This is a genomic window from Serratia sp. Z4, assembly GCF_009900725.1.
Taxonomy (GTDB): Bacteria; Pseudomonadota; Gammaproteobacteria; order Enterobacterales; family Enterobacteriaceae; genus Serratia; species Serratia nematodiphila.
The window spans coordinates 341,345-389,487 of record NZ_JAAABD010000004.1; the positions used below are offsets into that span (position 1 = coordinate 341,345).

Genomic DNA, 48,143 nt, shown 5'->3' on the forward strand with positions numbered 1-48,143 from the left:
CACCCGTCTGCTGGCGTTGATCGGCGCAACGCTGGCGCGCGGATGAAAAAAGGTGCGCCAAGGCGCACCAATCATCGAGCCAGCATCGGCAGCGCCGGGTGTTACCCCTTGCCTTTAACGCTGCTGATAAACGTTTTACGCGCAGTGGTAGAGCCCAACTTCTCGGCCTCATTCATCAGCTTCAGCGCCTTGTCGATATCGCCCGCCTTCACCGCCTGCTTGATGCCGTTATTGAAGTAGCTTTCGGTATCGTTGAGCATCGGCTCCGCCGGTTTCTCCGGCGTCGGCATCGGTGCCGCCGCCGCGGCCGGGGTGCTCGACCCCACCACCACCGGCGCCACGGTCGGCGCAGGCTGCAGCATGCCGATCATCACGTTGCCGGTGCCCTGTTCAGCGGTGACCTTAAGCTTCAGCGTGCCGGTCGTCGCGTGGCCGGCGATCGGATCCGGGATATCCGGCACCGCGTTGCCCACCCCCTGCGCATAGGCCTTGGCCGGGTTGGTCAGCTGCGTAGTTTTCACCAAATCCTGGCGAGTGGTGTACACCAGCAGGTAAATCTGTTTTTGACCGAGCGCCGGCGTCAGCTTCAGCGTGCCTTCGAGACGATCGGAGGACATCGCCCCCGGCGGCTGGTAAGGGAAATAGCTGCTCGGGTAATACGCCGCCGGGCGCAGATGCTCGTCCAGCACCAGCACGCTCGGCGCGTACAGCGAATTGTTTTTGGCGAGGCTGCTCAGCGTCACTTCCAGCGAACCGCGATCGGCCGGCAACGTATAGGCGGCGATCGCCCCCTGGATCTCGCCCTGATTGAGCTGCGGGCTGACGGCGTCGAGCTTCACCTCTTGCGACACCGGCGGCTGCAACGGCTGCCACGGCAGGCTTTGCAGCGTGGCGGCGCTGATGGCCGGCGCGACGGAAACGTTGGCCGGCGTATCGGCATTGGCCGCCAAAGGCGCGCCAACGGTCAGCGCCAGCGACAGGCAGAGTGACAGCAGATTCTTTTTCATCGTTATATCCTCTTTCAGCGCCGCGATGGATCAGGCAAGAGATCCGGCCGCGGCGAATGCGATTGGGGGAGAGCCTGCGGCCCTCCCCGTCCTGTCGTTACCACCAAATTTCCATCTGGGCGCCGAAGGTGACTTCGTCATCCTTGCCGCGGCTGAAGGTATGCATGCTGGTGTCGTTGTAAGCGGTGCCGGCGTTATACCCGGTATCATCGCCGGTGGCGTAGCCCCACTTCTCATCCCACTTGGCGTAGGTGGCGAACAGGCGGATGGCCGGACGCGACCAGATGCTGTTGCCCGCCTGCCATTGCTGCGCCAGGGTCACTTTATACTGGCCGTTGCGATCGCCGGTGCGCTGGGATTTGACGTTGTCATAGCCGGCTTCCAGCAAGGTGCTCATGATCGGCGTCCATTTGTACATCGGGCGCACGCCCACGGTGTACCAGGTGGTGCCGTTGTTGTTGTCGCGGTCGATGTCCTGGAACATGGCGACGTACATCAGCGCCCATTGATCGTTGAAGTCGATGGCGCCGTGATCCAGCACGCGGATCATCTTGCCGTTGTTATCGATGGTGGCGCCTTCGTTGCGGCCGTTGTTCTGCGAGGTCATCGAGTCGGTGGCGTACTGCAGCACGAACTTGTTGTAACCGTTCAGGATGCTCTGCGTGTGTTCCGCGGTGAACATCCAGCCGTCTTTGCTGGCGCCGTCCGCCAGGCGGTAGTTATCCTGCGCATTGGCGCGGCCGTAGTCCACGCCCAGCTCCAGGGTGCCGCCCGGGTTCAGCTCCAGGCCGGCCAGACGCAGGTCGAAGGTATCGTTGACGGTCGGACGCTGTTTCCATTCGTTATCCAGATAGCCGTAAGAGCCGCCGGATTCGGAGTTGCGGGTCACGGCGGCGGACAGCTTGCCGAAGCCCAGATCGATGTTTTCCAGACCGGCGCCCGGGCCGGAGATATCCCAGTAGTAGAAGTCGATCATGTGAACGTCATGACGCTGATAGAAACGCTTACCGGCCCACAGCGTGGAGCCCGGCAGCCAGTCGATCAGGTTTTTACCCTGCACGTTGACTTCGCGGAAGCCCGGCGTCACGTCTTCCCAGTCGGAACGTTGCGAGACCGAATAGGCCAGGTTGGTGTCGAAATAGAAGCTCTTGTCGCCTTCTTTCCACACTTCCTGCCCCAGTTTCAGTTCGGCGTAGGTTTCACATTCGTTGCCGAGACGGTATTTGCTCGCGGCGCCGGTGGCCTTGAAGCACTGTTGCTCACCGCCGCTGCCGGTCCAGCCGATGCCGGAACGGGCGTAACCGTGAAAATCCACGGCCAGCGCCTGAGTAGAGAGAACACCGGCGGCGACAGCCAGTGCCAGAGGAAGTTTGCGCAGAGTAGTCATCATTATTCTCCTGTTATACCGACTTTGATGCTTTAAACGCCCGGCTCCTGGTGCAGCCGTTTACATGCCGTACCGTCTTCACGGAACAGGTGGCAACGATGAGGCGGCAGGCCGATGGCGAATGTGGCACCTTCTTCTACCAGCACCACGTCGTTCTGGCGGTACACCAGGTTTTGACGGATGGCCGGGATTTGGATGTGGATTTGCGTCTCGTTGCCGAGCTGCTCCACCACCTGTACGTCGCCGGTAAGCCGCACTTCAGAGGCTTCGCCGGGCAGCAAATGTTCGGGGCGAATGCCCAGTGACAGATTGGCGCCGGGCTGAACGCCCGCGCCTTCCACCGGCAGCCAGACCAGTTGACGGTTGGGCAGTTCGACCTGCACCTGTTGCGGCTGCGCAGCGGTCACCTTGACCGGCAGGAAGTTCATCTTCGGCGAGCCGATAAACCCGGCGACGAAGCGGTTGGCCGGGTAGTGGTACAGTTCCAGCGGCTTGCCGACCTGCGCCACGCGACCGGCGTCGAGCACCACGATCTTGTCGGCCAGCGTCATCGCTTCGACCTGATCGTGAGTGACGTAAATCATGGTGCGCTGCAGGCGCTTGTGCAGACGGGAGATCTCGATGCGCATCTGCACCCGCAGCGCGGCATCGAGGTTGGACAGCGGTTCGTCGAGCAGAAACACGTCCGGCTCGGCCACCAGCGTGCGGCCGATCGCCACGCGCTGACGCTGACCGCCGGACAGCGCCTTCGGCCGCCGATCGAGCAGGTGCGCCAGCTGCAGCACCTCGGAGACCTGGTTCACCCGTTGATTGATTTCCGCTTTCCTGGCGCCGGCCAGCTTCAGGCCGAACGACATGTTGTCCGCCACCGACAGGTGCGGATACAGCGCGTAGGACTGGAACACCATGCCGATGCCGCGCTCGGAAGGCGGCACCTCATTCATCCGTTTCTCGCCGATCAGCAGGTCACCGGAGGTGATGTCCTCCAGCCCGGCGATCATGCGCAGCAGCGTCGATTTGCCGCAGCCCGACGGCCCGACGAACACCACAAACTCGCCGTCTTCGATGGTCAGATTGACGTCTTTGGAAATCACGGCCTCACCGAAGGCCTTATAAACGCTGCGCAGTGTCACGCTAGCCATGCGTTACTCCCCTGCTTTCGCAGTTAACATGTCGTGTGAAAATGGCGGAGGCAAAGCCCGCCAAAACCCATTGATGACCCTCTTGCTGCGCGCCGTGCTGCCATGCCAACGGCAAGGTCGCCTCAGACGGCGCGGCCGCCTGAGTATAAGGCTGCAGGTTTATCAGCGCTTCAAGGCATTGATCCTGATGGGTAATAAGTAAGCGCACCACGCCGTCCCGCTGGCTGACCGCGTTCAGCTCGCCGCGCTGGATGAGCGGCGAACGGCGCAGGGCCAACAGCGCCTGGCAGTAACGTAAGGTGGAGTGGCTGTCGTGCTGTTGGCGGCTGATGGCCAATGCGCGGTGTTCGATCGCCACCTGCTGATACCAGCTGATCTCCCCGGCGGTGACCTGTTCGGGGGCTTCATGCCACGGCATCGGCGTTTGCGCGCCGCGCGGATCCTGCAGGCCGGCGGCATGCGGCAGCCCCAGCTCTTCGCCCTGATACAGGCAGATCGGCGCCGGCAACATCGCCAACAGCGTCAAAAAGGCGGCGGCGGAACGCAAATCGCCTTGCCCCCAGCGGCTGACCACTCTTGGCTGCTCGGCGTCCCCGGTGCTCCACAGGCTGTCCGCTAACGTGGCGCGGCGGGCGTGCAGCACCGCCGCCAGCTTCTCCGCGCTGAACGGCATCACGTCCAGCGCCAGCGCGCCGTGGGCGAACCGCTGCGGCGCGACGGCATTGCGAACGCGGTTGGCTTCATCGCCGTACCACAGCGTCAGCCCTTCGCCCGTCACCGTCGCCTCGGCCTCCGGCGCCAGCGTCTGCGGCAGCAGCAGGCCGTCGATCGACAGCGCTTTCAGGTACGGCAGCGCCGCAAGCATGCCGTGCGCGTCGCCCACGCCGTCCCCGTTTCCGTCACGGAAACTGGCCGGATGGATCCGGTACAGGGTGGGCTGAGTGGCGATAGGCATTGACGACATAAATCCGGTATCCCTGCTGCGCGTGGCGTTAAAAATCGATGTGCCGATAGTGCGGGAGTCACCGGAAAGGGTAATCATCCGTAACAGGATTTTTCATGGGGGAGGAGGCGGGAGGATGAGAGAACGACCGCGGCGATGAGAAGTTCCGCGCTTAAGGCAAATCTGTGATCCGGCTGGCAAAAATCGCCCCCCTATTTTGTGCCTGACGCCACAGAATAGAGCACAACGTTAACTGGATCACACTCCTCATCTTAGGGGCGTAGAGGGGGGGAGGATGAGAATATGTCGCGTTGTGACCCACTATTACCGCGAAACGTCTCTCCTTGATTTATGTGCCCACAAAAAGAAGGACTGGATTATGACTCGCAGCATTACCCTCGCCCGCACGCTGGCGCTCTCGGCACTGGCCACCCTGGTGCTCTCTTCTTCCGCCTTCGCCAAGATTGAGGAAGGCAAACTGGTTATCTGGATCAACGGCGACAAGGGCTATAACGGCCTGGCGGAAGTCGGCAAGAAATTCGAAAAAGACACCGGCATCAAGGTCACCGTCGAGCACCCGGACAAACTGGAAGAAAAATACCCGCAGGTGGCCGCCACCGGCGACGGTCCTGACATCATTTTCTGGGCCCACGACCGCTTCGGCGGCTATGCGCAGTCCGGCCTGTTGGCCGAAATCCACCCGTCCAAAGCCTTCCAGGACAAGCTGTTCCCGTTCACCTGGGACGCCGTGCGCTATGACGGCAAGCTGATCGGCTATCCGATCGCCGTCGAAGCGCTGTCGCTGATTTACAACAAGGACTTGGTCAAACAGCCGCCGAAGACCTGGGAAGAGATCCCGGCGCTGGACAAACAGCTGCGCGCCAGCGGCAAAAGCGCCATCATGTGGAACCTGCAGGAACCCTACTTCACCTGGCCTATCATCGCCGCCGACGGCGGTTATGCCTTCAAGTATGAGAACGGCAAATACAACATCAAGGATGTCGGCGTCGCCAACGCCGGTTCGCAGGCCGGCCTGCAGTTCATCGTCGATCTGGTGAAAAACAAACACATCAACGCCGATACCGATTACTCGATCGCCGAGGCCGCGTTCAACAAAGGCCAGGCCGCGATGACCATCAACGGCCCGTGGGCCTGGAACAACATCGAGCAGAGCAAAATCAACTACGGCGTGACGCTGCTGCCGACCTTCAAAGGCAAACCGTCCAAACCGTTCGTCGGCGTGCTGACCGCCGGTATCAACGCCGCCAGCCCGAATAAAGAACTGGCGACCGAGTTCCTCGAGAACTATCTGCTGACCAACGAAGGGCTGGCGGACGTCAACAAAGATAAACCGCTGGGCGCGGTGGCGCTGAAGTCCTACCAGGAAACGCTGGCCAAAGATCCGAAGATCGCCGCCACCATGCAGAACTCGCAAAACGGGGAGATTATGCCGAACATCCCGCAGATGAGCGCCTTCTGGTACGCCGAACGCAGTGCAGTGATCAACGCCGTCAGCGGCCGTCAGACGGTGAAAGCCGCGCTGGACGACGTGCAGACCCGCATCACCAAGTAACGACGTCGTGCGGGGTGCCGTGGCGCCCCGCCATTGCTTCACAGAAAGGAACGCCCTATGCAATTCGCTCACGCCGGGACGCCTGCGCGTAAAAAATCGAAGTGGTGGCAAAGCGACGCGCTGAAATGGCTGTTGGTCGGCCTGTTCAGCCTGGTGACCTGCTACCTGATTGTGTTGATGTATGCACAGGGTGAATACCTGTTCGCCATCCTGACGCTGATCCTGGTCAGCGCCGGACTTTACGTCTTCGCCAACCGCCGCGCCTACGCTTGGCGCTATGTGTATCCCGGCGTCGCCGGCATGGGACTGTTCGTCCTGTTCCCGCTGATCTGCACCATCGCCATCGCCTTTACCAACTACAGCAGCACCAACCAGCTGACCTTTGAGCGCGCGCAATCGGTGCTGATGCAACGCCAGTTCCAGAGCGGCAAAACCTTCACCTTCGGCCTCTACCCGGCGGAAAATCAGCAATGGCGCCTGCAATTAACCTCGCCGGACAGTGAACAGCCGTTGATTTCCGAGCCTTTCCACCTCGACGCCGCTGCGCCGCAAACCCTGACATTGACCACGCAGAGCGCCGCGCCGCAGGGCGAACGCGCCACGCTGCGGGTGATCACCCAGAACCGGCAAGCGCTGAGCCAGCTGGTGGCGCAACTGCCCGACGGCGGTGAATTGCGCATGAGCTCTCTTCGCCAATTCTCCGGCACCCGCCCGCTGTATGCGCTGGACAAAGACGGCAGCACGCTGACCAATAACCAGACCCAGGTGCGCTATCGGCCGAACGGCGACATAGGCTTCTATCAGGCGATCAACGCCGACGGCGGCTGGGCGCAGGAAACCCTGAGCCCCGGCTATACCGTCACCACCGGCTGGAAAAACTTCCTGCGGGTGCTGCAGGACGAGGGCATCAAGAAACCGTTCGTGTCGATCTTCATCTGGACCATCGTGTTCTCGGTAATGACGGTGATCCTCACCGTGGCGGTCGGCATGGTGTTGGCCTGCGTGGTGCAGTGGGAGGCGCTGAAAGGCAAGGCGATCTACCGCGTGCTGCTGATCCTGCCCTATGCGGTGCCGTCGTTCATCTCGATCCTGATCTTCAAAGGGTTGTTCAACCAGAGCTTCGGCGAAATCAACATGATGCTCAGCCATCTGTTCGGCATCAAACCCGCCTGGTTCAGCGATCCGCTCACCGCCAAGAGCATGATCCTGATCGTCAATACCTGGCTCGGCTACCCGTACATGATGATCCTGTGCATGGGGCTGCTGAAAGCGATCCCGGACGATCTGTACGAGGCCTCGGCGATGGATGGCGCCAACCCGTGGCAAAACTTCTTCCGCATCACCTTGCCGCTGCTGATCAAGCCGCTGACGCCGCTGATGATCGCCAGCTTCGCCTTCAACTTTAACAACTTCGTGCTGATCCAGCTGCTGACCAACGGCGGCCCGGACATGATCGGCACCACCACGCCGGCCGGCTATACCGATCTGCTGGTCAGCTACACCTACCGCATCGCCTTCGAAGGCGGCGGCGGGCAAGACTTCGGCCTGGCGGCCGCCATCGCCACGCTGATCTTCCTGCTGGTGGGCGCGCTGGCGATCCTGAATTTGAAAGCCAGCAAGATGAACTTCGATTAGGGAGAATAACGATGGCCATGGTTCAACCCAAATCCCAGCGCTTGCGCCTGTGGATCACCCATATCTTGATGCTGTGCTTTATCGCCCTGATCATGTTTCCGCTGCTGATGGTGGTGGCCATCTCGCTGCGCGCCGGCAACTTCGCCACCGGCAGCTTGATACCGGAAACCCTCTCTTGGGATCACTGGCGGCTGGCGCTCGGCTTCAGCGTCACCCACGCCGACGGCAGCGTGACGCCGCCGCCGTTCCCGGTGCTGCTGTGGCTGTGGAACTCAGTCAAGATCGCGGCGATCACCGCCATCGGCATCGTGACGCTGTCCACCACCTGCGCCTACGCCTTCGCCCGCATGCGTTTTCGCGGCAAGAGCACGCTGTTGAAGAGCATGCTGATCTTCCAGATGTTCCCGGCGGTGCTGTCGCTGGTGGCGCTGTACGCCCTGTTCGACCGCCTGGGCCAGTACATTCCGTTTATCGGCCTGAACACCCACGGCGGCGTGATTTTCGCCTACATGGGCGGCATTGCGCTGCACGTCTGGACTATCAAAGGTTATTTCGAAACCATCGACAATTCGCTGGAAGAAGCGGCGGCGCTGGATGGCGCCACGCCGTGGCAGGCGTTCCGTCTGGTGCTGTTGCCGCTGTCGGTGCCAATTCTGGCGGTGGTGTTCATTCTGTCGTTTATTGCCGCCATCACCGAGGTGCCGGTGGCGTCGCTGCTGCTGCGCGATGTGAACAGCTACACGCTGGCGGTGGGGATGCAGCAATATCTCAACCCGCAGAACTACCTGTGGGGCGACTTCGCCGCTGCTGCGGTGCTGTCGGCGATACCGATTACCGCCGTGTTCCTGCTGGCGCAGCGCTGGCTGGTGGGCGGCCTGACGGCCGGCGGCGTGAAGGGGTAATTTGTGCCACTGCAGTGCGTTTGATGTTTTTCCGCGATAGCGGTAATCCTGTGTCTTTGGCGGCCTTTGGCCGCCATTTTTATCTCCGCTATTCCCGTTTCAGCCGGTCGGTGTTGGCCAGATAGAGCGTCACCACCAGCACCAATATCGCCGCCGCGTAGATCAGGGTGTCGATGGGATTTTTGTGATCCACGATAATCAAACGAATAATCGCGGTAATGCCGATATAAATAAAATAACGCAGCGGGAAATGATAACCCGACTCAAAATACTTGACGATCAAGGCGATAAATTCAAAGTACAGAAAATAAATCACGATGCCTTCAATCAACAGGTAAGAGGACGACTCTTCGCTATTAATAAATAACACCTTCGCCAGATGGATGGTCTCCTTGACCAGAAACACCACCAGAATTGCCGCCAGCAGCAACAAGCCCACGTTCAGCACCCGCTGCAGCCCCTTCGCTATCATGATCGAACGCGACGTTTTTGCCATAAAACCTCTCCTGAATACCGCTTATATGATTCAACCGTGCCAATATAGGCATTGTCCTAAAAATTCCGCCCTTCGCGAAAGCACTTTAAACCCCATTTAATTCATCACGTTATAATAAGATGTTTCTGGCTTATAGATTTGTAGCAAATCGAAATGTCAACTATCATGGGTCACAGAGATCTTTACATAAAACCAATAACCTCGAATTAACAAGGGAATTCTTTATGCGCGCTAAACTTAACGGACTGGTCGCTGCAGGCCTGTTTACCTGTGCATTGTCCGGCCACGCCGCCGGCCTGGTAGCCCCTGACAACGATCTGCGTAACGATCTCGCCTGGTTGTCTGACCGCGGCGTCATCAACGTCAGCCTGTCCACTTGGCCGCTGAGTCAGGAAGAGATCAGTTCCGTTATCGCGCAGGCCAAGCCGGTGACCAACACCGAGAAAAACGTCATCGACCGCGTGCAACGCCGCGTCGATGCCCTGAAAGCCAACATCCGCGTCAGCGGTTACGCGTCGACCGATAAACCTGGCACCCCGCAAGGCTTCGGCCAAAACGAGTACGCCGACGATCGCCTGACCATCGGCGCCGGCGCCAACGGCGAGTTCTGGGACGTGCGTCTGCAGGGCTCGGTGGAAGGCGATCAGCGCGTCAGCGACGGTTCCAAATTCAACATGAACGGCTCCTACGGCGCGGTGAAGATCTGGAACCAGTGGCTCTCCTTCGGCGAGGTTTCCCAGTGGTGGGGCCCTGGCTACGACGGCAGCCTGATCCGCTCCGACGCCGCGCGCCCGGTCGCGGGCTTCATGCTGCAGCGCGCCGACCAATCGCCGTTTGAAACCCCGTGGCTGTCGTGGATCGGCCGCTGGCAATATCAATTGTCCGCCGGCCAGCTGTCGCAGTACAGTTCTGTACCACACACCAAACTGATCGGTGGCCGTTTCACCATGATGCCGACCGACTTCCTGGAACTGGGCGCTTCACGCATCATGATGTGGGGTGGCGAGGGCCGACCGCAGTCGTGGAGCTCGTTCTGGGACGGCTTCACCGGTAAAGATAACGATGATTCAGGTAAAGGCAACGATCCGGGCAACCAGCTCGCCGGTTTCGATTTCAAACTGAAAATGCAGCCGCTGATCGGCCTGCCGGTTAGCCTGTATGGTCAATTGGTGGGTGAAGATGAGGCAGGTTATCTGCCATCGCAAAACACCTATCTGCTCGGTTTGGAAGGCCACCCGGAATGGGGCCCGGCCACCATTAACTGGTATATCGAAGGGTCAGACACCCGTTCGGATATGAGCCGCAAAAACTATGTGTACACACACTATACCTACAAAGGCGGCTACTACCAGCAGGGTTACCCGCTGGGCCACGCCATGGGCGGCGACGGCCAGATGCTGTCCGGCCGCGTAGAGCTGGTGCTGGACGACAGCCAGCGCTGGAGCACCCGCGTGGTTTACGCCAAGGTGAACCCGCTGAGCCAAAGCATCAACCAGGCGTTCCCGAAATCCGATACGCTGAAGGGCGTCCAGGTCGGTTGGGGTTACACCTTCCCGTCTCAGGTTAAGTTCGATACCAGCCTGTGGTACACCGACAACGATCACAGCACCGCCGATGACGTGGGCGCGGGCGTCAGCTTCGAAGTGCCGATCAATCTGTAATTTGTTACAGACGTAAAAAAACCCGCCGCGGCGGGTTTTTTATTGGCTTCAGCTCAGGCGCTTAGCGCCATTCCTTGAAGCGGTTGATCAGCGCATTGGTCGAGCTGTCATGGCTGCTGATTTTCTCGCTGCCCGCCAGCTCCGGCAGGATGCGGTTAGCCAGCTGTTTGCCCAGCTCCACGCCCCACTGATCGAAGGTGAAGATGTTCAGGATCGCGCCCTGGGTGAAGATCTTGTGCTCGTACAGCGCGATCAGGCTACCCAGGCTGAACGGGGTGATTTCACGCAGCAGGATCGAGTTGGTCGGCCGGTTGCCTTCAAACACCTTGAACGGCGCCACGTGCTTGACCTGCTCAGGGGTTTTGCCCTGCTCCGCGAACTCGGCTTCCACCACTTCCAGCGACTTGCCAAACGCCAGCGCTTCGGTCTGAGCGAAGAAGTTGGACAGCAGTTTGGCGTGATGATCGCCCAGCGGGTTATGGCTGATGGCCGGCGCGATGAAATCGCACGGCACCAGCTTGGTGCCCTGGTGGATCAACTGATAGAAAGCATGCTGGCCGTTGGTGCCCGGCTCACCCCAAATGATGGGGCCAGTCTGGTAATCCACCGGGTTGCCGTTGCGATCGACGTACTTGCCGTTGGATTCCATGTTGCCCTGCTGGAAGTAAGCGGCAAAACGGTGCATGTACTGATCGTACGGCAGAATGGCTTCGGTTTCGGCGCCGAAGAAGTTGTTGTACCAAATACCGATCAGCGCCAGCAGCACCGGCAGGTTTTTCTCCGCCGGCGTCTCGGCGAAGTGCTTGTCCATAGCGTGCGCGCCGCTCAGCAGCTGCTCAAAGTTGTCATAACCGATGGACAGCGCGATCGACAGGCCGATCGCCGACCACAGGGAGTAACGGCCACCGACCCAGTCCCAGAATTCGAACATGTTGTCGGTATCGATGCCGAACTCGGCTACCGCTTTGCCGTTGGTGGACAGCGCGGCGAAGTGCTTGGCCACGTGCTGTTGATCGGCGGCGCTGCTCAGGAACCAGTCACGCGCGCTGTGGGCGTTGGTCATGGTTTCCTGAGTGGTGAAGGTTTTGGAGGCCACCAGGAACAGCGTGGTTTCCGGATTCAGCGGCTGCAGCGTTTCGGCGATGTGGGTGCCGTCGACGTTGGAGACGAAGTGCATGTTCAGGTGGTTTTTATAAGGGCGCAGCGCTTCGGTCACCATGTAAGGGCCGAGATCCGAACCGCCGATGCCGATGTTCACCACGTCGGTGATCGGCTTGCCGGTGTAGCCTTTCCACTCGCCGCCGATGACGCGCGCGCAGAACTGTTTGATCTTGGCCAGCACCGCGTTCACTTCCGGCATCACGTCTTTGCCGTCGACCAGGATCGGGCTGTTGCTGCGGTTGCGCAGGGCAATGTGCAGCACCGCGCGATCTTCGGTGCGGTTGATCTTCTCACCGGCGAACATCGATTTGATGGCGCCTTGCAGATCGGTTTCTTTCGCCAACGCCTGCAGCTTCTCCAGGGTTTCCTGCGTGATGCGGTTCTTGGAATAGTCCACCAACATTTGATCGTTGAAGGTCGCGGAGAACCTGGAGAAACGATCGCTGTCCTCGGCGAACAGGTCGGCGATCCGTACGTCTTTCATCTGTGCATAATGTTGCTGCAGGGCTTGCCAAGCAGCGGTTTGACTAGGATTGATATTTTTCATAGCAACACTCTTAGGCTTGAGAATAAAAATGACGCGTTTGTCCGATTGTAGCCTGTTCGACTGTGATTATGATCGCTTTTCTTGCGATAGGCGCTAACTGTCAACGCATTGCCGCCTCGTTTCAGCTTTCACTCTATACTTTTGGCTAACGGCCTGTTATCGGGGTTGCCGAATTGTCATCAGGCTGTGTCATCGTCGTTTATTTCGTCATTTGAAAGGGATCTCGCTTATGGAATTATCCGCCCCGCTCATGTTGGTGCTTATCGGCCTGGCGTCGCTGCTGGCGCAGTGGCTGGCCTGGTTGCTGCGCCTGCCGGCCATCTTGCCGCTGCTGCTGTTCGGCATCGTGCTCGGCCCGACGGTGCATCTGGTACAGCCGGATCTGCTGTTCGGCGATCTGCTGTTTCCGCTGGTGTCGCTGTCGGTAGCGATCATCCTGTTCGAGGGGGCGCTGACGCTGCGTTTCGAGGAGATACGCGGCCTCGGCGGCGTGGTGCGCAACCTGGTCACCGTCGGCATGCTGGTCACCTTTCTGGTCATCAGCCTCGCCAGTTGGTGGCTGCTGGATTTCCCGCCGGAGCTGGCGGCGTTGATCGGCGCGGTGACGGTGGTGACCGGGCCGACGGTAATCGCCCCGCTGATGCGCGTGGTGCGGCCGAACGCCAACATTAACCAGGTGCTGCGCTGGGAAGGGATCGTCATCGATCCGGTCGGCGCCATCTTCACCCTGCTGGTGTTCGAGTTCATCGTGCTGAAGCAGAATGCGGAATCCTATACCCACCTGTTTTGGACGCTGGGCGTGACCGCCGCCGTCGGCCTGATCGCCGGCGCGCTGTTCGGTTACCTGCTCGGCCTGGCGCTGCGCCGCGTCTGGCTGCCGCGCTACCTGCAGAACCTGGCGGTGCTGGCTATTATGCTGACCGCCTTCGGCGTTTCCAACGCCATCGCCGACGAATCCGGTTTGCTGACCGTCACGGTGATGGGCATCTGGCTGGCCAATATGCGCGACGTGGACACCAGCGATATTCTGGCGTTCAAAGAGGAGCTGTCGGCGATCCTGATCTCGGCGCTGTTCATCATTCTGGCGGCGCGGCTCGACATCCAGGCGCTGTGGAACATGGGCTGGCCGCTGCTGCTGCTGCTGCTGGCGGTGCAGTTCATCGCCCGGCCGCTGTGCATCGCGGTGTCGACCTGGCGCTCTTCCCTGCACTGGCGCGATCGGCTGCTGCTGTGCTGGATCGCCCCGCGCGGCATCGTGGCCGCGGCGGTCAGCTCGCTGTTCGCGCTGACGCTGCAGCGCAGCGGCTATCAGGGCGCCGACCGGCTGGTGACCGTGGTGTTCGCCATCATCATCGGCACCGTGGTGTTGCAAAGCCTGACCAGCGGCATAATGGCGCGCTGGCTGCGGGTGCAGCAGCAGAAACCGCGCGGCGTGCTGATCGTCGGCGCCAACAGCGTGGCGCGCATGCTGGCGCAGGCGCTGATCAAGCTGAACGTGCCGGTGATCGTCACCGACAGCAGCTGGGAATACTACCGTCAGGCGCGCATGGACGGCATTCCGGCCTACTATGGCCACGCCTACTCCGAACACGCCGAGAACTACCTCGATCTGAGCAATATCGCCCAGGTGCTGGCGCTGTCGCCCAATCGCCACCAGAACGCGCTGGCGGTCTACCACTTCGGCCATCTCTTCGGCGAAGATCACGTGTTCGCCATCCGTTCGGGGGCGCCGTTGAAAGGGCGCGGCGCCAGCGCGGAAAGTTCGCGTTTCCGCCGGCATGAAATTTTATTTAATCAGGAAGCCACCTACGGCCGCCTGAGCAGCCTGCTCGCCAGGGGGGCCACCATCAAAGCGACCAAATTGAACGAAAATTTCGGTTGGCTGGAGTATTTGGAGAAACATCAGGGCGTTATTCCGCTATTCAGCCAAAAGGAAGACGGTTCTCTGCAACCGATTGGCGCCGGTTCCACGCCCGCGATGCCCTGTACGCTTATCGCGCTGGTGCAAGATGAAAATCCCTCACCGTCTGTACGTTGACAGAATGGCGATAACCGGCTATTCCTAACAGCCTACTTGCGCACCCGGTGCGCAAGCCAGAAGAGGCGCGTCGCCCAGGTAGAGTGTCAGAGGAGCCGTTTCTCCGTTGACGGCACCCGAGGGGGAGCGACGCCGAGGTAGGGTAATGGCCGGCCATTATCGTATCGACTACAGGGGCTGAATCCCCTGGGTTGTCACCAGGGGATCGCCCGCAGGGCGATCGACAAGGTGGGGCGCTTCTGGGTGTATCGTAGCCTGACCTCTACGCCTGCCCCCTGTTTACCGCTCTCCCCTTGTGCCAAGGCTATGGAATTACAGTGCCCCAAACGGGCATCCCTGACACGAGGTTTCTAGATGAACCAAGCAGCACCCCAGAATTCCACCGTGGTAGCCAAGTTCGGCGGCACCAGCGTCGCCGACTTTGAAGCCATGAACCGCAGCGCCGACGTCGTGCTGGCCAACCCGCAGGTCCGCCTGGTGGTGTTGTCCGCTTCGGCGGGCGTCACCAACCTGTTGGTCGCCCTGGCCGAGGGTTGCGAGGCCGACAAACGCAATTACCAGCTTGATGAAATCCGACGCATCCAGTACGCCATCCTCGATCGCCTCGCGGCGCCGGCGGTGATCCGCGACGAAATAGACCGCCTGCTGGAAAACATCGCCATGCTGTCGGAAGCCGCGTCGCTGGCCACCTCGACGGCGTTGACCGACGAACTGGTCAGCCATGGGGAGCTGATGTCCACCCTGTTGTTCGTTGAAATCCTGCGCGCCCGCAACGTGCAGGCCGAATGGTTCGACGTGCGCAAAGTGATGCGCACCGACGATCACTTCGGCCGCGCCGTGCCGGACAGCGCCGCGCTCAGCGAACTGGCCCGGGCGCAGTTGCAGCCGCGCCTGCAGGAAGCGCTGGTGGTCACCCAGGGCTTTATCGGCAGCGAGCCGAAGGGCCGCACCACCACGCTCGGCCGCGGCGGCAGCGACTATACCGCCGCGCTGCTCGGCGAAGCGCTCGGCGTCGGCCGGGTGGATATCTGGACCGACGTGCCGGGCATCTACACCACCGATCCGCGCGTGGTGCCGGCGGCCAAGCGCATCGACAAAATCGGTTTCGAAGAGGCGGCGGAAATGGCCACCTTCGGCGCTAAAGTGCTGCATCCGGCCACCCTGTTGCCGGCGGTGCGCAGCGATATTCCGGTGTTCGTCGGCTCCAGCAAGGATCCGGCGGCCGGCGGCACGCTGGTGTGCAACACCACCGAGAACCCGCCGCTGTTCCGCGCGCTGGCGCTGCGCCGCAAGCAAACGCTGCTGACGCTGCACAGCCTGAACATGCTGCACGCGCGCGGTTTCCTGGCCGAGGTGTTCAACATCCTGGCGCGCCATAATGTCTCCGTCGATCTGATCACCACTTCGGAAGTCAGCATCGCGCTGACCATGGACACCACCGGCGCCACCTCCGTCGGCGGTAGCCTGCTGACCACCTCACTGCTGACCGAACTGTCGTCGCTGTGCCGGGTGGAAGTGGAAGAAAACCTGGCGCTGGTGGCGATCATCGGCAACCAGCTGTCGCGCGCCTGCGGCGTGGGCAAAGAGGTGTTCGGCGTGCTCGATCCGTTCAATATCCGCCTGATCTGCTACGGCGCCAGCAGCTATAACCTGTGCTTCCTGGTGCCGGGCGAAGAAGCCGAGCAGGTGGTGCGTACCCTGCATCACAACCTGTTCGAATAAGTCATTATCCCTGATTGCGGGCGCAGCATGCTGCGCCCCTGCGTCTAAAAAATCCGTTCAAAACCTGCAGGGGTTCAGCATGTTGAGCCCGCAATAAAAACACAACCACATCCACCGTTCTCAATCTGGCTAAGGAAAACCTGCATGCTGGCACTACTCACGCGCTTATTCCCCCTCTGGGCGATACTGCTGTCCGTCGCCGCTTATTACACGCCGACCACCTTTACCGGTATCGGCCCCTACGTCAGCCCGCTGCTGATGCTGATCATGTTCGCCATGGGCGTCACGCTGCGGCTCGACGACTTCAAACGCGTGCTGGCGCGCCCCGGCCCGGTGGCGGCAGGCATCTTCCTGCATTATCTGATCATGCCGCTGGCGGCCTGGATCCTGGCGATGCTGTTCCGCATGCCGCCGGATCTGTCCGCCGGCATGGTGCTGGTGGGCAGCGTGGCCAGCGGCACCGCCTCCAACGTGATGATCTATCTGGCCAAGGGTGACGTGGCGCTGTCGGTGACCATCTCGGCGGTCTCGACGCTGGTGGGGGTGTTCGCCACGCCGCTGCTGACCCGTCTGTACGTCGACGCCAAGATCAGCGTCGATATCATGGGCATGCTGTTGAGCATTCTGCAGATTGTGGTGATCCCGATCGGCCTGGGCCTGATCGTCCACCATACCCTGACCAAGGTGGTGAAACGCATCGAGCCACTGTTGCCGGCGTTGTCGATGGTGTGCATTCTGGCGATCATCAGCGCGGTGGTGGCGGGCAGCCAAAGCCATATCGCTTCGGTCGGCCTGGTCGTTATCATCGCGGTGATCCTGCACAACGGCATCGGTCTGCTGAGCGGCTACTGGGGCGGTAAACTGTTCGGTTTCGACGAGTCCACCTGCCGCACGCTGGCGATCGAAGTCGGTATGCAGAACTCCGGGTTGGCGGCCACGCTGGGCAAAATCTACTTCTCGCCGCTGGCCGCGCTGCCAGGCGCGCTGTTCTCGGTCTGGCACAACCTCTCCGGTTCGCTGCTGGCAGGTTATTGGTCCGGCCGCCCTATCAAGAAGAAATAAACCGCCTGTAGGGACGCAAACAATTGCGTCCCTTTTCTTTCCTGCGAAATTTCGTATTTCCCACTGGTCGGATTGTCATAATTCCCCTCATCCCCTATCATCCGTGAAAAATAAAAATTCAGATTCTTCCTATCAATGCCGATAATGTTGGCAAGAGGAAGAGACGCTCCACTTTTTTTAATTAATTAAGTCACCAGGGTTGCCCGCCATAAAAGAAGCAGCCTAATTATTATTTAGATATATACCCACCGTCTTATTTGCTGCGGCAAATCAAGATACCTCGCAATGTGCATGTCGCTCATTATTTCGGGCCGGCCGTCGGCCGCCCGTGGTTAACCTCATGGATTGGGCTGGCTGCCCCGGCGGCCTCTCAGAATGGATTACAATGATAAAAAAAATCACCGCCTTGACACTGCTGGTCAGCACGGCCCTTTCCGCCGAAACCCTGCCGGACTCCCACATGATGATGGACATGTCGATGGGGGAATCACGGCGCGCGTTGCAAGACAGCACGCGTGAAGTCAACCAGTTGATTGAGCAACGCCGCTACCAGCAGCTGAAGCAACAGCGCCTGCTGGCGGAACCGGAACCGGCCGCGCCCGCACTGCCGCAGTCCGCGCAGTGCCTGCCGATCGCCGGCGTTTATCTGCAAGGCATTACCCTGCTCTCACCGGGTGATTTATCTGCGCTGAGCGCGCTGCCGGAAAACTGCATCAGCAGCAACGATATCAATCGCTTGACCCGTGAATTAACGCGCCTTTATGTGCAAAAGGGCTATATCACCGCGCGCGTGCAAATTGTTCGCCCTAATTCACAAGGAGAATTGGGGTTAAGCGTGACGGAAGGATTTATCGAGAAAATAGAAGGCGGCGATCGCTGGGTCAACAGCCGTTTATTATTTCCGGGGCTGGAAGGCAAGCCGTTGAAATTAACCGAGCTCGATCAGGGATTGGATCAGGCCAATCGTTTGCAATCAAATACCACCAAGCTGGATATATTGCCCGGCCGCCAGGTTGGCGGTTCGGTTATTCGTTTGCGCAATCAGCATGCCAAGCCCTGGCTGATTACCGCCGGCACGGATAATTACGGCCAAAAAAGCACCGGCCGGTGGCTGGCGCGCGCCACTGCCACGTTGGACAGCCCGTTTGGCCTGTCGGACTTTGTCAGCCTGAACGCCAACAGCACGCTGGAAAACCCGGCTCACCGCTATAATCGCGCCTACACCCTGCTCTATTCGCTGCCGTACGGCGCGTTCACCTTCAGCGGGTTCGCCAGCTTCTCGTCCTATGAAAACCACCAGCAGCTGCCGCACAACGTGGTCAAACTGCACGGCCAGACCCAACAGTACGGGCTGCGCAGCGACTACGTGTTTTATCGCGATCACGATCAGATAGACAGCCTGAGCGGCCAGCTGACCTACAAGCGCATCGACAACTACTTCGAAAGCGTGCGCCTTGAGGTCAGCAGCCCAACGCTGACCCTGGCCGAACTGAGCGCCAGCCACCTGCAAATTCTGCCCCATGGCGTGTTCAGCGCCAACCTCAGCGTCGAGCAGGGCCTGCCCTGGCTGGGCGCCGATCGCCACCCGAGTTCGGTGCACCTCGACAGCCAGTTCACCAAGGGCAAGCTGTTCGCCAACCTGAGCCAGCGCCTCCAGCTGGGTGGCGCCACCTATCAGCTCAACAATCTGTTCTACGGCCAGTACAGTCGCGACCCGCTGCCCGGCGTGGAGTGGCTTAGCCTCACCGATCGCAGCGCCGTGCGCGGCTTTAGCCGCAGCACCCAGTCCGGCGACAACGGCTGGTATCTGCAAAATACGCTGTCCCGCAGTTTCAATCTGGGCGCCACCACGCTGACGCCGCGCCTTGGCGCCGACGTTGGCCGCATTCTGCCGCGTCAGGACAACTCGGGCTGGCGCAGCAGCGCCGGGGTGAGCAGCGGCGCCACGTTACGCTACCGGCAGGCGCTGGTCGATCTGGAGGTCAGCCGCGGCTGGATTTTGTCTAACCACGCCACGCCTGAAGATCCCGTTCAGGTGTTGGCCCGCTTTTCTTACACCTTTTAATCAACAGTTTTGCAGGACCCCACGGCAATATACGGAGATACATGGATGAAAAATAATAACTTCAGACTTTCGGCGGCAGGCAAACTGGCCGCCGCGCTGGCGATTATTCTCGCCGCTTCCGCCGGCGCCTACGCCGCAGAGATCGTCGCGGCCAACGGCGCCAACGGCCCCGGCGTCTCCACCGCCGCCACCGGCGCACAGGTGGTCGATATCGTCGCGCCGAACGGCAACGGGCTGTCGCACAACCAATATCAGGACTTCAACGTCAACCAGCCCGGCGCGGTGCTGAACAACTCCCGCGAGGCGGGGCTGTCGCAGCTGGCCGGCCAACTGGGCGCCAACCCCAATCTGGGCGGACGCGAAGCCAGCGTGATCCTCAACGAGGTGATCGGCCGTAACCCGTCGCTACTGCATGGCCAGCAAGAGATCTTCGGCATGGCGGCCGACTACGTGCTGGCCAACCCGAACGGCATCAGCTGTCAGGGCTGCGGATTCATCAATACCAGCCATTCCTCACTGGTGGTCGGCAACCCGCTGGTGGAAAACGGCGTGCTGCAGGGTTACAGCACCTTCGGCAACCGCAACACGCTGAGCCTCAATGGCACCCTGAACGCCGGCGGCGTACTGGATCTGATCGCGCCGAAGATCGACAGCCGCGGCGAAGTGATCGTGCAAGATTTCAAACATTCGAATGGTAAAGTGACCTCGGCGACGATCAACGCCATCAGCGGCCTTAACCGGGTAGCGCGCGACGGCACGGTGCAGGCCAGCCAACAGACGCCGACCGCGCTGGACAGCTACTACCTCGGCAGCATGCAGGCCGGGCGCATCAACATCATCAACACCGCGCAGGGCAGCGGCGTGAAACTGGCCGGCTCGTTGAACGCCGGCGATGAACTCAAGGTGAAAGCCTATGATATCCGCAGCGAAAGCCGCGTCGACGACGCCAGCAGCAACAAAAACGGCGGTGATAACTATCAAAATTACCGTGGCGGCATCTACGTCAACGATCGCAGCAGCAGCCAGAAGCTGACCCGCACCGAGCTGAAAGGCAAGAACATCAGCCTGGTGGCGGATAATCATGCGCACCTCACCGCCACCGATATCCGCGGCGAAGACATTACGCTGCAGGGCGGTAAGCTGACGCTCGACGGCCAGCAGCTGAAGCAGACGCAAGGCCATACCGACGATCGCTGGTTCTACTCCTGGCAATACGACGTCACCCGCGAACGCGAGCAGCTGCAGCAGGCGGGCAGCACCGTCGCCGCCAACGGCAGCGCCAAACTCATCAGCACCCAGGAAGACGTGAAGCTGCTGGGCGCCAATGTCAGCGCCGAGCGTGCGCTGAGCGTCAAAGCGGCGCGCGACGTACACCTTGCCGGGCTGGTGGAGAAGGATAAATCCAGCGAGCGCGGCTACCAGCGCAACCACACCTCCAGCCTGCGCACCGGCAGATGGAGCAGCAGCGACGAAAGCGAAAGCCTGAAGGCCAGCGAACTGCGCAGCCAGGGTGAACTGACGTTGAAAGCCGGTCGCAATGTATCGACTCAGGGCGCCAAGATCCATGCCCAGCGCGATCTGACGATCGATGCAGACAGCCAGATCCAGGTCGGGGTGCAGAAAACCGCCAACGCCAAAGCGGTACGCGATGACAAAACCTCCTGGGGCGGCATCGGCGGCGGCGACAACAAAAACAACAGCAATCGCCGCGAGATCAGCCACGCTTCCGAGCTGACCAGCGGCGGCACCCTGCGCCTGAACGGCCAGCAAGGCGTCACCATTACCGGCAGCAAGGCGCGCGGCCAGAAAGGCGGCGAAGTCACCGCCACCCACGGCGGCCTGCGCATCGACAACGCGCTGAGCACCACCGTGGACAAAATCGACGCGCGCACCGGCACCGCCTTCAACATCACCAGCAGTTCGCACAAGGCCGACAACAGCTACCAGAGCAGCACCGCCAGCGAGCTGAAGTCCGACACCAACCTGACGCTGGTCAGCCACAAGGATGCCGACGTGATCGGCAGCCAGGTCGCCAGCGGCGGTGAGCTGAGCGTCGAGTCGAAGACCGGCAACATCAACGTCAAGGCGGCCGAGCGGCAGCAGAACATCGACGAGCAAAAGACCGCGCTCACCGTTAACGGCTACGCCAAAGAAGCCGGTGACAAGCAGTACCGCGCCGGTTTGCGCATCGAGCACACCCGCGACAGCGAGAAAACCACCCGCACCGAGAATAGCGCCTCAAGCCTCAGCGGCGGCAGCGTGAAGCTCAAGGCGGAGAAGGACGTGACCTTCAGCGGTTCTCAATTGGTCGCCGACAAAGGCGACGCCAGCGTCAGCGGCAACAAGGTTTCGTTCCTGGCGGCCGACGACAAAACGGCCTCAAACACCGAGCAAACCAAGATCGGCGGCGGTTTCTATTACACCGGCGGCATCGACAAACTCGGCAGCGGCGTGGAAGCCGGCTACGAGAACAGCAAAACCCAGACGCAAAGCAGCAAGGCGATCACCTCCGGCAGCGACGTCAAAGGCAATCTGACGATCAACGCCCGCGACAAGCTGACCCAGCAAGGCGCGCAGCACAGCGTCGGCGGCGCCTATCAAGAAAACGCCGCCGGCGTCGATCACCTTGCCGCTGCCGACACCGCCAGCACCACCACCACCAAAACCGACGTCGGCGTGAACATCGGCGCCAACGTCGATTACAGCGCCGTGACCCGTCCGGTCGAGCGCGCGGTCGGCAAGGCAGCCAAGCTGGACGCTACCGGCGTTATCAACGACATCGGCGGCATCGGCGCGCCTAACGTCGGCCTGGATATCGGCGCACAGGGCGGCAGCAGCGAAAAACACAGCAGCAGCTCGCAGGCGGTGGTCAGCTCGGTGAAAGCCGGCAGCATCGACATCAATGCCAAAGGCGAAGTGCGCGATCAGGGCACGCAGTACCAGGCGAGCAAAGGCGCAGTCAACCTGACGGCGGACAGCCACCGCAGCGAAGCCGCGGCAAACCGTCAGGACGAGCAGAGCCGCGACACCCGCGGCAGCGCCGGCGTGCGCGTCTACACCACCACCGGCAGCGATCTGACCGTGGACGCCAAGGGCGAAGGCGGCACCCAGCGCAGCAACAGCAGCGCCAGCCAGGCGGTGGCCGGCTCGATCGACGCGGCCAACGGCATCAACGTCAACGTGAAAAAAGACGCGGTCTATCAGGGTACCGCGCTGAACGGCGGCAGCGGTAAAACCGCCGTCAACGCCGGCGGCGATATCCGCTTCGATCAGGCCAGCGACAAACAGAGCGAGAACCACAGCGGCTTTAACGTCAAAGCGTCCGCCAAAGGCGGCTTCACCGCCGACAGCAAAAACTTCGGCGCCGGTTTCGGCGGCGGCACCAACAACGGTGAAAGCAGCAGCAGCACCGCGCAGGTCGGCAACGTCAACGGCCAGGGTGTGGCGCTGAAGGCGGGCCGCGATCTGACGCTGCAGGGCACCAACGTCAAGAGCCAGGGCGACGTCAGCCTGAACGCGGGCAACAAGGTCGCGCTGCAGGCGGCGGAATCGACCCAAACGCGTAAGGAAAGCAAGCTGTCCGGCAATATCGATCTGGGCGCCGGCAGCAGCGACAGCAAGGAAAAAACCGGCGGCAGCCTCTCCGCCGGCGGCGCCTTCGACATCGCCAAGGTCAATGAGTCCACGACCGAGCGCCAGGGTGCCACTATCGCCTCAGACGGCAAGGTCACCCTGTCCGCCAACGGCAAAGGCGATGACGCGCTGCATCTGCAGGGGGCCAAAGTCAGCGGCGGCAGCGCCGCGCTCGAAGCGAAAAACGGCGGCATCCTGCTGGAATCCGCCAAGAACGAGCAGCATAAGGACAACTGGAATCTGGGCATCAAAGCCAACGCCAGAGGCGGTCAAACCTTCAACAAGGACGCAGGCGGCAAGGTCGATCCGAACACTGGCAAAGACACCCACACGCTGGGCGCAGGTCTGAAAGTCGGCGTGGAGCAGCAGGATAAAACCACCCACGCCAATACCGGCATCACCGCGGGCGACGTGGCGCTCAACAGCGGCAAAGACACCCGCCTTGCCGGCGCGCGCGTCGACGCCGACAGCGTACAGGGCAAGGTGGGCGGCGATCTGCGCGTTGAAAGCCGCAAAGACGTCGAGACAGGCGTGAAGGTGGATGTGGATGCCGGTCTGAGCCACAGCAACGATCCGGGCAGTAGCATCACCTCCAAGCTGTCGAAGGTCGGCACGCCGCGCTACGCCGGTAAAGTGAAAGAGAAACTGGAAGCCGGGGTGAACAAAGTGGCCGACGCCACCACCGACAAGTACAACAGCGTGGCGCGTCGCCTCGATCCGCAGCAGGATACCACCGGTGCAGTCAGCTTCAGCAAGGCTGACGGCAAAGTCACGCTGCCGGAAACGCCGGCCGGCGAAAAACCGCAGGGCCCACTGTGGGATCGCGGCGCACGCACCGTCGGCGGCGCGGTGAAAGACAGCATCACCGGGCCGGCGGGTCGCCAGGGGCAGCTCAAGGTCAATGCCGACGTGGTGAACAACAATGCGGTCGGCGAGCAATCAGCGATTGCCGGTAAGCACGGCGTGGCGCTGCAGGTCGGCGGCCAAACCCAGCTGACCGGCGGCGAAATCCGCAGCCAGCAGGGCAAGGTGGAACTGGGCGGTAGCCAGGTCAGCCAGCAGGACGTCAGCGGCCAGCGCTATCAGGGCGGCGGCCGCGTCGATGCGGCCGCCACGGTAGGTGGACTGTTAGGCGGCGCGGCGAAGCAAAGCGTCAACGGCAACGTGCCGTTCGCCAGCGGCCATGCCTCAACTCAGCAGGCGGACGCCAAAGCCGGCGTGTTCAGCGGCAAATAACGCGCCTCCCCTACGCAACGCCCCCGGTTTTCCGGGGGCGTTTTTTTACAGCGTGCTCGGGGTGTCTTCCCAGTCGCGATCGTCGTCTTTCGCATCCTGATCCAACACGTTGTAGGCCACGGCGCAAAACAGCGAGTTCAGGCGCTTCATGTCCCCCAACAATCCCAAATGCAGCGAACTGGTCTCGATGCTCTGCACGTTTTGCTGATGCAAACGATCGACGTGCGCATGCGCATAGCGGCGATCCAGAATGCGGAAGCGGTGCTTGGAACGGCGCAGGCGTTTGGCGCTGGTGACGTCGCCGGACAGGAACACCGACAACCCCAGACGCAGGTTGCCGATCAGCCGTTCGTGCAACCCGTCCAGTTCCGCCAATCCTTCCGCCGAGAAGGCGCGGCGCGCGGCGTGCGATTTGGCGCCCACGTCGCCGGCCATGCGCTCGATGATGTCGCCCGCCTGTTCCAGGTTGAGCGCCATTTCGATGATTTCCGCCCAGCGGCGCGAATCTTCCTCGCCCAGATCTTCCTTCTGGATCTGTGCCAGATACAGCTTGATGGCGGTGTACAGCACGTCGACGTCATCGTCGAGTCGCCGCACCTCTTTATCCACGCCTTGCTTACCGTGCAGCACTTCGCGCTGCAGGATCATCATGTGTTCCACCACGTCGCCCATGCGCAGCGTTTCGCGCGCCGCGTTGGCCAGCGCCAGCGTCGGCGTATCCAGCGCACTGGCGTCCAGATGACGCGGCCGCATGCGCGGGTCGTCGGCCGCCACGTCGACGATCAGCCGTTCGCACAGCGTCGCCATCGGCCCGGCCAGCGGGATCATCACCAGACAACGGATCAGGTTGTAGAACACGTGGAAATAGATCACCAGCTCTTCGCTGCCGCCCGGCAGTTGAGCCATCACATCCGCCAGATAGGAGACGAACGGCAACACCAGGATGCAGCCCACCAATTTGAACAGCAGGCTGCCGAGCGCCACGCGCCGCCCGGCGGCGTTCTGGCCGCTGGCGTTGATCATCGCCAGCAGGCCGCTGCCGAGGTTGGCGCCGATCACCAGACAGAGCGCCACCTTCAGCGAAATCACGCCGGTGGCGGTCAGGGTGGCGGTCAGCAGCACCGCGGCCAGGCTGGAATAGCTGACGATGGCGAACAGCGCGCCGGTCAGGGCGTCCAGCATCACATCGCCGGTCAGCGACGAGAACAGCACTTTCACCCCGGCCGCCTGGGTGATCGGCGTGGCGGCGGCCACGATCAGTTCCAGCGCCAGCACGATCAGCCCCAGACCGATCAGAACGCGCCCGATCTGGCCGATCCGCATCTGTTTGCGGCTGAGGAACAGGAAGACGCCGACCAGGATCAGCAGCGGCGACAGCCAGGAAAGATCGAAGGTCAGCACGCGCGCCATCAGCGCGGTGCCGACGTCGGCGCCCAGCATGATCACCAGCGCAGGCGCCAGCCCCACCAGCCCCTGCGCGACGAAAGAGGTCACCAGCAGCGCGGTGGCGTTGCTGCTTTGCACCAGCGCGGTCACGCCGATGCCGGAAACGAACGCCAGCGGTTTTTTCTCAACGCTGTCGCTTAACACGCGCCGCAGATTGGCGCCATAAACCCGCATAATCCCGGTGCGCACGATGTGGGTGCCCCACACCAACAGCGCCACGGACGAAAGCAGGTGAAGAAGGGTCAGCACGGAAGATACGCTCCATTAACGCCCGGCCAAAGGAGGCTGATACCCGATGCCTGTCACGCGAAGCACAGAGGCGAGCCAAAGGATGACGGGTACAGCGCGCGGTCCCGCCTGCCGGGCGTGGGTCTGGCAGGACAGCGGGCGGGCGGCAGACCGCAGAAGAGAAGGGTTAAGGCGGCGGTGGGAGAGCCCCGGCGCCGCGCTGCGAAGTCATGCAACTTCCCGCAATACAACAGGTTCCAAGTGTAGCCCAATTTCCGCGCCGTCGGGCCGCAGATCGGCCACCGAACGGTTGAGCACGTCAACCAGCAACTCTACCTCGCGAACCTGAATCCGATAGCGTACCACATTCCCGAGCAAACTGTGGCCAAGGATCACCCCGCCGATCCCCTGTCCGGCCGGCAACAGCCCGATAGACTCTGGGCGGATCGCCACCTTGCCGGCATAGCTGCGCCCGGTCAGCCGGCCGGCCTGTTCGGCGCTCAGCAGGTTATAGTTGCCGATAAAACCGGCGGCGAAGGCGTCCGCCGGCTGGGTATACAGGGTTTCCGCATCACCGCTCTGCACGATCTGCCCCTTGTTCATCAGTACGATGCGATCCGACAGGGTCAGCGCCTCTTCCTGATCGTGGGTGACGAAGATCGCCGTCAGGTTCAGCTCGCGTTGAATGCGCCGGATCTGCTCGCGCAGATGTTTGCGGATGCGCGCGTCCAGCGCCGACAGCGGTTCGTCGAGCAGCAGCAGACGCGGGCGCGTGACCAGCGATCGCGCCAGCGCCACGCGCTGACACTGGCCGCCCGACAGCTGATGCGGATAGCGCTTCGCCAGATCGCTCAGCTCCACCAGCGCCAGCACCTCCTGCACCCGCTGGCCGATCTGCCCGGCCGCCAGCTTCTGCATTTTCAGGCCGAAGGCCACGTTGCCTTCCACCGTCATATTGGGAAACAGCGCATAGCTTTGGAACACCATGCCGATGCCGCGCTTTTGCGGCGCCAGCGGCACCAGATCCTGGCCCTGCAGTAAAATTTGCCCGCTGTCGACCGGAGTCAGGCCGGCCAGACAGCGCAACAGCGTCGACTTGCCGCAGCCGCTTGGCCCGAGCAGGGTGACGAACTCCCCCTCTTCGGCGGTGAAATCGATATCCTGAAACACCTGGGTTTGGCCATAGTGTTTGTTCAGGCGGGTGACGTTGAGATAAGCCATCGGGTTAACCTTTGTTTTTATTCAGCAGGTTCGCCAGCCAGGTGACGAGCAGCACCACGGCGAAATAGGAGATGACCAGCGCGCTGGTGAAATGCCCGCTGCCGTTGCGCATGTTGAACAGGTAGACCTGCAGCGTTTCATACTGGCTGCCCACCAGCAGGTTGGCGAACACGAACTCGCCGATCAGGAACGAGAACGACAGCAACACGGCGATCGTTCCGCCCTTGCGCAAATTTGGCAGCACCACCCACAGCGCCGCCCGCCAGGTGCTGGCGCCGAGCAAGTGCGCGGCGTCCATCAGATCGCGCAGGTTGATCGCCTGCATGTTGTTGCTGATGGCGCGGTAGATAAACGGCAGCGCGATGGTGAAATAACAGCCCACCAAAATCCAGGGGGTGCCGAGCAGCGGCAGCGGATCGGCGGCGAACAGTTGCATCAGCCCCACCGCCGACACCACCGGCGGCACGGCGAACGGCAGCAGAATCAGCACGTTCATTACCGCGTCCAGCTTGGGGAAGTAGTAAGCGATCACAAACATCGCCGGCAGGATCACCACCACCGACAGCAGCAGCGTGCCGAAGCAGATCAGCAGCGAGTGCCACAGCGCCTGCAAAAAGCGCGGGTCGCTCCACAGCGCCGTCAGCCACTTCAGGGTAAAACCGTCCGGCAAAATGGTGGCGCCCCACTGGGTAGCCAGCGCGTAAATCAGCGTCGCCGCCAGCGGCAGCAGCAGGATCAACAGCAGCAGGCCGGTCACCGTGCGGTGGTACAAGCGTTCAACACGCGACATGAGCATTCTCCAGCCGGTTATGAGCGCGCATTGAGGTAGCTCCTGCGCAGCATCCATTGGTGGATCACCGTGATAAACGCCATCATCACCACCAGCAGCATCGCCAGCGCGCTGGCCAGGTTCGGATCGAGGGAGATGTCCCCCGCCACCAGCGCCGAGATGCGGATCGGGATCACGTTGAAGTTGCCGGTGGTCAGCGCATACACCGTGGCGTAGGCGCCCAGCGCGTTGGCCAGCAGGATGACGAAGGTGCCCATCAGCGCCGGCGCCAGCACCGGCAGGCCAATATGCCGCCAGTAGCGCCAGGGGCCGGCGCCGAGCAGCGCCGCCGATTCGCGCCAGTCGGCGCGCAGCGCGTCGAATGCCGGATACAGCAGCAGCACCCCGAGCGGGATCTGGAAGTAGGTATACAGCACGATCAGGCCGCTCTTCGAATAGAGGTTGAAGCTCTCCATCAGGCCGTATTTGCGCAGCAGCAACGTCAGGCAACCGTTCAGCCCCAGCAGAATGACGAAGGCGAACGCCAGCGGCACCCCGGCGAAGTTGCTGGTCATGTTGGTGAACGACATTACGAAGTCATGAAACCGCGTCTGGCCGAGCTGACGCAGTGAGTAACTGCCAACTAATGCGATCAGCAAGCCGTAGACGCTCGACCATAGCGAGATCTCCAGCGAGAACTGAAACGCCTGCAGGTAGAACGGCGAGGTGAGGATATCGACATAGTTGCCCCACCCCCAGCCGCTGGTCTCGCTGAAAAAGCTGTGAACGGCGATCCACACCAGCGGGGCGATCTGAAACGCGCCGAACAGCACGATAAACGGCAGCAGGCACAGCGCGGCGATCCATTTGGTTTTGCTGTTCATCGCGCATCCTGCGCCAGCAGCGCCCGGCAGCGCGGCTTGTCGTGCGGCGCCTGCAATAGATCGCAGATCGTGCCGCACAGCTCGGTTTGCTGCGGATCGGCGTCATCCAGGCTGAAGCCCGCGCCGAATACGAACAGCGGCACCTGACGCTCTTCCGGCAATACGCCGCCGTGGCTGCGATCGTCGTTCATGCCATGGTCGGCGGTAACCAGCACCTGATAGCCGGCCGCCAGCCACTCGGGCAGATAGCGCGACAACGAGCCGTCGGCGCGCCGCGCCGCGTTGCGGTACTGCGGCGAAGAGAGGCCGAAGCGGTGCCCGGCGTCGTCGATGTTCATCGGGTGGATCAGCAGGAAATCCGGCTGATGACGTTGGCGCAGGCTTTCGGCGTCGTCGAACAGATGGCTGTCGGGATAGCCGTCGTCGTAATAGAAATGCCCGTGTTGAATCGGCAGCTCGGGGGCGTCGGTATGGCGGTCGCGCGCGGCGTCGAACGGCGTGCGGTTATACAATTCGCTGAACCAGTGGTAAGCGGCGGCGGCGGTGCTCAGCCCGGCGGCGCGCGCATAATGAAACACGCTTTGTTGATGAGAAAGGCGCGAGACGTGATTGTGCACCACGCCGCTCTCCACCGGCGTGACGCCGGTGAGAATGCATTCATACAGCGGCCGGGAGAGCGAGGGCAACTCGCTCTCCAGCAGGTACAACCGCCCGCGTCCCGCCGCGCATTCGGCCTGCAGATACCCCATAGCGTCGTGCGCCACCCGGTAGTTGAGGCCGTCCAGCAGCACGAGGATCGTTTTCATGGTGCGTTAACTCACTGCTGCATAAACATAATGACGTTTTCCTGCCACAGGCGCGGCAGCGCTTTGGCGCTCTGTTCCCAGGCCGCCGGATCGGCGATCGGATGCGCATTCTTGTACTGCTCGGCCGGCAGCAGCTTGGCCTTGACGTCGTCCGGCAGCGTCAGATGTTCGGCGCGGATCGGGCGGGCATAGCCGCGCGCCAGGTTGATCTGGCCGGCGTCGGAGAAGATGTATTCGCGCGCCAGCTTGGCGGCGTTCGGGTGCTTGGCGTATTTGTTGATGATGGTGGTGTAGCCGGAAGTGATCGAACCGTCCGACGGGATCAGCACTTCAAAACGGGTTTTGTCGATCTGATCGCGGTAGTTCAGGCCGTTGAAGTCCCACACCACGCCAACCTGCACTTCCCCTTTCTCCAGCGATGCGATCACCGGGTTACTCAGGCTCAGGCGGCCGGCCTTGGCCAGCTTGCCGAAGAATTCCAGGCCCGGCTTGAGGTTTTTCTCGTTGCCGCCCATGGCGTAGGTGGCCGCCAGCACGCCGCTGGCCGCCTGCGACGCGGTGCCGACGTCGCCGATGGTGACCTGATAGCTGCCCTTGAGCAGATCGGCCCAGCTGTGCGGGATGTCTTTCACCTGCTGCTTGTTGATGATGAAGGCGATGGTGCCGGTGTAAGCCAGCGCCCAGTGGCCGTCTTTGTCTTTCGCCCACTCCGGCACCTGATCCCAGGTAGACGGTTTGTACGGCTGCGTTACGCCCTTCTGCACCGCCACCGGGCCGAAGGCCGCGCCGACGTCACCGATGTCCGCCGTGGCGTTGTTCTTTTCCGCATCGAATTTGGCGATCTCCTGTGCGGAGCTCATGTCGGTATCGACATGCTTCAGGCCGTACTTGCTCAACAGATCTTGCCAGGTGCCTTTCCAGTTGGCCCAGCTGTCCGGCATGCCGACGCTGTTGACTTCGCCTTCTTTCTTCGCGGCCTGCTCCAGCGCCGCCAGATCGGTATCCGCGGCCCAGCTCATCTGGCTGGATAACACGATGGCACTGGTTAACACAGAAGCGCACAAACGTTTCATAACTGATGCTCCAGGTGGTAGTGTGGGGATGGCTGGACTAGTCCAGCAAGGACCAAACCAATCTAACGGACGAATGTGATAATTATATGTCAGCTTAAAAAAGCGACAGTTTTATCACCCATTGCAACGGCGAAAACGCGACGCTGGTCTACCTTAAGGAAGGCCAAACGCACTGAAACGGGACACCCGCTGTATGAGTGAAGCACCGACGACCGTCGCCACCATCTGCCAAACGCTGAGCGCCCGCATCACCGCCGGCGAGTTCGCCGCGGGCGGCAAGCTGCCCTCCGAGCGCGCCCTGAGCGAACAGTTCGCCACCACCCGCATTACCTTGCAGGAGGCGCTCGGCCAGCTGGAGGCGCAGGGCGTCATCTACCGCCAGGTGCGGCGCGGCTGGTTTATCTCGCCGCCACGTTTGATCTACAACCCGTTGCAGCGCAGCCATTTTCACGCCATGGCGCAGCAGCAGGGGCGCGCCGCCCATACCGAAGCGATCGACAGCGCGGTCGTCACACTTGACGCGCCGCTGGCCGGCCGCCTGGCGCTGCCTCCCGGCGCGCAGGCCTATCGCATTCGCCGGCTGCGCTACATCGACGGGCGCGCGGTGCTGTACTGCGAGCACTACCTCAATCCGGCCTATTTCCCCGGCATTCTGGACGAAGATCTGACCCAGTCGCTGACCGCGCTGTACGCCGCACGCTACGGCATTCACTACGGCCGGGTACGTTTCGACATGCTGCCCACCCTGCTGCCGCAGCAGGCCGCCGCCATGCTGAAGGTGACCTACGGCAGCCCGGCGCTGTTCATTACGCGGGTGAATCGCGATCAACATGACCGGGTGATCGATTGCGACCTGGAGTATTGGCGGTACGACGCGCTGCACATCGATGTGGAAGCGCTGTAAATGACAAGGGCGCATCGCTGCGCCCTTAAAGAGGAAAGTCAGTCGGCGTCGTAGCCGAGGTTTGGCGCCAGCCAGCGTTCGACCTCGCTCACGCTCATCCCTTTACGCGCCGCATAGTCTTCCACCTGATCGCGCTGGATCTGCGCCACCGCGAAGTACTTGCTCTCAGGATGGCTGAAGTACCAGCCGGACACCGCCGCCCCCGGCCACATGGCGAAGGACTCCGTCAGTTCCATGCCGGTGTGGCGATTGACGTCCAGCAGCTGCCAAATGGTCGCTTTTTCGGTGTGCTCCGGGCAGGCCGGGTAGCCCGGCGCCGGCCGGATGCCCTGATAGTTTTCGCGGATCAGTTCTTCGTTGCTCAGGTTCTCGTCGGCGGCATAACCCCAGTGCAACTTGCGCACCTGTTCGTGCAGGTATTCGGCGAAAGCCTCCGCCAGACGATCCGCCAGCGCCTTGACCATGATTTTGTTGTAATCGTCGTGCTGTGCGTCGTACGCCGCCGCCAGCGCGTCCTCCTCCAGCCCGCCGGTCACCGCGAAGGCACCGAAGTAGTCGGCCTTGCCGCTGCTTTTCGGCGCCACGAAGTCCGCCAGGCAGTAGTTCGGGAAGTCGGTTTTTTCCGTCTGCTGACGCAGATGGCAGCTCACCGCCAGCACCTCGCTGCGCTGTTCGTCGCGGTACACTTCCACGTCGTCGCCGACGCGGTTGGCCGGGAACAGGCCGTAAACGCCGCGCGGGTTGAGGCTGCGCTCGGCGGCCAGCCGATCCAGCATCTGATTGGCGTCGTGGAACAGGCGCTTGGCCTCTTCCCCCACCACCTCGTCTTCCAGGATGCGCGGGTATTTGCCCGCCAGCGACCAGGTCATGAAGAACGGCGTCCAGTCGATATAGTGGCGCAGCGTCTCGATGCCGGCCGACACCGGGAATACGCCAAGCTGCCGTGGCGCCGGCGGCTGATAGTCGGCCCAGTCCAGCGCCATGGCGTTGGCGCGCGCCTTGTGCAAATCGACCGGCGGCGTGCGCGGTTTTTTGCGCGCGTGCTGAATGCGCACCGTTTCATACTCTTTGCGGGTGCGCGCCACAAACTCATCACGCTGGGTGGCGGACAGCAGCGCCGCCACCACGCCCACGGTGCGCGAGGCGTTTTGCACGTAGGTGGTCGGGCCGCTGTAGTTCTGCTCGATTTTCACCGCGGTGTGCGCCTTGGAGGTGGTGGCGCCGCCGATCAGCAGCGGCAGGGTAAAGCCCTGGCGCTCCATCTCTTTGGCCACGTTGACCATCTCGTCGAGCGACGGCGTGATCAGCCCCGACAGGCCGATGATGTCGACGTTCTCCTCGCGCGCGGTGCGCAGGATTTTCTCCGTCGGCACCATCACGCCAAGATCGACGATTTCATAGTTGTTGCACTGCAGCACCACGCCGACGATGTTCTTGCCGATGTCGTGCACGTCGCCCTTCACCGTCGCCAGCAGGATTTTCCCCGCGGAGGTGCCCTGCTGCTTGCTGGCCTCGATGTACGGTTCCAGGTAGGCCACCGCCTGCTTCATCACGCGGGCGGATTTCACCACCTGCGGCAGGAACATCTTGCCCTCGCCGAACAGATCGCCGACCACGTTCATCCCCGCCATCAGCGGCCCTTCAATCACTTCGATCGGCCGTTCGGCCTGCTGCCGCGCCTCTTCGGTGTCCAACTCGATAAACTCGGTGATGCCCTTCACCAGCGAATACTCCAGCCGTTTCTCCACCGGCCAGCCGCGCCACTCCGCCTGCTGCACCGCCGCTTCGCCGTCTTTGCTGCCGCGGTACTTTTCCGCCAGCTCCAGCAGGCGTTCGGTGCCGTCCTCACGACGGTTGAGGATCACGTCCTCTACCGCCTCGCGCAGCTCGCCAGGCAGATCGTCGTAAATCGCCAGCTGCCCGGCGTTGACGATGCCCATGTCCATGCCATTGCGAATGGCGTGATACAGGAACACCGCGTGGATCGCTTCACGCACCGGATCGTTGCCGCGGAACGAGAACGACACGTTGGACACCCCGCCGGAGATCATCGCGTGCGGCAGGTGGGTTTTGATGTCGGCGCAGGCTTCGATAAAGTCGACGGCGTAGTTGTTGTGCTCTTCGATGCCGGTGGCGACGGCGAAGATGTTCGGGTCGAAAATGATGTCTTCCGGCGGGAAACCGACGCGTTCGGTCAAAATTTTATAGGCGCGGCGACAGATCTCGAACTTGCGCTCGCGGGTGTCCGCCTGGCCCACTTCGTCGAACGCCATCACCACCACCGCGGCGCCATAGCGGCGCACCAGCCGGGCGTGGTGGATAAAGGCCTCTTCGCCCTCCTTCATCGAGATCGAGTTGACGATGCCCTTGCCCTGAATGCATTTCAGGCCTTTCTCGATAACGGACCACTTGGAGGAGTCGATCATGATCGGCACCCGAGCGATATCCGGCTCGCCTGCGATCAGATTGAGGAAGCGCACCATCGCCGCCTCGGCATCGAGCATCCCCTCGTCCATGTTGATGTCGATGATCTGCGCGCCGCTCTCCACCTGCTGGCGCGCCACGTCGAGCGCTTCGTTGTATTTCTCTTCTTTGATCAGGCGTTTGAAACGCGCCGAACCGGTGACGTTGGTGCGCTCGCCGACGTTAACGAACAGGGTGTTGGCGTCGATGGTCAACGGCTCAAGACCGGCCAGACGGCAGGCGACCGGGATCTCCGGCAGCCGGCGCGGCGGCACGCCCTCAACCGCCTTGGCCATCGCGGCGATGTGTTCCGGCGTGGTGCCGCAGCAGCCGCCGATGATATTGAGGAAGCCGGCCTGCGCCCACTCCCCAACCTGGCGCGCCATCTCGGCCGCATCCAGATCGTACTCGCCGAAGGCGTTCGGCAAACCGGCGTTCGGGTGCGCGGTGACGTAGGTCTCCGAGATGCGCGCCAGCTCGGCGACGTACTGACGCAGCTCATCCGGCCCCAGGGCGCAGTTCAGGCCGAAGGTCAGCGGCTTGACGTGGCGCAGCGAATTGTAAAACGCTTCGGTGGTCTGGCCGGACAGGGTGCGGCCGGAGGCGTCGGTGATGGTGCCGGAAATCATGATCGGCAGTTCCACTCCCAGCGCTTCGAATTCAGTTTCCACCGCAAAAGCGGCGGCCTTGGCGTTGAGGGTGTCGAAGATGGTCTCGATCATGATCAGATCGACGCCGCCTTCCACCAGCGCGCGGGTCGATTCGCGGTAAGCCGCCACCAGTTCATCGAACGAGATGTTGCGGAACGCCGGATCGTTGACGTTCGGCGAGATGGACGCGGTGCGGTTGGTCGGCCCCAGCACCCCGGCGACGTAGCGCGGTTTTTCCGGCGTGCGCGCCGTCCATTCGTCGGCGCAGGCGCGCGCCAGGCAGGCGGCCTGATAGTTAATCTCGGCGGACAGCGACTCCATATGGTAGTCGGCCATGGCGATAGAGGTGGCGTTGAAGGTATTGGTCTCAAGGATATCGGCGCCCGCCTCGAGATAGGCGTAATGAATGGCGGTGATCACTTCCGGCTTGGTCAGCACCAGCAGATCGTTATTGCCTTTCAGATCGCTGCGCCAATCGGCGAAACGCTCACCGCGGAAATCGCGCTCGTCCAAGCGATAGCTCTGGATCATGGTGCCCATGCCGCCGTCCAACACCAAAATGCGCTGCGCTAACTGGCGGCGCAGTTGTTCTACTCGATTCGTCACTGTAACCCCTTCCATTGCCATCCAGCCCATTGCTCAACTGCCGCAAACACCAACGAGTCATCCTAGCACAGCTTGTAAGGACAAAGGGCCAGGCGACAATTGAGAGTTTTTCAGGTTGTGCGCCAACACCTCCGATGAGCTGACGGCGGCTTGCAATTCATCGACAAAAAACGAAAATGAATTCCATCATACGGAAAAAGGAATCTCACCCATGGCCACCCCTGCTCCCGCCAAGCGCGGCAAGAAGCCCCGCGCAGCAGCCCCCGCCGCCAGTGCGGCGACCGGTCAGGTACAATCGTTGACCCGTGGCCTGAAACTGTTGGAATACATTTCGGAAGCCCAGGGCAACGTGGCCCTGACCGATCTGGCCCAGCAAGCCGGCCTGCCGAACTCCACCACTCACCGCCTGCTCACCACCATGCAGCAGCAGGGATTCGTGCGCCAGGTCGGCGATCTCGGCCTGTGGACCATCGGTTCGCACGCCTTTGTGGTCGGCAGCAGCTTCCTGCAAAGCCGCAACCTGCTGGCGATGGTGCATCCGACGCTGCGCCGCCTGATGGAAGAGTCCGGCGAAACCGTCAACCTGGCGGTGCTGGATACCAGCGAGTACCAGGCGATCATCATCGATCAGGTGCAGTGCACGGCGCTGATGCGCATGTCGGCGCCGATCGGCGGCAAACTGCCGATGCACGCCTCCGGCGCCGGTAAAGCATTCCTCGCCACCCTGCCGGACGATCAGGTGACCAAACTGCTGCACAAGAAAGGCATGCACACCTACACGCCGCATACCCTGACGCCGCACAACCTGAAAGAGGGACTGGCGCAGATCCGCAAGCAGGGCTTCTCCTTTGACGACGAAGAGCACGCGCTCGGCCTGCGCTGCGTGGCGGCCTGCATTTTCGACGAGCATCGCGAAGCCTTCGCCGCCATTTCCATCTCCGGCCCGGTATCGCGCATCACCGACGATCGCGTGATCGAGCTGGGCGCGCTGGTGATCCACGCGGCGAAAGAGATCAGCCTGGCCTACGGCGGCGTGCGTTAATCCGATCATCCGAGGGGCGCCCCAGCGCGCCCCTGCTCCCCTGCCATGCTCTGTTGTCAGCATGTAACAGGCTGTCGGCATCCTGTTTAGCGCACAGGAAAAAAGCTTGAAGCCGATCACAGTTAACGATCCTCACGGCGAAAGCCCATTGCAACCGCTCAAACTTCCTTCGACAATGTTACCGATAACATGTTACCGGTAACAATCAAACTGAACGAAGGTAACGTCACCCGGTGTTTTGGAGCTAAGCCATGACCAACAATCAAAATCGCATTTACGTCGTTATGGGCGTTTCCGGCAGCGGCAAGTCCGCCGTCGCCGCCGCCGCGGCCCGCCAACTCTCCGCCGGCTTCCTCGACGGCGACTTCCTGCACCCACGCAGCAACATCCTGAAGATGGCCGCCGGCGAGGCGTTGAACGACGACGATCGCGCGCCGTGGCTGGCCGCGCTCAACGACGCCGCCTTCGCCATGCAGCGCACCAACAGCGTGTCGATCATCGTCTGTTCGGCGTTGAAAAAGCAGTATCGCGACCGCCTGCGCGCCGGCAACGGCAACCTGTCATTCATCTATCTGCACGGTGAGTTCCCGGTGATCGAATCCCGCCTGGCGGCGCGCAACGGCCACTTCTTCAAGCCGCAGATGCTGGTCACCCAGTTCGCCGCGCTGGAGCAACCGGGCGCCGACGAGAACGACGTGATGGCGATCGACATCAATCAGCCGCTGGACGCGGTGATCGCCGATACCGTGCGCCATATCCAGAGCTTCCTGCCGCAGGACGTGTGCGCGTGAGTACCGTAACGCTGGTCGGTACCGCAGTCGGCTCGGTTTTACTGCTGTTATTCCTGGTGATGAAGGCGCGCATGCACGCCTTCGTCGCGCTGATGCTGGTGTCCATCGCCGCCGGCATTTTCTCCGGCATGCCGCTGGAACACATCGCCGACACCATGCAAAAAGGCATGGGCGACACGCTGGGCTTCCTGGCGATCGTGGTGGCGCTCGGGGCGATGTTCGGCAAGATCCTGCATGAGGTCGGCGCGCTCGATCAAATTGCGGCGCAATTGCTGAAACGATTCGGACAAAGCAAAGCGCACTACGCGCTCGGCATCGCCGGGCTGATCTGCGCGCTGCCGCTGTTCTTCGACGTGGCGGTGGTGCTGCTGATCGGCATCGTGTTCGCCGTGGCGCGCCGCACCGACGGCAATATCGTCAAGCTGGCTATTCCGCTGTTCGCCGGCGTGGCCGCCGCCGCCTCCTTCCTGCTGCCGGGGCCGGTGCCGATGCTGCTGGCGTCGCAGATGAAGGCCGATTTCGGCTGGATGATCGCCATCGGCCTGGTAGCGGCGGTGATCGGCATGCTGATCGCCGGCCCGCTGTACGGCAGCTTTATCAGCCGTTTCGTCAACTGGCCGATGCCGCCGGAAGAGAATGAGCCGACGCTGACCAAGGGCAATCTGCCGTCGTTCGGCTTCAGCCTGGCGCTGGTGCTGTGCCCGCTGGTGCTGGTCGGCATGAAAACCATCGGCGCGCGGCTGGTCACCCCCGGCTCGCAGCTGCAGCAGTGGCTGGAGTTTATCGGCCACCCGTTCACCGCCATCCTGCTGGCCTGCCTGATCGTGATTTACGGTCTGGCGAAGCCGCGCGGCATGAGCAACGAACAGACGCTGGCCATCTGCTCCGCCGCGGTGCAGCCGGCCGGGATCATCCTGCTGATGACCGGCGCCGGCGGGGTGTTCAAGCAGATCCTGGTGGATTCCGGCGTCGGGCCGGCGCTGGGTGACGCCATGATCGGCGCCGGCCTGCCGATCGCCGTGGCCGCCTTTGCGCTCTCCGCCATGGTGCGGGTGATCCAGGGCTCGGCCACCGTCGCCTGCCTGACCACCGTCGGCCTGGTGCTGCCGGTCACCAGCCAGCTCGGGCTCAGCGGCGGGCAACTGGCCGCGCTGGCCATCTGCATCGCCGGCGGCTCCATCGTGCTGAGCCACGTCAACGATGCCGGCTTCTGGCTGTTCGGCAAATTCACCGGCGCCAACGAACTGCAAACGCTGAAAACCTGGACGGTGATGGAAACCATTCTGGGCAGCGTCGGCGGCGCCATCGGCATGATTGCATTCACGATGTTTTAAATCCTAAATCGCCCCCGGCCTTGCACACCAGGGCTGCAAATCACCCCCGGGGGCACCGCCACAGGCGGCGACTATAACAACAGCAATGTGAGGAAGGCATGATTAATCCAACCTTGTCCCGTGTCACACAGCGCATCATCGACCGTTCCCAGGCCAGCCGCGCCGCCTATCTGGCGCGTATCGAGGCGGCCCGCTCCCAAACCGTCCACCGCGCGCAGCTCGCCTGCGGCAACCTGGCCCACGGTTTCGCCGCCTGTCAGCCCGATGACAAGGCGTCGCTGAAAAACATGGTGCGCAGCGATATCGCCATCATCACCGCCTACAACGACATGCTGTCGGCCCACCAGCCGTACGAACATTACCCACAGCGGCTGAAACAGGCGCTGAAGGCGGTGGGTGCCGTGGGCCAGGTGGCCGGCGGCGTGCCGGCGATGTGCGACGGCGTGACCCAGGGGCAGGACGGTATGGAGCTGTCGCTGATGAGCCGTGACGTGATCGCCATGTCGGCCGCTGTCGGCCTGTCGCACAATATGTTCGACGGCGCGCTGTTCCTCGGCATCTGCGACAAGATCGTGCCGGGGCTGGTGATGGCCGCCCTCTCCTTCGGCCACCTGCCTGCGCTGTTCGTGCCGGCCGGCCCGATGAGCAGCGGCCTGCCGAACAAGGAAAAAGTGCGCGTGCGCCAGCTGTACGCCGAGGGCAAGGCCGACCGCCTAGCGTTGCTGGAGGCCGAGGCTGCCTCTTATCACGGCATCGGCACCTGCACCTTCTACGGCACCGCCAACACCAACCAGATGGTGATGGAAGTGATGGGTCTGCATCTGCCGGGCGCCTCCTTCGTTCATCCGGACACGCCGCTGCGCGACGCGCTGAACGACGCCGCCGCGCGCCAGGTGACCCGACTGACCGATACCGCCGGCAACTACCTGCCGATCGGCCGCCTGGTGGACGAGAAAGTGGTGGTGAACGGCATCGTCTCGCTGCTGGCGACCGGCGGCTCCACCAACCTGACCATGCATCTGGTGGCGATGGCGCGCGCGGCGGGCATCATCATTACCTGGGACGATTTCTCGGAGCTGTCGGAGGCGGTGCCGCTGCTGTGCCGCATCTACCCGAACGGCCCGGCCGACATCAACCAGTTCCAGGCCGCCGGCGGCGTGCCGCTGGTGGTGCGCGAGCTGCTGCAACACGGCCTGCTGCACGAAGACGTGCATACCGTGGCCGGTTTCGGCCTGCGCCGCTACACCCAGGAACCGTGGCTGGACAACGGCCAACTGGTGTGGCGCGAAGGCGTGGCCGGCTCGCTCGACGCCAGCGTGATCGCCAGCGTGGCCCAGCCGTTCGAACATCACGGCGGCACCAAAGTGATGGCCGGCAATCTGGGCCGCGCGGTGATGAAAACCTCGGCGGTGCCCGCCGATAACCAGATCATCGAAGCGCCGGCGGTGGTGTTCGACAGCCAGCACGATATCGTGCCGGCGTTCGAAGCCGGCAAGCTGGATCGCGATTGCGTGGTGGTGGTGCGCTTCCAGGGGCCGCAGGCCAACGGCATGCCGGAGCTGCACAAGCTGATGCCGCCGCTGGGCGTGCTGATGGATCGCGGCTTCAAAGTGGCGCTGGTGACCGACGGCCGCCTGTCCGGCGCCTCCGGCAAGGTGCCTTCCGCCATCCACGTCACCCCGGAAGCCTATACCGGCGGCCTGCTGGCGAAAGTGCGCGACGGCGATCCGATCCGCGTCAACGGCCGCAGCGGCGAGCTGCAGGTGCTGGTCGACGCCGACGAACTGGCCCGGCGCACGCCATGCCAACCCGATCTGAGCGCGGAACACATCGGCTGCGGCCGCGAGCTGTTCGGCGCGCTGCGCAGCCAGCTGTCCGGCGCCGAGCAGGGCGCCTGCTGTATCAAATTTTAATCGATAGCCTGGCCGCATCGCCGCCTGGCGGCGGCCACAGAGGAGAACGTCAGCATGAACAAGTGGACAACAAGCGCCGAGCAGATCCTGACGGCGGGGCCGGTGGTGCCGGTCATCGTGATCAACAAGCTGGAACATGCGGTGCCGTTGGCGAAAGCGCTGGTCGCCGGCGGCGTGCGGGTGCTGGAGGTGACGCTGCGTACCGCCTGCGCCATGGACGCCATTCGCGCCATCGCCCAAGAGGTGCCGGAAGCGATCATCGGCGCCGGTACGGTGATCAATCCGCAGCAGCTGCGGGAAGTGACCGAAGCCGGTGCGCAGTTCGCCATCAGCCCAGGCCTGACCGACGAGCTGCTCAAAGCCGCCACCGCAGGTTCCATTCCCTTGATCCCGGGCATCAGCACCGTTTCCGAACTGATGCAGGGCATGGATTACGGCCTGCGCGAGTTTAAATTCTTCCCGGCGGAAGCCAACGGCGGCGTAAAAGCGCTGCAGGCGATCGGCGGCCCGTTCCCGCAGGTGCGCTTCTGCCCGACCGGCGGCATCTCACCGGACAACTACCGCAGCTATCTGGCGCTGAAAAGCGTGCTGTGCATCGGCGGCTCCTGGCTGGTGCCGGCGGACGCGCTCGAAAGCGGCGACTACGCGCGCATCACTGAACTGGCGCGCGCCGCCGTCGCGGGCGCCGAGGCCTGATTTACATCGCAGCGGTGGCGGCCGGCAGCGCCGCCCCGCTGCGCTGGCTGAACCGCTGCTTCTTGCGATAAGCAAATACGTCTTCCACATGCCCTTCGCGGATGCGCTGCTGCAACCCGCGCCAATACTCCGCGGTAAACAGATCGCTGTGCAGCTCTTCAAACACCTGCCGAATGCGCCGATCGCCGCACAGAAAGTGGCGGAACTCTTCCGGGAACACGTCGTTGGGCGCGATGCTGTACCACGGCTCGCTGGCCAACTCATCTTCCGGATAACGCGGCGGCGGGATATCGCGGAAGTTGACCTCGGTCATGTAGCAAATCTCGTCGTAGTCATAGAACACCACCCGCCCGTGGCGCGTCACGCCAAAGTTCTTGAACAGCATGTCGCCGGGGAAGATATTGGCGGCGGCTAACTGCTTAATCGCGTTGCCGTACTCTTCAATCGCATCGCGCATCTGCTGGTCGTTGGCCTGCTCCAGATACAGATTCAGCGGCGTCATGCGCCGTTCCATATACAGGTGCTTAATCACAATGCGATCGCCGAGATCTTCCAGTTTGCCCGGCACTTCGCGCCGCAGCTCCGCCAACAGTTCCGGGCTGAGGCGCGCCTTGTCGACGACGAAATTTTCGTACTCCTGGGTATCCGCCATACGCCCGACGCGATCGTGCTCTTTCACCAGCTGATAGCAGGCCATCACCTGCGCCTGCGTCACCTCTTTTTGCGGGGCGAATTCGTCCTTGATCACTTTAAACACCCGATCGAAGGACGGCAGGGTAAACACCAGCATCACCATGCCCTTCACCCCCGGCGCGATGATGAACTGCTCCTGCGACTGCGCCATAAAGGTCAGGTATTCGCGGTAGCATTCAGTTTTGCCGTGCTTCTGGCAGCCGATCGCCATGTACAGCTCGGCGGTGGTCTTGCCCGGCAGGATCTCGCGCAGCCACTCGACCATCGCCGCCGGCAGCGGCGCGTAGACCATGAAATAAGAACGGGCGAAGCCGAAGACGATGCTGGCCTCGGCCTTACCGGTCAGGCAGGCATCGATAAACAGCGCGCCCGACTCGCTGTGGTGGATCGGCAGCAAGAACGGGTAAACGCCGTCGGCCAGGCGCAGCTTGCCGACCAGCCAGGCGGCCTTGTTGCGATAGAACAGTTCGTTGGCGATCTGAAAGGTGGCCCCCGCCAGTTGCTGCGGACTGAAGGCGCGCTGCAGCGCCTGAGTGATGTAGCGAATATCGCGCGTCAAATCTTCCCACGGCAACCGCAGCGGCAGATCGCTCAGCACGCTGCGCAGCATCGCCGGCAGATCGCCATTGGAGGTGAAATCGCGCGCCAGCGGACGCGGAATGTCGCGAAATCGCCGTTCCGGCTGCGAACTGAACACGAACAGCTTGTCCGGCGTCAGATCGCGATGCTTGAACAGCCGGCAGTAGACCGAGTTAAAAAAGCTTTCGGCTATCTCGAAACGCGGGTAGTCCGGCAGCAGATCGATATAAACCGCTTTGACCCGGCTGGGGAAGTCGGCGTCGAAATATTTCTGCCCGGTGATGCATTTGAGCTGCTCCACCACCAGGCCGACATGATGGTCATACAGATGGATGCGCTTTTTCATCGCCTGCTGCACCGCCGGCCAGTCCGCCTGCTCGAAGCGCTGCTGCGCGCCGGCGGTCACCTCCAAAAAGCGGCCGTACTGCGCATCGAAGCCCTGCAGGATCGTCTGTGCGATCAACAACTCCAGTTTTGCCGCCATCCTTACCCCCGCCAGAAAAAGAAGCCTGCGCATGCAGGCTCCGGGTGAAACGTCTTCAAGCTTGCCGCATCAGAACTGCTGTTCTTCCGTCGAACCGGTCAGCGCGGTGACCGAAGAGGCGCCGCCCTGAATGATGGTGGTGACCTTGTCGAAGTAGCCGGTGCCCACCTCCTGCTGATGCGACGCAAAGGTGTAACCGCGATCCACCGCGGCGAACTCCGCCTGCTGCACCTTCTCGACGTAGTGTTTCATGCCCTCGCCCTGCGCATAGGCGTGCGCCAGGTCGAACATGTTGAACCACATGCTGTGGATGCCCGCCAGCGTGATGAACTGATACTTGTAGCCCATGTCCGACAGCGCCTGCTGGAAGCGCGCGATGGTCTGATCGTCGAGGTTCTTCTTCCAGTTGAACGACGGCGAGCAGTTGTAGGCCAGCAGCTTGCCCGGGTATTTGGCGTGAATGGCGTCGGCGAAGCGCTGAGCGGCATCCAGATCCGGCGTTGAGGTTTCGCACCACACCATATCGGCGTAAGGGGCATAGGCCAGGCCGCGGCTGATCGCCTGCTCGACGCCTGCATGGGTGCGGAAGAAGCCTTCTGCCGTGCGCTCGCCGGTGACGAAGGCGCTGTCATACGGATCGCAATCGGACGTCAGCAGGTCGGCCGCATCTGCGTCGGTACGGGCGATCACCAGCGTCGGCACGCCGAGCACGTCGGCGGCCAGGCGAGCGGCGACCAGCTTCTGGATCGCTTCCTGTGTCGGCACCAGTACTTTGCCGCCCATATGACCGCATTTCTTCACCGCCGCCAACTGGTCTTCGAAGTGCACCCCGGCGGCGCCGGCGGTGATCATCGCTTTCATCAGCTCGAAGGCGTTCAGCACGCCGCCGAAGCCGGCTTCCGCATCGGCGACAATCGGCAGGAAGTAATCGGTGTAGCCTTTGCTGCCCGGCTCAATCTGGTTCGCCCACTGGATCTGATCGGCGCGGCGGAAGGTGTTGTTGATGCGCTCGACCACCTTCGGCACCGAGTCCACCGGATACAACGACTGGTCAGGGTACATGGCCGCCGCGCTGTTGGCGTCGGCCGCCACCTGCCAGCCGGACAGGTAGATAGCCTCGACGCCGGCTTTAGCCTGCTGCAGCGCCTGGCCACCGGTCAGCGCGCCCAGGCAGTTCACGTAGCCTTTGCGCGCCTTGCCGTTCAGCAACGCCCACAGTTTGGCGGCGCCGTTTTGCGCCAGGGTACATTCCGGGTTGACCGAACCGCGCAGGTTGATCACGTCTTCGGCGCTGTAAGGGCGGGTGATGCCTTCCCAACGGGCCGATTTCCATTCCTGTTCCAGCTGCTGGATCTGTTGAGAGCGAGAGGTAGACATAATTTTTATCCTTTCAGTCATGTAGGGTTGATTGGGAAAGTTCAGGCCAGCAGCTCATAGCCGGGCAACGTCAGGAAATCGATTAATTCATCTTGCGTGGTGATGCGCTCCATCAGGCGCGCCGCCTCTTCGAACCGGCCGGCGTTAAAGCGCGCTTCCCCTACTTCTTCACGCACCACCAACATCTCTTCTTGCAACATCTGACGGAACAGCGCCTTGGTGACCGGGCGCCCGTCGTTCAGACTCTTCTCGTGGTGGATCCACTGCCAGATAGAGGTACGGGAGATCTCCGCCGTCGCGGCATCTTCCATCAACCCATAGATAGGCACGCAGCCGTTGCCGGAGATCCAGGCTTCGATGTACTGCACCGCCACGCGGATATTGGCGCGCATCCCCGCTTCGGTGCGTTCGCCGTCGCATGGTTCCAACAGCTGCGCGGCGCTGATTGGCGCATCCTGCTCACGCATCACGTCCAGCTGATTCTGGCGATCGCCCAATGCCTTGCCGAACACCTCCATCACCGTGTCCGCCAGCCCCGGGTGCGCCACCCAGGTGCCATCGTGGCCATTGTTGGCCTCCAGCTCTTTATCCGCCCGCACCTTGTTCAGCACCCAGGCGTTTTTCTCAGCGTCTTTGCTCGGGATAAACGCCGCCATGCCGCCCATGGCGAAGGCGCCGCGCTTATGACAGGTTTTGATCAACAGACGTGAATAGGCGCTGAGGAAAGGTTTCTCCATGGTCACCGACTGACGATCCGGCAGCACGCGATCGCCGTGATTCTTCAGCGTTTTGATGTAGCTGAAGATGTAATCCCAGCGGCCACAGTTCAGGCCGACGATGTGATCGCGCAGGTGATAGAGGATCTCGTCCATCTGGAACACCGCCGGCAGGGTTTCGATCAGCACGGTCGCCTTGATGGTGCCACGTGGCAGATCGAAACGATCCTCGGTAAAGCTGAAGACATCGCTCCACCAGGCCGCTTCCTCCCAGGACTGGGTTTTCGGCAGGTAGAAATACGGGCCGCTGCCCTTGGCCAACAGCTGACGATAGTTGTGGTAGAAGTACAGCGCGAAATCGAACAGGCCGCCGGGGATGGCTTCATCACGCCACAAGACGTGTTTCTCCGGCAGGTGCAAGCCGCGCACGCGAGCGATCAACACCGCCGGATTCGGTTTCAGCTGGTAGATCTTGCCGGCTTCGTTGGTGTAGGAGATGGTGCCGTTAACCGCATCGTGCAGGTTGATTTGACCGTCGATGACTTTGTCCCAGCTTGGCGCCAGGGAGTCTTCGAAGTCCGCCATAAATACTTTTACGTTGGCGTTCAACGCATTGATCACCATCTTGCGTTCTACCGGCCCGGTGATCTCGACCCGGCGATCGCGCAGGTCTTGCGGGATGCCGCGGATCTGCCAGTCGCCTTCACGAATGGAATTGGTTTCCGAAATAAATCCAGGCAGCTCGCCGCGATCGATATTTTGCTGCCAGCGGGCACGCGCCGCCAGCAGCTCATTGCGCCGCGGCGTGAATTTCCCCACCAGTTCCGCCAGGAATTCAACCGCTTCATCCGTTAATACCTGGCGCTCCGCTGCGGCGGAACCCTGGGTAAACCTTAACTCCGTGCCTGCTATCTGTTGCGTCATGACCTTGCTCCTTCCCATCATTGCGCCCGAGCGACCGGCGCATTTTCATCAGAAATCACTGTGGATCAGGGCGGATGAAACGATCCTAAACTGGTCAGATCTCATCCCGATAGCTCTAAGAATACTCAACAAAAAATAAAAATCAAAAACCATTTCCATTTTATTATTAAATATTTTATTAACACTTTATTATCAATTGGTTAGAACAAATAACATAACTAACAGGTAAGGAAACCGGTTCCAATAGAATCGCAAAGATAGGCTAACGCGTTGTTAGCCAATGGTTTTCTGGGGAAAGTGACCGGTAGAAAGAGGATCGTGCAGAGGATCAACAGCGCGGCGGCCTCGATTCAGCCGCCGGCAGGGAGAAAAGATCAGTCGAGAGTCGGATTCATATGGCGCAGATCGTAAGGCGTGATCTGGTAGACGTAATAGTTGAGCCAATTGGAAAACAGCAGGTGGCCATGGCTGCGCCAGGTGGCTTTCGGTGTCAGTGCGGGGTTGTCATCGGGGAAGTAGTTGAGCGGTACGGCAGGATCGAGGCCAGCTTCGTTGTCGCGACAATACTCCCCGGCCAGGGTCAGGGCATCATACTCAGGATGGCCGGTGACAAACGCCAGGCGCTTATCCCTGCTGGCGAACAGGTAGGCGCCGGCCTGCTCGGATTCGGCCAGAATATCCAGGTCGGTATATTGGCGAATCACCTCGGTCGGGAAATCGGCATAGCGTGAGTGCGGCGCCAGGAAGCTTTCGTCGAAGCCGCGCGTCAGCAACGCATGCTGCTGCAGCGTTTGGTGCGGATAAACGCCGGAGAGCTTCACTTCGCGCGTCATCTTGGGAATACCGTACAGGATGTTCAACGCCGCTTGTACCGCCCAACACACGAACAGCGTGGAGGTGACGTGGTTTTTGGCCCAGTCAATCACCCGTTCGATCTGCGGCCAATAGGCAACATCGCAGAAATCAACCAGCCCCAGCGGCGCGCCGGTGACAATCAGGCCATCGAAGTTCTCATTCTGAATATCCTCGAAGTCGCAGTAGAAGTTGTTCAGATGCTCGGCCGGCGTGTTCTTCGATTCGCGGCTGTCGATGCGCAGCAGCTGGATATCAATCTGCAGCGGCGAGTTGGACAACAGACGCAGAAACTGGTTTTCCGTTTCGATCTTCTTTGGCATCAGGTTGAGGATCAGCACTTTCAGTGGCCTGATTTCCTGTGTTTTTGCCCGCGAGGATGTCATCACGAAGACATTCTCACCGCGCAAGAAATTGACCGCAGGTAACTCATCAGGAACACGAATCGGCATTGCTTAACCCTCACACATCCATTTATACGTTTAGACTTCTAGATGCCCGAAGATAGCGTTTTTTTTCGTCGCTGTCGAGCATTCAGCGGAAAGGTGAAAATGTTTCATTGCGCAGCCTGCGCCGGGATATAAGCAGAGGGAGTAAAGCGGATGAAAAGCAAAAAGGCCATCCTTTCGGATGGCCTCTTGGCTTATTTGATGCTTGGCAGTGTCCTACAGTATTCGTCTCATCCTGAGACTCTCCCCTGCGGGGCCGCCGCAAGCGGCGTTAAGGCCCGTTCCCGACGGGCCTTTCGCATGCCCATGCTCGAGCAGAACACCAAATAACAGACAAAACAAAAAGCCCCATGCTTTCGCATGAGGCTTGTTGTTTTATTTGATGCTTGGCAGTGTCCTACTCTCGCATGGGGAGACCCCACACTACCATCGGCGCTACGGCGTTTCACTTCTGAGTTCGGCATGGGGTCAGGTGGGACCACCGCGCTATTGCCGCCAAGCAAATTCTTTTTTCTGCCGAACTTCTAAACCCACTTTAAATAAAGTGGTGCTGATACCCAGAGTCGAACTGGGGACCTCACCCTTACCAAGGGTGCGCTCTACCAACTGAGCCATATCAGCACGCTTAATTTGATGCCTGGCAGTGTCCTACTCTCGCATGGGGAGACCCCACACTACCATCGGCGCTACGGCGTTTCACTTCTGAGTTCGGCATGGGGTCAGGTGGGACCACCGCGCTATTGCCGCCAGGCAAATTCGTTTTATTCCAACCGCTTCACTCTCGTGTCGCCATCAGAACCAATCTCGGAACTTCGCTGAAAATTATTCGTATCATCCTGATACTCACCCCTTCGGGGCCAACGCTCCGCGTTGTTCAAAATCGTTCCCGACGATTTTGTCTCTCTAAAAACACCTTCGGTGTTGTAAGGTTAAGCCTCACGGATCATTAGTACTGGTTAGCTCAATGCATCGCTGCACTTACACACCCAGCCTATCAACGTCTTAGTCTTAAACGTTCCTTCAGGGGCCTTAA

General features: G+C 61.5%; 33 protein-coding genes, 1 tRNA gene, 3 rRNA genes and 1 riboswitch (1 of these 38 cut by a window edge). Of the genes, 16 read left to right on the plus strand and 21 right to left on the minus strand.

From position 1 onward, the window contains the following. Positions 1 to 46, plus strand: the 3' end of a protein-coding gene (locus tag GT753_RS17525) for a nucleoside hydrolase (protein ID WP_156866305.1). 938 nt of this gene lie to the left of the window's left edge; only the last 46 of its 984 coding nucleotides appear in the window; the start codon falls outside the window, past its left edge; the stop codon is at positions 44 to 46. Between the two features lie 55 nt (positions 47 to 101). On the opposite strand, the gene malM is transcribed toward GT753_RS17525, so the two are convergent. The 4 genes from malM to GT753_RS25970 all read right to left on the minus strand — a co-directional run bounded on the left by malM (position 102) and on the right by GT753_RS25970 (position 4,500). Next, positions 102 to 1,007 (minus strand): maltose operon protein MalM, encoded by a 906-nt coding sequence (gene malM, locus GT753_RS17530; RefSeq protein ID WP_021505144.1) that lies wholly within the window; start codon positions 1,005 to 1,007, stop codon positions 102 to 104. Between the two features lie 97 nt (positions 1,008 to 1,104). Continuing rightward, positions 1,105 to 2,394 carry a maltoporin gene (locus GT753_RS17535; RefSeq protein ID WP_015379233.1) on the minus strand — a complete coding sequence of 430 codons (1,290 nt, stop codon included), beginning with the start codon at positions 2,392 to 2,394 and terminating at the stop codon, positions 1,105 to 1,107. Positions 2,395 to 2,426: 32 nt separating this feature from the next. Further along, positions 2,427 to 3,536: a maltose/maltodextrin ABC transporter ATP-binding protein MalK gene (gene malK / locus GT753_RS17540; RefSeq protein ID WP_004936708.1), complete on the minus strand. Its 1,110-nt coding sequence runs from the start codon at positions 3,534 to 3,536 to the stop codon at positions 2,427 to 2,429. Continuing rightward, the gene (locus tag GT753_RS25970) at positions 3,529 to 4,500 is read right to left on the minus strand and encodes an alpha-amylase family glycosyl hydrolase (protein ID WP_015379234.1); all 972 of its coding nucleotides are present in this window, start codon (positions 4,498 to 4,500) and stop codon (positions 3,529 to 3,531) included. The genes malK and GT753_RS25970 overlap by 8 nt, the downstream gene beginning before the upstream one ends. Positions 4,501 to 4,858: 358 nt before the next feature. Between GT753_RS25970 and malE the strand changes: the two genes are divergently transcribed. Genes malE through malG form a run of 3 tightly spaced genes read left to right on the plus strand, consistent with a single transcriptional unit; the run spans position 4,859 to position 8,589 of the window. Next, complete coding sequence (malE, locus tag GT753_RS17550; protein WP_118891641.1) at positions 4,859 to 6,052, plus strand: maltose/maltodextrin ABC transporter substrate-binding protein MalE; 1,194 nt, start codon at positions 4,859 to 4,861, stop codon at positions 6,050 to 6,052. 57 nt (positions 6,053 to 6,109) lie between these two features. Continuing rightward, positions 6,110 to 7,687, plus strand: coding sequence for a maltose ABC transporter permease MalF (gene malF, locus GT753_RS17555; RefSeq protein ID WP_044030322.1), 1,578 nt, complete (start codon positions 6,110 to 6,112; stop codon positions 7,685 to 7,687). Between the two features lie 11 nt (positions 7,688 to 7,698). Then, the gene (malG, locus tag GT753_RS17560) at positions 7,699 to 8,589 is read left to right on the plus strand and encodes a maltose ABC transporter permease MalG (protein ID WP_015379237.1); all 891 of its coding nucleotides are present in this window, start codon (positions 7,699 to 7,701) and stop codon (positions 8,587 to 8,589) included. Positions 8,590 to 8,677: 88 nt separating this feature from the next. On the opposite strand, the gene psiE is transcribed toward malG, so the two are convergent. Then, entirely contained in the window at positions 8,678 to 9,085 is a 408-nt protein-coding gene (psiE, locus tag GT753_RS17565; protein ID WP_015379238.1) for a phosphate-starvation-inducible protein PsiE, read from the minus strand. Between the two features lie 224 nt (positions 9,086 to 9,309). Here psiE and GT753_RS17570 point away from each other — a divergent pair, with 224 nt between their 5' ends. Then, the gene (locus tag GT753_RS17570) at positions 9,310 to 10,746 is read left to right on the plus strand and encodes a capsule assembly Wzi family protein (protein ID WP_160125799.1); all 1,437 of its coding nucleotides are present in this window, start codon (positions 9,310 to 9,312) and stop codon (positions 10,744 to 10,746) included. Between the two features lie 61 nt (positions 10,747 to 10,807). On the opposite strand, the gene pgi is transcribed toward GT753_RS17570, so the two are convergent. Beyond that, positions 10,808 to 12,454 (minus strand): glucose-6-phosphate isomerase, encoded by a 1,647-nt coding sequence (gene pgi, locus GT753_RS17575; RefSeq protein ID WP_015379240.1) that lies wholly within the window; start codon positions 12,452 to 12,454, stop codon positions 10,808 to 10,810. Positions 12,455 to 12,683: 229 nt separating this feature from the next. Between pgi and GT753_RS17580 the strand changes: the two genes are divergently transcribed. From GT753_RS17580 to GT753_RS17600, 5 genes are all read left to right on the plus strand, one after another. Then, positions 12,684 to 14,492, plus strand: a complete 1,809-nt coding sequence (locus GT753_RS17580; protein WP_015379241.1) for a sodium:proton antiporter — start codon at positions 12,684 to 12,686, stop codon at positions 14,490 to 14,492. Positions 14,493 to 14,544: 52 nt separating this feature from the next. Further along, positions 14,545 to 14,739, plus strand: a riboswitch (Lysine riboswitch). Between the two features lie 107 nt (positions 14,740 to 14,846). Beyond that, the gene (lysC, locus tag GT753_RS17585; protein ID WP_004936686.1) at positions 14,847 to 16,214 is read left to right on the plus strand and encodes a lysine-sensitive aspartokinase 3; all 1,368 of its coding nucleotides are present in this window, start codon (positions 14,847 to 14,849) and stop codon (positions 16,212 to 16,214) included. Positions 16,215 to 16,358: 144 nt separating this feature from the next. Then, on the plus strand, positions 16,359 to 17,276 hold the full coding sequence (gene panS, locus GT753_RS17590; RefSeq protein ID WP_160125800.1) for a ketopantoate/pantoate/pantothenate transporter PanS: 918 nt from the start codon (positions 16,359 to 16,361) through the stop codon (positions 17,274 to 17,276). 385 nt (positions 17,277 to 17,661) lie between these two features. Then, complete coding sequence (locus tag GT753_RS17595) at positions 17,662 to 19,341, plus strand: ShlB/FhaC/HecB family hemolysin secretion/activation protein (protein ID WP_076741028.1); 1,680 nt, start codon at positions 17,662 to 17,664, stop codon at positions 19,339 to 19,341. A gap of 45 nt (positions 19,342 to 19,386) precedes the next feature. Beyond that, the gene (locus GT753_RS17600; protein ID WP_160125801.1) at positions 19,387 to 24,210 is read left to right on the plus strand and encodes a hemagglutinin repeat-containing protein; all 4,824 of its coding nucleotides are present in this window, start codon (positions 19,387 to 19,389) and stop codon (positions 24,208 to 24,210) included. A gap of 45 nt (positions 24,211 to 24,255) precedes the next feature. On the opposite strand, the gene GT753_RS17605 is transcribed toward GT753_RS17600, so the two are convergent. The 6 genes from GT753_RS17605 to GT753_RS17630 all read right to left on the minus strand — a co-directional run bounded on the left by GT753_RS17605 (position 24,256) and on the right by GT753_RS17630 (position 30,637). Continuing rightward, a complete protein-coding gene (locus GT753_RS17605; RefSeq protein WP_004936675.1) occupies positions 24,256 to 25,905 on the minus strand; it encodes a Na/Pi cotransporter family protein in 1,650 nt (549 codons plus the stop codon). Between the two features lie 207 nt (positions 25,906 to 26,112). After that, the gene (locus GT753_RS17610) at positions 26,113 to 27,105 is read right to left on the minus strand and encodes an ABC transporter ATP-binding protein (protein ID WP_033631956.1); all 993 of its coding nucleotides are present in this window, start codon (positions 27,103 to 27,105) and stop codon (positions 26,113 to 26,115) included. Between the two features lie 4 nt (positions 27,106 to 27,109). Continuing rightward, positions 27,110 to 27,895, minus strand: coding sequence for an ABC transporter permease (locus GT753_RS17615; protein WP_015379246.1), 786 nt, complete (start codon positions 27,893 to 27,895; stop codon positions 27,110 to 27,112). A gap of 17 nt (positions 27,896 to 27,912) precedes the next feature. Further along, a complete protein-coding gene (locus tag GT753_RS17620) occupies positions 27,913 to 28,758 on the minus strand; it encodes an ABC transporter permease subunit (RefSeq protein ID WP_015379247.1) in 846 nt (281 codons plus the stop codon). Beyond that, a complete protein-coding gene (locus tag GT753_RS17625; protein ID WP_044030312.1) occupies positions 28,755 to 29,564 on the minus strand; it encodes an alkaline phosphatase family protein in 810 nt (269 codons plus the stop codon). Before GT753_RS17625 ends, GT753_RS17620 begins: the two co-directional genes overlap by 4 nt. Positions 29,565 to 29,575: 11 nt before the next feature. Further along, entirely contained in the window at positions 29,576 to 30,637 is a 1,062-nt protein-coding gene (locus GT753_RS17630; RefSeq protein WP_033631954.1) for an ABC transporter substrate-binding protein, read from the minus strand. Between the two features lie 193 nt (positions 30,638 to 30,830). Here GT753_RS17630 and GT753_RS17635 point away from each other — a divergent pair, with 193 nt between their 5' ends. Next, positions 30,831 to 31,541 carry a UTRA domain-containing protein gene (locus tag GT753_RS17635; protein WP_015379250.1) on the plus strand — a complete coding sequence of 237 codons (711 nt, stop codon included), beginning with the start codon at positions 30,831 to 30,833 and terminating at the stop codon, positions 31,539 to 31,541. 38 nt (positions 31,542 to 31,579) lie between these two features. On the opposite strand, the gene metH is transcribed toward GT753_RS17635, so the two are convergent. Then, on the minus strand, positions 31,580 to 35,275 hold the full coding sequence (gene metH, locus GT753_RS17640; RefSeq protein ID WP_160125802.1) for a methionine synthase: 3,696 nt from the start codon (positions 35,273 to 35,275) through the stop codon (positions 31,580 to 31,582). A 196-nt stretch (positions 35,276 to 35,471) separates the two neighbouring features. Here metH and iclR point away from each other — a divergent pair, with 196 nt between their 5' ends. The 5 genes from iclR (at position 35,472) to GT753_RS17665 (ending at position 41,036) form a co-directional block, all read left to right on the plus strand. After that, entirely contained in the window at positions 35,472 to 36,302 is an 831-nt protein-coding gene (gene iclR, locus GT753_RS17645; RefSeq protein ID WP_004936648.1) for a glyoxylate bypass operon transcriptional repressor IclR, read from the plus strand. A 251-nt stretch (positions 36,303 to 36,553) separates the two neighbouring features. Further along, positions 36,554 to 37,093 (plus strand): gluconokinase, encoded by a 540-nt coding sequence (gntK, locus tag GT753_RS17650; RefSeq protein WP_015379252.1) that lies wholly within the window; start codon positions 36,554 to 36,556, stop codon positions 37,091 to 37,093. Continuing rightward, positions 37,090 to 38,427: a gluconate transporter gene (gene gntU, locus GT753_RS17655; protein WP_015379253.1), complete on the plus strand. Its 1,338-nt coding sequence runs from the start codon at positions 37,090 to 37,092 to the stop codon at positions 38,425 to 38,427. The genes gntK and gntU overlap by 4 nt, the downstream gene beginning before the upstream one ends. Positions 38,428 to 38,525: 98 nt before the next feature. After that, positions 38,526 to 40,340 (plus strand): phosphogluconate dehydratase, encoded by a 1,815-nt coding sequence (edd, locus tag GT753_RS17660; RefSeq protein ID WP_015379254.1) that lies wholly within the window; start codon positions 38,526 to 38,528, stop codon positions 40,338 to 40,340. Between the two features lie 54 nt (positions 40,341 to 40,394). Then, the gene (locus GT753_RS17665) at positions 40,395 to 41,036 is read left to right on the plus strand and encodes a bifunctional 4-hydroxy-2-oxoglutarate aldolase/2-dehydro-3-deoxy-phosphogluconate aldolase (RefSeq protein WP_004936635.1); all 642 of its coding nucleotides are present in this window, start codon (positions 40,395 to 40,397) and stop codon (positions 41,034 to 41,036) included. A 1-nt stretch (position 41,037) separates the two neighbouring features. On the opposite strand, the gene aceK is transcribed toward GT753_RS17665, so the two are convergent. The 8 genes from aceK to GT753_RS17705 form a co-directional block, all read right to left on the minus strand. Beyond that, complete coding sequence (gene aceK, locus GT753_RS17670; RefSeq protein ID WP_033631950.1) at positions 41,038 to 42,792, minus strand: bifunctional isocitrate dehydrogenase kinase/phosphatase; 1,755 nt, start codon at positions 42,790 to 42,792, stop codon at positions 41,038 to 41,040. A 69-nt stretch (positions 42,793 to 42,861) separates the two neighbouring features. Then, complete coding sequence (aceA, locus tag GT753_RS17675; protein ID WP_004936630.1) at positions 42,862 to 44,169, minus strand: isocitrate lyase; 1,308 nt, start codon at positions 44,167 to 44,169, stop codon at positions 42,862 to 42,864. Positions 44,170 to 44,210: 41 nt separating this feature from the next. Next, positions 44,211 to 45,809 (minus strand): malate synthase A, encoded by a 1,599-nt coding sequence (aceB, locus tag GT753_RS17680; RefSeq protein ID WP_160125803.1) that lies wholly within the window; start codon positions 45,807 to 45,809, stop codon positions 44,211 to 44,213. Positions 45,810 to 46,183: 374 nt separating this feature from the next. Beyond that, complete coding sequence (gene metA, locus GT753_RS17685) at positions 46,184 to 47,113, minus strand: homoserine O-succinyltransferase (RefSeq protein ID WP_004936623.1); 930 nt, start codon at positions 47,111 to 47,113, stop codon at positions 46,184 to 46,186. Between the two features lie 381 nt (positions 47,114 to 47,494). Further along, positions 47,495 to 47,610: ribosomal RNA gene (gene rrf / locus GT753_RS17690) — 5S ribosomal RNA — on the minus strand. Between the two features lie 45 nt (positions 47,611 to 47,655). Further along, positions 47,656 to 47,731, minus strand: a tRNA-Thr gene (locus GT753_RS17695). A 14-nt stretch (positions 47,732 to 47,745) separates the two neighbouring features. Continuing rightward, positions 47,746 to 47,861 (minus strand): 5S ribosomal RNA (gene rrf, locus GT753_RS17700). Between the two features lie 174 nt (positions 47,862 to 48,035). After that, positions 48,036 to 48,143, minus strand: a 23S ribosomal RNA gene (locus GT753_RS17705); the annotation flags it as partial.

Coding starts and splice junctions, on each gene's coding strand:
- malM (WP_021505144.1), bottom strand. CDS start 1,007: ATGAAAAAGAATCTGCTGTCACTCTGCCTGTCGCTGGCGCTGACCGTT.
- GT753_RS17535 (WP_015379233.1), bottom strand. CDS start 2,394: ATGACTACTCTGCGCAAACTTCCTCTGGCACTGGCTGTCGCCGCCGGT.
- malK (WP_004936708.1), bottom strand. CDS start 3,536: ATGGCTAGCGTGACACTGCGCAGCGTTTATAAGGCCTTCGGTGAGGCC.
- GT753_RS25970 (WP_015379234.1), bottom strand. CDS start 4,500: ATGTCGTCAATGCCTATCGCCACTCAGCCCACCCTGTACCGGATCCAT.
- malE (WP_118891641.1), top strand. CDS start 4,859: ATGACTCGCAGCATTACCCTCGCCCGCACGCTGGCGCTCTCGGCACTG.
- malF (WP_044030322.1), top strand. CDS start 6,110: ATGCAATTCGCTCACGCCGGGACGCCTGCGCGTAAAAAATCGAAGTGG.
- malG (WP_015379237.1), top strand. CDS start 7,699: ATGGCCATGGTTCAACCCAAATCCCAGCGCTTGCGCCTGTGGATCACC.
- psiE (WP_015379238.1), bottom strand. CDS start 9,085: ATGGCAAAAACGTCGCGTTCGATCATGATAGCGAAGGGGCTGCAGCGG.
- GT753_RS17570 (WP_160125799.1), top strand. CDS start 9,310: ATGCGCGCTAAACTTAACGGACTGGTCGCTGCAGGCCTGTTTACCTGT.
- pgi (WP_015379240.1), bottom strand. CDS start 12,454: ATGAAAAATATCAATCCTAGTCAAACCGCTGCTTGGCAAGCCCTGCAG.
- GT753_RS17580 (WP_015379241.1), top strand. CDS start 12,684: ATGGAATTATCCGCCCCGCTCATGTTGGTGCTTATCGGCCTGGCGTCG.
- lysC (WP_004936686.1), top strand. CDS start 14,847: ATGAACCAAGCAGCACCCCAGAATTCCACCGTGGTAGCCAAGTTCGGC.
- panS (WP_160125800.1), top strand. CDS start 16,359: ATGCTGGCACTACTCACGCGCTTATTCCCCCTCTGGGCGATACTGCTG.
- GT753_RS17595 (WP_076741028.1), top strand. CDS start 17,662: ATGATAAAAAAAATCACCGCCTTGACACTGCTGGTCAGCACGGCCCTT.
- GT753_RS17600 (WP_160125801.1), top strand. CDS start 19,387: ATGAAAAATAATAACTTCAGACTTTCGGCGGCAGGCAAACTGGCCGCC.
- GT753_RS17610 (WP_033631956.1), bottom strand. CDS start 27,105: ATGGCTTATCTCAACGTCACCCGCCTGAACAAACACTATGGCCAAACC.
- GT753_RS17615 (WP_015379246.1), bottom strand. CDS start 27,895: ATGTCGCGTGTTGAACGCTTGTACCACCGCACGGTGACCGGCCTGCTG.
- GT753_RS17620 (WP_015379247.1), bottom strand. CDS start 28,758: ATGAACAGCAAAACCAAATGGATCGCCGCGCTGTGCCTGCTGCCGTTT.
- GT753_RS17625 (WP_044030312.1), bottom strand. CDS start 29,564: ATGAAAACGATCCTCGTGCTGCTGGACGGCCTCAACTACCGGGTGGCG.
- GT753_RS17630 (WP_033631954.1), bottom strand. CDS start 30,637: ATGAAACGTTTGTGCGCTTCTGTGTTAACCAGTGCCATCGTGTTATCC.
- GT753_RS17635 (WP_015379250.1), top strand. CDS start 30,831: ATGAGTGAAGCACCGACGACCGTCGCCACCATCTGCCAAACGCTGAGC.
- metH (WP_160125802.1), bottom strand. CDS start 35,275: ATGGAAGGGGTTACAGTGACGAATCGAGTAGAACAACTGCGCCGCCAG.
- iclR (WP_004936648.1), top strand. CDS start 35,472: ATGGCCACCCCTGCTCCCGCCAAGCGCGGCAAGAAGCCCCGCGCAGCA.
- gntK (WP_015379252.1), top strand. CDS start 36,554: ATGACCAACAATCAAAATCGCATTTACGTCGTTATGGGCGTTTCCGGC.
- edd (WP_015379254.1), top strand. CDS start 38,526: ATGATTAATCCAACCTTGTCCCGTGTCACACAGCGCATCATCGACCGT.
- GT753_RS17665 (WP_004936635.1), top strand. CDS start 40,395: ATGAACAAGTGGACAACAAGCGCCGAGCAGATCCTGACGGCGGGGCCG.
- aceK (WP_033631950.1), bottom strand. CDS start 42,792: ATGGCGGCAAAACTGGAGTTGTTGATCGCACAGACGATCCTGCAGGGC.
- aceA (WP_004936630.1), bottom strand. CDS start 44,169: ATGTCTACCTCTCGCTCTCAACAGATCCAGCAGCTGGAACAGGAATGG.
- aceB (WP_160125803.1), bottom strand. CDS start 45,809: ATGACGCAACAGATAGCAGGCACGGAGTTAAGGTTTACCCAGGGTTCC.
- metA (WP_004936623.1), bottom strand. CDS start 47,113: ATGCCGATTCGTGTTCCTGATGAGTTACCTGCGGTCAATTTCTTGCGC.